Source organism: Lachnoclostridium sp. An196 (assembly GCF_002160135.1).
Taxonomy (GTDB): domain Bacteria; phylum Bacillota; class Clostridia; order Lachnospirales; family Lachnospiraceae; genus Hominiventricola; species Hominiventricola avistercoris.
Window position 1 is genome coordinate 57,672 of sequence record NZ_NFJZ01000010.1, and the last position, 57,671, is coordinate 115,342.

Below are 57,671 nucleotides of genomic sequence, written 5' to 3' on the forward strand. Positions count from 1 at the left end.
GTCCTCATAAAGAATACCTGCGGAAGATCCAGCCCCGGCAGATCCGGCCGGATCGGAGACGCGCCGGAGGCAATCACCAGTTTATCATAGGACCAGGTGCTCGTCTCTCCCGTATCAACGGAAACTGCTTCCACCGTCTTGTCTGTCCGATTGATTCCGGTTACCTCCATGCCCGTCAGCACCTTCGCACCGGTCAGTGCCTGAAACTTTTCCGGAGTGTTGACCACCAGACCCGTGCGATCCGGGATCACATTCCCCACATAATACGGAAGTCCGCAGCCAGCATAAGAAATATCCTTCCCTTTCGTCAGGATTACGACTTCTGCGTTCTGGTTCTCTCTTTTCAGTTTCGCCGCAACCTTTGTTCCTGCGGCTACGCCTCCCACGATGACTACTTTCATTTGTCTCTCCTCTTTCTCGCATTGTTGGAAATCATTTACATGTTGTTTGTATTATAACACTTGTGTATCTTTTTGAAAAATGATAATATTCTATCATAAATATAGGAAATACCTATACATTCAGGAGGAACCCCCTATGACTATCCGGCATCTGAAAATCTTTATTGCCGTGGCAGAAACCGGCTCCATGAGCAGAGCGGCCCAGAAGCTGTTTCTCTCTCAGCCCACCGTCAGCCAGGCCATCCGGGAACTGGAAGAGAATTATGAAGTCCGGCTGTTCGAACGGCTTTCCAAAAGGCTGTATATCACTCCCGCCGGGCAGGAGCTCCTGGGATACGCCTACCAGGCGGTGGGACAGTTTGACCAGCTGGAAAGCCGTATGCAGAAAAACAGGCGCCGGGAATCCCTCCGCATCGGAGGGACCATCACCGTAGGCGCCTGCCTGTTATCCAATATTATGTCTGATTTCAAAAAAATGCTCCCGGATGCGGAAACTTTCGCCTATGTGGGAAACACCCGTACTATTGAAGAAAAGCTTCTCCATTCGGAACTGGATATCGCCATTGTAGAAGGAGATATCCGCAATCCGGATCTGATCAGCCTTTCCTGCATCCGCGACTATCTGGTTCTCGGCTGCTCCCGGGAACATCCGCTTGCCCGGAAAGAGATCCTTCACATTCCGGAACTGAATCATCAATCCTTTGTCATGCGTGAAAAAGGAAGCGGAACCAGAGCGCTGTTCGACCGTTTTATCGAAAGGCATCATCTGGATATCCATACAGCATGGGAAGCCACCTGTCCCGAGACCTTCCGCAGCGCCATTCTGGATAACGAATGCCTTGCCGTAATATCTGTACGTCTTCTGGAGAGAGATATCCGGGATGGGCAGATCCGCATCTACAATGTAAATACGGATGAGTTTGAAAGATCGTTCAGCCTGGTACGGCACAAAGACAAGGTCCCCACCATCTCCATGGACACCATCCGCGATATTGTCAATCGCTACCAGCAGCCTGACTGGCTCGCGAAGATTCCGGTAGGGACTCTTGTGAAGTAATACCCCGGGAGTCCGCCTCTCTCTCCGACACTGCCATGCGGATAGCCGTGTCCATCCATCCCAGATAAAGTCCGTCCTCCACCACCTCATCAATAACCTGGTTGACAGCCTCCAGCAGTTCCGGTTCCCGCTCCACGACGCCGCCTACCACGCCTTCCTGCTCATATTCCATCTCAGCCGCTGCCAGCGCCAGAGAAGAGTACTCATCCAGGATGTCGTCTGTCACCTGTGCGTCCAGTGCCAAAGCGTCCGCGCGCCCGGTGTTGACCATCTCGATTCCTTCCGAAATCGTGTCTACCAGCTCCATATAGGACTTTGACAGCTGTTCCGTCACCAGCTGAGCCTGCAATGTACCGTACTGGGCGGCCACTGTAGCGCCTGCGAAATCTTCCAGTTCTTTATATTCGTTTCTCTGAGCCTTTTTTACCAGAAATACCTGCCTGCCCGGCTGATAATAAGGATCCGTGAAATCCACATACGCAAGCCTGCTTTCCTCCGGGAGCATGCCAAGCAGCACCAGGTCAACGGTACCCTCTTTGGCCGCTTTCAGGCACTCTTCCATCTCCATCTCCTGAAACTCCGCCTCTACTCCCAGCTGCTCCGCAATATATTTTCCCAGTTCAACATCCGATCCCTGGTAGCTTATGGCCCCATCATCCTCTTCTACAGAGAAAGCAAACGGAGCGTAATCCGCCGAAATACCGATCACCAGTTTTCCCGCTTCCCGAACCGCTTCCAGGCGGTTGCCTGACTTATCAAAAATATGCGTCTCGGCCGCACCGATTCCATCTGCCGACCGGCTGCAGGCAGACACAAGCAGTGCTGCCCCCAGAGACAACAAAACGAATATGATTTTATTCATCTATCTATATCCTCAGATCTATCATTTTATAATATAATTTACAGTAAAAAAGCTCCGGACATTGATCCGAAGCTCCAACAGGGACAGAAGGACTCGAACCCTCGACATTTGGTTTTGGAGACCAACGTTCTACCAACTGAACTATATCCCTGTATTTCCTAACACTCGGATAATATATCATATTTTCCTTTGAGTGTCAACGAATTTTTTGCAGCTTTACCGCCCACAGATCAATTGCATGGCGTCGCGCACAGAGGCCGCCCCTGCCAGTTCGATCCCTGTGATCTGACGCACCTGCTCCATGGAGCTCTGCGGAAGCAGGATTCTGAGGAATCCCAGTTTTTTTGCCTCCTGTACTCTCTGCTGCGCCATACTGACTGCCCGGATCTCTCCGCTCAGACCCACTTCTCCAAAAACCACAGTCTTTTCCGGGATCGGAATATCTTTATAGCTGGAAATGATCGCCATCACCAGCGCCAGATCAATGGCCGGCTCATTCAGACGGATTCCTCCCGCCACATTTACATATGCGTCATAACCTGACAGCTGAAGATTTAAACGTTTCTCCAGCACTGCCATCAGAAGATTGACTCTGTTCACATCCACACCCACGGCCGTCCTCCTGGGCAGGCCGAAATTTGTCCGGCATACCAGCGCCTGCACTTCCAGCAGCATAGGACGCGTCCCTTCCATCGTACAGGTAACCACGGATCCGGAAGCCCCGGGCGGTTTGCCGCTCAGCATATATTCCGAAGGATTTTTTACCTCCCGAAGGCCAGTATCGGACATTTCAAACACGCCGATCTCATTGGTAGAACCGAACCGGTTTTTCACGCCCCGCAGGATCCGGTAAGAGGCATGCCGGTCGCCTTCAAAATAGAGTACGGTGTCCACCATATGTTCCAGCACCCGCGGTCCTGCCACCGTGCCTTCTTTCGTCACGTGGCCCACAATAAAGATCGTGATATTGTGCTCCTTTGCCAGACGCATAAGCACTCCCGTGGCCTCTCTTACCTGAGAAACACTTCCGGGCGCAGAAGAAATCTCCTCCTGATACATAGTCTGGATGGAATCAATTACCGCCACCCGTGGCTTTTTTCGAAGCATCACTTCTTCTATATCCGTTAGATTCGTCTCGCAAAGCAGCTGCAGCGAATCATGAAAAGTGCCGATCCTGGCCGCCCGCAGCTTGATCTGCTGCAAAGATTCCTCCCCGGAAATATAAAGTACCTGATCCAGGCTTTTCGACAGATTCCGGCAGACCTGCAAGAGCAGCGTAGACTTTCCGATTCCGGGATCCCCGCCCACCAGCACAAGAGATCCCGGGACAAGGCCTCCTCCCAATACCTGATCCAGTTCGCACATTCCGGTAAGGATTCTGTTCTGTTCTCCGGTCTGTACCTGACTCAAGGACACAGGTTCTGATTTCCCTCTGGAATGTTTTTTTCCGGAAGTCTGAGACGCATGCCCCGATCCTGCCGAAGGTTCCTCTACAAAAGTATTCCACTCGCGGCAGGCCGGGCACTGCCCCGACCATTTGGCCGATTCATAACCGCAGTTCTGACAGAAAAATACTGTTCCATTCTTTTTCATGCTCTTTCCTCTGCTTTCACGGTTATCTTCACCTTTCCGCCTGCAACTTTCACATCCACACGGTCTCCTTCATGAATTTTGCCGGATAAGATTTCGTCCGCCATCAGATCCTCCAACTGGTTCTGAATGGCCCGCTTCAGCGGGCGCGCGCCGTATTTGGCGTCATATCCGATCTCTGCAAGCCATTTTTTCACAGAGTCTTTGAACGACACATGGATGGACAGCTGACGTTCACAGCGCTTCTCCAGCTCATCCAGAAGCATCCCGGCAATCCGGCTGATCTCATCCTTCTGCAGCATATGGAAAACAATAACTTCATCAATCCGATTCAGAAATTCCGGCCTGAAAAGCTGTTTCACTTCATTCATGACGCTGTTCTTCATAAACTCATAGTCCTGACGCGCGTCCTCCGACGACGCAAACCCCAGTTTTTTTGGCGTCACTATGGCGCTGGCGCCGGCATTGGACGTCATGATAATCACCGTGTTTTTAAAATCCACTCTGCGTCCCTGAGAATCTGTAATATGCCCGTCGTCCAATACCTGCAGCAGAATATTGAATACATCCGGGTGGGCTTTCTCAATCTCATCGAACAAAATCACCGCATACGGATTTCGCCTGACTTTTTCGCTCAGCTGGCCGCCCTCTTCATGTCCCACATAGCCGGGAGGCGAACCGATGATCTTCGCCACGCTGTGCTTCTCCATATATTCCGACATATCCACGCGGATCATGGATTCTTCCCGTCCGAAGAGAACCTCTGCCAGCGCTTTGGACAGCTCCGTCTTTCCCACTCCTGTGGGACCGAGGAACAGAAAAGAACCTATGGGCCTTCCCGGATCTTTCAGTCCTACCCTTCCTCTTTTCACCGCTCTGGCTACCGCTTTTACCGCCTCATCCTGTCCCACGACTCTCTTGTGAAGCGTCTGTTCCAGCCGGCGGAGCTTCTGGGACTCTGCTTCCTCCAGCCTCTGTACCGGTATCTTTGTCCAGGCGGATACCGTCCTGGCAATCTGCTCTTCGGTCACCACGCCGGTTCTGTGAGTCTTTTTCCGGGACTGCGGCTCCATATGTCCCTCCAGTTCCTGCAGTTTCTGCCGAAAGACCCGTGCCTGCTCCAGGTCTCCGCTCATAAGAGCCTTTTCCAGATTTTCTCTGGCTTCCGCGGTCTTTCTGGCTGCAGCCGCGCTGTCTGAAAGACTCCCGGATCCGGACTGCTTCAGTCTGATTCCTGCCGCTGCCTCATCCATCAAATCAATGGCTTTATCCGGCAAAAAACGATCGTTCACATATCTGGCCGACAAATTTGCGGCGGCTTCCAGCGCCTCATCCGTAATCCTCACCTGATGGTATTTCTCATAATAGGGACGCAGGCCTTTCAGAATCTCCACCGTCTGCTCTATGCCGGCTTCTTCCACGACCACCGGCTGAAAACGCCGTTCCAGCGCAGCGTCTTTTTCTATATGTTTTCGATACTCTTCCAGCGTAGTAGCGCCGATGATCTGGATCTCTCCCCGAGCCATGGCAGGCTTCAGAATATTTGAGGCGTCCATGGCCCCTTCCGCGCCTCCCGCGCCGATAATTGTGTGCAGCTCGTCAATAAACAGAAGAATGTTGCCGTTCTGGCGTACCTCATCGATCACGTTTTTGATCCGCTCCTCAAATTCTCCCCGGTATTTGGAGCCGGCCACCATAGCGGTCAGGTCCAGGATACACAGTCTCTTTCCTAAAAGTGTATCCGGCGCCATGCCTGACGCGATCCTCTGCGCAAGCCCTTCCACGATCGCGCTTTTACCCACGCCGGGTTCTCCGATCAGGCAGGGATTGTTTTTTGTCCTGCGGCTCAGCACCTGGATTACCCGCTGAATTTCTTCTTCCCGTCCGATAATCGGATCCAGTCTGCCTTCTTTAGCCATGGCGGTCAGATCCCGGCTGTATTGTTCCAGCGTCTGTACGCCGCGCCCTTTCTGTTCTTCTTTATATTCATATGCCTTGTCTCCCATAGAACCTATCAGTTCTGTATAGAGATCTTTCAGGCGGATATTCATCGTATTCAGCAGGCGGGACGCCACGCACTCTCCATCTTTAAGTATCGCGATCAGGATATGTTCCGTCCCTGTCAGCTCTTCACGGAATTTTTTCGCTTCTGTCTTGGCGTCCTCCAGTATTTTCTGTGCACGGGGCGTAAACTCCCGTTTTTCAGAAAATTCTGCCGCTGCTTCCGGTGCGATCAATTCATGAATCATGCGAATCAATTCTTTTTCCGACACCCCGGCGCCCTGAAGGATCTGACCCGCGAGACAGTCCGGATCACGCACCAACCCTAAAAGAATATGTTCTGTTCCCACATAAGGATGGCCCAGCTGCAGCGCGGCCCTTCGTGCCGCTCTGAGTGCGCGTTCCGCCTTGCCCGTGTAATTCTGCATAAAACTCCTCCTTATTCACCATATTCCGCATAGATTTCATCGATCAGCTCATGAGCCTCTTCTCTGGTTACATTCTTGCAGCTTCCCTTCGCCAATATGACGGAAAGCTCTCTCTTCATCTCTTCCATCGCTTTCAGCTTATCCATATCAACGGCGATAACGGCTCCGCTGCGCCGGTCTAGACGGATATAACCTTCCTGTTTGAGCAGGCTGTACGCTTTATTCACCGTGTGCATATTGATTCCTACTTCATCCGCCAGCTGCCGGACGCTGGGAAGCGTATCGCCTTCCCGAAGTCTTGACGTAGCTATCCCAATAATTATCTGGTTGCACAGCTGCACATAAAAAGCCTCATCGCTGCTAAAATCAATCTCCAGATACATAATATCACCTGTCCTTTGTTGTATTCCCATTGTTATATATACAGTATAACAGCTCCTGGTTCTGCGGTCAACTCACCGCAAGATATATTTTCACGAAAAACAGAACCCGGGCGACTCTATTTTACGTCCGGGTTCCACCGCCTTGCGGCTTTTTCTTTCGTATTATGCAACAGTTCAGAACATGCTGAACTGTTGCCGTATTATTCATCATCTTCGTCCGGTTCGTTCAGATCAATAATTTCCAAGTCCTGATCCTGCCCGCTTTCTTCCGGGTCTGAAAAGTCAGTTTCATTTTCCTCCAGATTTCCGACGATATATTCTCCCGATTCTTTTCTTCCTTCTTCGTCATCTTCTGCGGATTCTTCCTCCGGAAGCATCTTCATCTTTCTCATACGGAGATACATAAGAACAACCACATTCACCAATGCGATAATAATCAGCACCAGTATCAGTATAACAAAGAGACGCGTGCCCATATCGGTATTGTAACGCTCCAGCTGATAAGCCATCTCCGAGCGCATCCCTGTATCTTTCTCCTCCAGCTCCGTGATATAGATCTGCTCGCCGTCATAGGCTATGGTATCAAACAGCTGCAATGAATTCTTATCATAATCAAAACTGTACCATGCCTTCTCTCCATCCTGGTTGATTCCATATACCAGATAACGGTTGGTATCGTCAAAAATCTCATCCACACCGTCGATGGTCACATGCTTATAAGCCGGAATCGTATATTTCTGTCCCCATCCCAGATCTACGTAGGAATAGCGGACAGGCGGCTCCACATCCTCGTCTTTTTCAATAAAGATCACTGTGTCAGTACCGCTGCTCATATTCACATAAGGGATCACATTTCCTGTGTCCGGATTATAAACGAAATAATCACGGAAACTTCCATTATCGCTGATCAGATACACCACATACAGATCCAGCGTATTGTGCTTCAGCACGCGGCTGTCGATACCCTGAATATCCATATGGACCACATCGAAGCCTTCCATATCTCCGGGCCTGCGCACATAAAAGGTACGGTCATCAATAACGAAGCTGGCACGTTCTTCATTCTCTTCGTCCCCCTCCGCCCCCTCGTCACTTTCTTCCGCTTCCTCTTCGGAAGCCACCGTCTCTCCCGTCAGCACATCCACCTCTGCACCGTTCACAGCAGCTGTACAGGACACGACTTCCAGCGTTGTCTCCGTATCCTCCGCTCCCCGGAATCTTACCGTGAAAACGGCCTCCGTGCTCTCCGGACTGCTGGTCATCTGAACGCTTCCGTTTCCTCCGGTCACGTCGAAATTATCTCCGCCGCTTCCGGACATATAAGTCATGACATCCTTGTCATAGGACAGCATCAGACTTACGGACTCCATGGGTTCCTCATTGGTAACCGTAAACTGCGCGGTCACCACCTGATCTGCCTCCACAGTCAGATCTGTATCTCCTTCTATCGCCGGGGCCGCAAAGACCGCCGTGCCGAACCACAGCGTCAATCCCGCCACCAGAAGCCCCGTCTTAAAGGGCCAATGCTTTCTACCTCTCATAAGCACACTCACTTTCTATATGATTTGCTCCAAGCTGCTTCTTTAAAGAATAAAGGCACTGAGGGAAAAAGTCAATTTATTTCACAGATTTTTTATACTTTCAGGTCCTCTTCCAGGATCCGAAGCCCGGCTGTATCCGTTACAGGCAGTGAAAAAATTACTGTTTTTTCTTTGCTTCCGAGCCCTGTCTTCTCCATAATCGCCTTCATGATTTTATTTTTTTCTTCTGTCCTTGTGACAATAAATATCATCTCTTTTTCTTCCGCCACCGATACTCCCAAAAATTTCCTGGCTCCTTCCGTACCGGTACCTTTGGCGTGTATCACCGTTCCGCCTCCTGCATTCGCGCTGCGCGCGGCGTCCATCACCGCGTCGATGCTTCCCTGATTGGCAATCGCTATCAACAGTTCATATTTTGTGCCCTTCAATTCCGACTCTTCCTCCTTCACATACTCCTGATCCTGGATCAGATACTGCAGCGCCTTTTTCCCTCCGATACTGGAAAGGGGCACTGTAAACGCGATCCCTGTTCCCGGCACATCAATCTGCAGCCGGACAATCAACCCGCGCTTCAATTTCTTCCACATATTATCTGTGACTATGGCCAGATAAACCATTTTCTCCGTGGCTTCCAGGCCAAAATAATCCAGTACCTCACTGCTGGCCGTGCCCCTTCCCGGTGTTTCAAAGAAGACCGCCTGCCCGTTTTCTTCAAAAAAACTCTTGAACCGGTCTTTCATATTTCGGTTTGTAATCACTGCCATCATGTATAATCCGCCCATACGTTCCTCCCTTACAGCTCAATAATCTCATAATCACCCAGTGCTTCCAGCGGCACAGCAGGAACAGCCTCTTTTGGCACAGTCTGTTCTTCCGGACGCCGGGCCTGGATCTGATACAAAGCCCCCATAACCTGGATCGTAATAAGCGGCGTCATAGCCACCATAGCCACCACTCCGAAGGCATCCGCCGCGATATTTCCGCCTACCGACTGGCAGGCTCCCATGGCAAAAGGAAGAAGGAAAGTAGCTGTCATAGGGCCGGACGCGACTCCGCCGGAGTCAAAGGCGATCGCCGTAAAAATCTTGGGCACAAAAAAGCTCAGGATCAGCGCCGCCGCGTATCCCGGGATCAAAAACCACAGGATAGGAATTCCTGTAAGCACCCGGATCATCGCAAGCCCCAGGGAAACCGCCACGCCTATAGAAAGACTTATCCCCATGGCTTTCCCGGATATGGCTCCGGAGGTCAGTTCTTCCACCTGTTCCATAAGCACATAAACGGCGGGTTCCGCCCTGACAATAAAATATCCGATCACCATTCCAATGGGAACAATCACCCATTTATATGGAAGAGATGCGATCACCTGACCCAGATAATTGCCTGCCGGCATGAATCCCACATTTACTCCGGTCAGGAACAATACCAGCCCCAGATATGTATAAACCAGACCAATCAGGATTTTTACCAGAGTCTTCTTTTTCAGGTGCAGGGAAATGATCTGGAAAACGCCGAAAAATACTGCTACAGGAAGAAGCGACACCAGAATCTCGCCCATATACTTCGGAAGCCCCTCCGCAAACATTTTTGCCAGTTCCACGGAATTCTCCACATTCCGGATATCTGTCGCGGAATATACTCCGCCGTCCGGACGATAGATCATCCCCAATACCAGCACTGCCAGGATCGGTCCCACCGAGCAGAGGGAAATCAGACCGAAACTGTCATTTTCCGCATGCTTATCGCTTCGCACTGCTGAAAAACCAATGCCCAGAGCCATGATAAACGGGACTGTCATAGGCCCTGTCGTCACTCCGCCGGAGTCGAACGCCACCGCCATAAAATCCTCCTGCACGAAAGCGGCCAGGATAAATACCATCGGATACAGGGCCAGCAGCATATAGGACAGAGGGATTCCGAGAAGCATTCTCAGCACCGCTGCCACCAGAAATATCCCCACACCTGCCGCGACAGCCAGAATCAGGATATAGTTGGGCACCGACGGCACCTGCTCTGCCAGCACCTGCAGATCCGGTTCCGAAATAGTGATAATGAATCCCAGAATAAAGCTGAGGAAGGCCACGACCCAAGCCCTTTTCATCTGCGTCAGGCGAATGCCGATCCGTTCGCCCATGGGCGTCATGGCCATCTCCGCTCCCAGCGTAAAAAACATCATGCCCAGAACCAGCAGGACCCCGCCTATAAAAAAAGCCATCAGGATGCCGGGCGGTATGGGGGCTATGGTAAAGCACAGCAAAGAAACGATCCCCATGACCGGTATAACAGCTCCTAATGACTCTTTTAATTTTTCCAGTAACTTTTGTTTTAATTTTGCCTGATAATTTCCCAATACGCATTCGCCTTTCTGCCGTTCTTGATAATCTTTGCGGTTTCTTTACCGTTTTATATTAACATAAAACACAGACTTTGCGAAAGGAAAAATTATTTTTATGCTTCGTCGATCGCCTTTCCGATGTCGCTTCGACAATATTTATTGTCGAAATCAATCCATTTTACGGCCTCGTAGGCGTTTGCGCGGGCTTCTTTCAGATCTTTGCCAAGCGCGGTTACTCCCAGCACGCGGCCTCCGTTGGTAACGATTTTACCATCGGAAAATCTGCTTCCCGCGTGGAAAACATAGTACCCGTCTTTTCCCTTGAAATTCTCCAGGCCGCGGATCTCGAAGCCTTTCTCATATTTTACCGGATATCCCCGGGAAGCCAGAACCACGCAGACTGCCGCATTGTCCTCAAACTGCAGGTCGATCTGATCCAGCGTGCCATCCACACATGCCTCGAACACATCCACGATATCGTTTTTCATACGCGGAAGTACCACCTGCGCCTCCGGATCGCCGAATCTGGCATTATATTCCAGAACCTTCGGCCCTTCCTGCGTAAGCATCAGGCCGAAGAAGATAACGCCCTTGAACTCCCTGCCTTCCGCAGCCATAGCGTCTACGGTTTTCTGATAAATATGTTCTTTGCAGAATTCATCCACTTCTTTTGTGTAGAAGGGGCTGGGAGAAAATGTTCCCATACCGCCGGTATTGAGTCCCTGGTCTCCGTCCAGAGCTCTCTTGTGATCCTGGGCAGACGTCATGATGCGGATCGTCTTTCCATCCACAAAGCTGAGAACAGACACTTCCCGTCCGGTCATAAATTCTTCAATGACCATCTGGTTGCCGGCGTCTCCAAACCTTTTATCCATCATGATAGAACGGACGCCTTCTTTCGCCTCTTCCAGGGTATTGCAGATCAAAACGCCTTTTCCCAGCGCCAGTCCGTCCGCCTTCAGCACAATAGGCATTTTTGCATGTTCCAGATACTCCAGCGCCTTCTTCGGATCGTCAAAATTCTCATATGCGGCCGTGGGAATCCCGTATTTTTTCATCAGGTTTTTGGAAAACGCTTTGGAACCCTCCAGGATCGCCGCATTCTTCCTCGGCCCGAATACCCGAAGCCCCTGTGCCTCAAACACGTCCACGATGCCTCCCACCAGCGGATCGTCCATACCCACTACCGTTAGGTCAATCTCGTTCTCTCTGGCAAATGCCGCCAGGCGGTCAAATTCCATGGCTCCGATGTCCACACATTCCGCGTACTCCGCAATCCCGGCATTTCCCGGCGCGCAGTAGATCTTTTCCACCTTCGGACTCTGAGCTACTTTCCATGCGATGGCATGCTCTCTGCCGCCGCTTCCTACGATCAATATTTTCATGTGTAAGCCTCCCGCTTCTTTATGACTTTTTTGTCACTTTTCCATCCGTTACCGTTATCTTCCCATTAGCGATCAGGTCGATGGCCCGGGGCAGGATCACCCACTCCGCTTCTTCCATCACACGGCGCTGCAGTATCTCAGGAGTATCCCCATCCTGTACCTCCACGGCCTTTTGGAGGATGATCGGACCTGTATCCGTTCCTTTATCCACAAAATGTACCGTTGCCCCGGTCACTTTCACCCCCCGCGCCAGAGCGCCCTCATGTACCTTCAGCCCGTAAAAGTCCTTTCCGCAGAAAGACGGGATCAGAGAAGGATGAATATTGATGATCCGGTTCTCATACCGCTCTACAATCTTCTCCGGGATCACCACCAGACATCCCGCCAGTACGACAAGGTCTGCCTGGGACTCTTCAATCGCTTCCAGAAGCGCGTCATTAAAGGCCTCCCGACTCTCATAGTCCTTAGGGCTGACGCATTTTGCGGGGATCCCCGCTTTCGCAGCCCTTTCCAGCGCGTAAGCCTTTTTGTTGTTGCTGATCACCGTCGCTATACGGGCTCCCGCAATCCTTCCGTCCGCGATAGAATCTATGATAGCCTGCAGGTTCGTCCCGCCGCCGGACACCAGGACTGCCAGTTTTAACATAAAGTCACACCTTTCTCTCCGGCTTCCACGGTTCCCACCACATAAGGTGTTTCTCCCGCCGCGCGGACTGCCTCCATCGTCTTCTCTGCGTCTGCCGGATCTACTGCCAGCACCATGCCCAGTCCCATGTTATACGTATTGTACATCATCTCTTCCGCGATATCTCCTTCTCTCTGGAGCATGCGGAAGATCGGAAGCACCGGATAACTGTCTTTTTTCACTACCGCGCGCGCGCCGTCGGGAAGCATTCTCGGAATATTTTCATAAAAGCCGCCGCCGGTAATATGGCTGCACCCTTTGATCTTCACGCCCGCATCTTTGATGCTCTTTAACGCTTTTACATAGATCTTGGTGGGAACGATCAAAGCCTCGCCCAGTGTACATCCCAGTTCTTCATGGTATCTGTTTAAAGATTCTCTGGTCATGGGAAATACTTTCCGCACCAGGGAAAAACCGTTGCTGTGCACTCCCGAAGAAGCGATCCCGATCAGGGTGTCCCCGGCCTGGATATCCGCTCCCGTAATCAGATCCTTCTCATCAACTACGCCCACTGCGAAGCCGGCAAGGTCATATTCATCCTCCGGATAGAATCCCGGCATCTCTGCCGTTTCCCCTCCGATCAGAGCGGCGCCCGCCTGTTTGCAGCCCTCCGCCACGCCGCTGACAATCGTAGCGATTTTCTCCGGATAATTTTTTCCGCACGCGATGTAATCCAGGAAAAACAGAGGTTCTCCGCCCGCGCAGGCAATATCGTTCACGCACATGGCCACGCAGTCGATGCCCACGGTATCGTGCTTGTCCATAAGAAACGCCAGTTTCAATTTTGTACCGACTCCGTCCGTTCCGGATACCAGCGTGGGCTTCTCCATGTTTTTAAACGCGCTCATGGAAAATGCGCCTGAAAAACCACCGATGCCGCCCAGCACTTCCGGCCTCATGGTTGCCTGCACATGTTTCTTCATCAGTTCCACAGATTTATAACCGGCCTCAATGTCCACGCCTGCATTCTTATAATCCATCCCTAGTTCCTCCTATTTCATGCGGTTCATATATTCACGGTATCCCAGTTCGTCCAGCTTCTCTGCTTTCGCCTCCACATCCCGCTTCATCTCTTCAGAGTACGCTTTCAGCCGCTCCAGCAGTTCCGGATCTGATGTGGCAAGGATCTTCGCCGCAAGGATCCCCGCGTTCGCTCCGCCGCCTATTGCCACTGTCGCTACCGGAATCCCTGTCGGCATCTGTACAATAGAATACAGAGAATCCACGCCTCCCAGATCAGAGGTCTTCATGGGAACGCCAATCACCGGCATGGGAAAAATCGCCGCGCACATACCCGGAAGATGAGCCGCTTTTCCGGCGCCCGCAATGATTACTTTGAAGCCTTTCTCTTCCGCGCCCTTTGCATACTTAAAAAAAGTATCCGGTTCCCGGTGGGCGGAAATGATTGTCATCTCAAAATCAATTCCCAGTTTCTCCAGCACTTCCGCTGCTTTGCTCATTACGGGCATATCTGAATCACTGCCCATGACAATTCCTACTTTTGCCATATCCAATCTCCTTTTCTGCCGTATGCTTATAAATATCCCTGAGGTTTTTTATAAGTCAAATTAATAAGTGGCGTATATCAATTTATAATTTCTTATAAATTATATTACAGGTCCTTTCAGCCCTTGTCAAGCAAAAGGCTTATTCAATTCCTCTGTCCCCGGCAAAACAAATCTGCCGTCGCAGATCAGCTGTGTCCGGCTTCCATCCTCATGAACAACTGCGATCTCCTGTATCTCGTCGTAAGGAATCGTAATATCAGTGTGACAGTTAAAATAAGCCTGTTCCACATCTTCTCCCCTCAGCGCCGAACACTCATTTTCCTTGGCAATGATTTTCTTTCCGTCCGGATTACACGTAACCACATCTTCTTCCCAGGAATAGCAGGTGTCTCCTACCGCGAAATGAGGCCCCATCTTTTCCGCGATCAGAATCGGCAGTTTTGCCTCGATATTATATTTCCTGGCCATCACGTAGGCAGTCGTATTCGTTCCCACCGCAAATTCTCCAAGGGGCAGCGAGTCATGATGATACAGCACGTTTTCCCGGATATATCTGCGGTTCTCTTCCTCAGCTTCATAATTCCGGCAGCTGTAGTCCCGCACCATACCGTCCCGGAACGTAATACACAGATCCCGGTAAAATAATCCGTTGAGATAAACTCCCGTCACATGGAGTGTTCCGTCTGTCCCTGCCAGTCTCGGAGACGTAAATACCTCCCCTACAGGAATGTTCACATCCGCCACGCAGTTTTCAAAGCGCGTCTCTGTGTCAGGATCCCTCAGCGGCCAGAGCGCCACCGTAAGATCCGTCCGGTTCTTTCCTTTTCCCAGAATATGGACGGAAGTTCCCCGGTCCAGCGCGTCGATCAGCTTCTGTTGTATCTCCTGATAGACCTGATAATCCAGCGTATTGATCTTCACAGTCTCCCTGAAAATCTCTTCAAACCGGCTGCCGATATCCGGAACCGGAAAAGCAATGATGGTAAAGCTTCGTTCGTCTCCCTTTATATATTCATTAACGATCTGGCCCATCCGGCTGTTCAGGTATACCTGTACCGCCTGCTGCTTATCATTTAGTTTCCACGCTGCCGGACACGTTTCCGGCTCAAAAGGAGTTTCCCCGAAGATTTCCATCACAGCCGGCCCGCCGTGGACCGCTGCCAGTTCTTTCTGCCTCTCGTATGCCGTCCGGAGCACGCCAAGCTTCCGCTCTGCAAACGCCTTATCCAGGAAAAGGGCCGCGTCTCCTTTGTGATCATAGTCATACTGCCTGTTCGGAGAAGAACTGTAATATCCGATCTTATTTGCCTCCCGCATATTCACGCGGCTTACCGCAGCCCGGTAAATAATGCTCTCAAGCCCCATATCCCTGAAATTTTTCACTGCCTGGCGGATAATTCTCTCAAATCCCACGCTGTAGCGAATATTTACGGTCTTCTTTTTGTTAAGCGGCTTACCTGCCGCCAGAAATCCCAGCCGGTATCCTTCTGTAAAGACAGAAGCAATCCTGTCAATCTCCTCCTGAGGGAGGCCGGCCAGGAACTTGCTCATCTTCCGCTCCGTATCCGAGATATATTCTCCAAAACGGTACAGGTACCGCGGATCCGAAAGATCTGACTCCATGATAATATCGCGGGCGAAGGAAAGCTCCGGATCAATCTGCTCCCGCACTCTGCCGGCCACAGTGATTTCACTGTAATCGCTGACAAACCAGTAGACGTCATCTCTCAGGCGGTCCGCCTCCGGGATCTCACTCCCCTCAAACTCCGCATGAAGCTGCAGGAATAATTCCATACAGATCAACATTTCTTCTGTCCGCTGCTCATAAGCATAGACAATCATCCCTCTCAGCTCCGCGCTCACAAAAGAGAAAATCTTCCCATAGCCGGACCCCAGCTTCTCTGCGGCAAAAGCAGGATTCGCATAACTTTTCTTATAATTCTCACCGAGCAGATCCTCATACAGCCGGAGATTCCACGTTTCCAGCTCTTCCAGCGAAGCGCTCTCCATCCATCTTCTGCCTGCTTTTTCCCATGCCTCCAGCATCAGCAGCAGGAAGTTCGCCGCAGATCTGAAATACTCCCCAAATTCTCCGGAAACCTCCGGGGATTCCGCGATCTGCCGGATTCTGGTCACTGCCAGCTCCCATCGTTCCTGCAGCAGCACTCTGTCATTTTTCAAGTTTTCCACCTTACTGTCACCATCCAAGCACATAAATCAACACATATACCGCCAGAACCGCGCCGTTAATCACAAGACCCAGATACGGAAACAATCGGTATACATCTTCTTCCTTCAGTCCGAGACTGCCATAATACAGTCCCCCAACCGACAAAAGCAGCGCCAGGAACCCCAGCACTGCCACCGTTTTCCCAGCCTGTCCGCTTTTCAGATAAGCGGCAGCGAAAATCCCCCCTGTCAGGAACAGCGCTGCTGCCCCCAGGCAGACAGAGAGGATTCCGTTTTTTGACTGGTTTTTATCTGTAAACTTATACCTTTTTTTCAACTTTTTTCTCCTTTATCCAGACTGCCAGCATATAAAGCCCATATCCCGCACAGCCGCCCAGAGTATTCAGGATGATATCGTCCACATCGCAGCTCCCCGCCCGCAGAATGAGCTGGGAAACTTCAATACACAGGCTGAGATCCAGACTCAGAAGCACCGTCTTCCAAAATCCCACTTTTCTTCTTGGAAGGACTGGAAGCAGCGCGCCAAACGGCACAAACGCAAAGATATTGCCTGCCAGATTCAGAAGGACAAGCCAGCCGCCAATCTGCCGGTAATGCTGAAGATAACGCCTGATCTCGCGAAAGGGAAGTAAATTATACTGGTATTCTCCTCCCATAAAATTTCTTCCCCACTCTTCAGAAAAAAACATAAAGTAGATCAGCAGCAGGATATAAAAGCCGAAGAAAATACGGCTCAAGAGCCGGACACGCTTTTTTGTCGCTTCTCTCACTGATAACTCCTCAATTTTCTAAAACATCAGATCTGTCTTCCCCTTCAGCAGGCGGGCCCCGTTCACAATCATCATCACACCGGCCGTGATACCGGTGACTAATACCACAATTCCCAGCACAATATCCCCTGCTCCTATGCCTCCCATCAGCTTATAGGTCTTTTCACTGTCCATATGATTCCCTCCTATTTCGCTCCATACTGTTTATAATATGCATCGATGGACGCCTTTAATACATCGTCGATAACGATTCTTCCTTTACACGGATGATTATAAAGGCAATCTACTACTTCTGCCATAGTTACGATGGCGCTGGTCTCAAATCCATAAAGATCTTTGACTTCTTCCAGGGCGCATTTGCTGCCTCCTTTGCCCACTTCCATACGATCCAGAGATACCATAAGTCCTACAATTGTTACATCCGCCGCTCCCCTCACTTTCGGGACCGTCTCCTCCATGGATTTGCCGGATGTAGTCACGTCTTCAATCATGATCACACGATCCCCGTCTTTCAGCGGGCTGCCCAGAAAACTCCCTTTATCTGCGCCATGGTCTTTCTCTTCCTTGCGGTCGGAACAATAGCGGATCTCTTTTCCATACAGTTCGCTGTACGCAATAGCCGTTACCACCGCCAGCGGAATCCCTTTGTATGCCGGTCCGAACAGTACGTCGAAATCATCCCCGTAACGGGCATGGATCGCCTTTGCATAATACTGACCCAGCTTATGCAGCTGAGAACCTGTCACATAAGCTCCTGCATTCATGAAAAACGGCGATTTTCTGCCGCTTTTTAATGTAAAATCCCCAAACTTCAACACGTCGGATTCCACCATAAATTCGATAAATTCCTGCTTGTACTGTTCCATATCTGTAATCCTCCATATCTGCCGGCTGATGCCTTTTAAATCTTTACTTTTTTATACTAACATATACATACAACATTTTCAATTTAGCGGAAAATAAATGTATAAACCATATCCGCAAGCAGAACAGCTGCCAGAATAAAAGCTGCCGCCTTCCGGACAGACGGCGGCATTCGATCTGCGGCCGCTTCCAGCACCGGCTGCAGCAGATACAAAAACACCATCCCTCCGATTCCAAAACGAATACTGGGATTCAGCGCGATTCTTCCGTCAAAATTCCAGGCAAACCGGGTATAGTCCCACATCCAGCTTCCGTACAGCCATTCCATAAGATAACTGGCGGCCAGCTCCACAACGGTGGTGATCAATACGATTCCGCCAAATACCAGAAACGGCGTGACCGGTATCTTTCCCAAATAAAACTTTTTTCTCTTCAGACCTTTCAGTGAAAAAATCAGCAGCAGCGCTCCGAATCCGTAAATCGTGCAATACGGGCCGAAAAGCACGCCCCGATTAGAAAACCCCCACCGATACACCGCAACTTCCAGAAATACTTCATAGCACCACCCGATCACCGAATAACACATAAAGTAGAGAAAATACTCCTGGATCTTCTTTCCCATATATTTCTCCTTCTATCTGACCGCTCCGATCAGTTCCCGGATATCTTCCACGCCTTGCTGATCCATATATCGTTCAATTCCTTCTGCCACATCTTTTGCGGCGTAAGGATCCGCAAAATTTGCCGTGCCCACAGACACAGCCGTAGCCCCTGCCAGAATAAATTCCAGCGCATCTTCGGCAGTACAGATTCCGCCCATCCCGATAACGGGCAGCTTTACTGCCTGTGCTGTCTGATACACCATACGCACTGCCACCGGTTTGATAGCCGGACCTGACAATCCCCCAGTACGGTTTGCGAGAGCAAACGACTTCTTATAGATGTCAATTTTCATTCCCGTCAGCGTATTGATCAGGGAAAGCGCATCCGCTCCTCCTGCTTCCGCCGCGCGCGCCATCTCCGCAATATCGGTCACATTAGGGCTCAGCTTCATGATAATCGGCTGCTTTGCGTGTTTTTTCACTTCTTTTGTAATCTCTTCCAGCGCATGAGGATCCTGCCCGAACGCAATGCCGCCTTCCTTCACATTGGGGCAGGACACATTGATCTCCATCAGATCCACCGGTTCCGGCGCCAGACGTTCCACAACCCGGCAGTAATCCTCTACCGTTTTTCCGCAGACATTTACGACAATCTTCGTATCAAATTTCCTCAGATACGGAATATCCCTCTGTACAAACACATCGATTCCCGGATTCTGAAGTCCGATGGCATTGAGCATGCCGCTGGCGGTCTCCGCGATCCTGGGCGTGGGATTGCCCGGCCAGGGCACGTTCGCTACTCCCTTGGTCACCACCGCTCCCAGCGCGCTTAAGTCATAAAATTCGCTGTATTCCGCGCCGGATCCAAAAGTTCCGGACGCGGTCATGACCGGATTCTTAAGCTCCACTCCTGCAAGCGTCACCTTTGTATTTTTCACAGTTCCACCTCCGTGCTCAGGAATACCGGTCCGTCTTTGCAGACCCGTTTGTTTTTCACATGAGTATGGCCATCCACCTCTGAAGACTGGCAGGTACAGGCCAGGCATGCCCCGATCCCGCAGGCCATGCGTTCCTCCATGGAAATCCAGCACTCGATTCCTTTTTTCTCCGCGTAATCTTTGACCGCGCGAAGCATAGGCTTCGGGCCGCAGGCATAGATCACGTCCGCTTCCAGCGCATGCTCCCGGATCGCGTCCAGGACAGTTCCTTTCGTCCCCGCGCATCCGTCTTCGGTGGCAATATACAGTTTCCCATAGTTTTCCAGTTCTTCCGTCAGGAACTGCTCGCTGCGGTATCCGGCAATAATCTGAATCGAAGAGTTATCTTCTATAACAGACAATTCTTTCGCCGTCTGCACCATGGGCGGAATTCCGATTCCTCCTCCGATCAAAAATGCTTTTCCCTCTTTCAGCGGGAAACCATTTCCCAACGGTCCCAGGACCTGAATCCGGTCGCCTTCACACAGTCCGGAAAATTCCTCCGTACCGGCTCCCACCACCCGGTATACCAGACGGATATATCCCTGGTCCGGATCAATCTCACAGATGCTGATCGGTCTGGGAAGCATCCGGCTCTTATCCGCGCTGTACAGAGACAGGAACTGGCCCGCCTTCGCCTCCGCCACGATCTGCGGAGCCTCGATCCGGAGACTGTAGATATCCGGAGCAATCTTTTCCTGTCCGATTACCTTTGCATATTCTCTGCTTTTCAAGGTTATCCTCCTATTTTGCCGCTTCCAGCGCGCCTCTGATGTCAGCGATCATCGCTTCCACCGCCGCACGGGACGCATCTGCGAAGTTTTCCGGTCCGAATTTAGCGTAAGCTTCCTGTTTATAAGCCGCAATAATACCTCTGGAGGAATTTACAATCGCTCCCAGTCCATCTTCATTAAAGAAATGTACCAGATCTTTGCCCTGTCCTCCCTGTGCGCCGTATCCAGGCACCAGAATGAATGACTTCGGCATCACTTTTCTGAGCTTTTCGCCCTGTTCCGGGTAAGTAGCTCCGACTACCGCTCCGATATAACTGTAACCGTCGCCCATATGGTCAGCGCCCCATTCGGCTACTTTCTCTCCTACCAGCTCATACAGAGGTTTGCCGTCGATAAGCTGATCCTGAAATTCTCCGCTGGACGGATTAGAGGTCTTGACCAGAATAAACAGGCCTTTCTTCTCTTCCCTGCAGACATCGATAAACGGTTTGACTCCATCCGAGCCCAGATACGGGTTGACCGTGGCAAAGTCCTCGTCGAAGCCTGCGTACATATGGCTTCCCACTTTCACATGGCCCAGATGACCAGCTGCATAAGCGGCAGAAGTCGACCCGATATCTCCCCGCTTGATATCGCCGATGACTACCAGATCCTTGGATTTGCAGTAGTCAACCGTTTTCTTGTATGCCTTCAGGCCTTCTATGCCAAACTGTTCATACATGGCAATCTGCGGTTTCACCGCCGGAATCAGATCGAAAGTCTTGTCCACGATCTCTTTATTGAACTGCCAGATAGCCTCGGCAGCGCCCTCTAAAGTCTCTCCAAATTCCGCGAATGCCTTTTTCTGAATATGCTCCGGCACATAATTCAGCATAGGATCCAGGCCGACCACAATCGGGGCTCCCGTTTTCTGGATTTTTCTGATCAGTTTATTTATCATCTTCTCTTCTCTCCTTGCTTTTTTACTGGAAACAGTGTATCATATGTACCTTTCCATTTCAATTATTAACCTGTCATTTCTTCCCAAACAGAAGGAATTTAAGCGGCGGAATCTTTCCGATCACATAAACCAGCGCAGCTGTAACCGCGCTCATAAATACAAACGCGGCCGCGCTGTAGAGAATCCCCTCTCCGCTCCAGAAAGTAAAACTGTATCCTTCCGGCTTCAGTGCCGCTGCGAAATGATAATGTATCACATAGATCTCCAACGTATATTTTCCAAGCCACGCAAGCCCTCTTTTGATTCTGCCGGATCTCCAGTCCTCCGCCAGCCGTATCACGGCCAGACATCCCAGAAACGACGCCAGTGTCTGGACTCCCAGCATCACGGCTCCTGTTACTGTCACCAGATCCAGGCATACCGCCATGCCCAGAAAAATCACTCCTCCCGTATACGCGTACACTCTTTGCTGTCTCACCGGTACCCGTCCCAGGATCTCCGGATGTCTTCCTGCCGCGTACGCCGCCATATAATAAGGAAGATACGTTACCAGGATCGACGGGCTTAAAAATGTAACACCCGTCAGGTATACCGCCAGAACCAGGGCGCAGCCGGCCAGCCACACAGCCCAGAACGCCGCTTCTCTTCCCGTCTCCGCTTCCGCCAGCTGTGCGGTATATGCTAGCCATGTAAACAAAAAAAGCACCATCAGAAACCACAGTCCATAATCAAGCTGGAACAATACCGTACGCAGCGCCTCCGGAATATTCGTCAAATGCTGCAGCGCCAGCCACGCAAAAAAGGGCAGCAAATAAGACACTGCCCTTTTTTTCATTCGTCCGGCATACTGCCGGAGATTCTGTATTTTTGTCCCGGAACCTGCCAGGTAACCGCTGATCAGGAAAAACAGCGGCATCTGCAAAGATTTAATCACATCATATAAATACGGATCCGTCATCTGATTGTGTACCTGCACATGGCCAAACATGACCAGCAGGATCGCGATCCCTTTCAGACAATCCAAAGATTCATTTCGTTCTTTCATTATTCCCTCCCGGGGCATAAGAATACGCCGACATGTTGAAAGTTAGTATAACCTGATTCCCTGCCCTCCGTCAAGGTATCCTCTCTTGTCCACGCGCTATTTTTATGATACACTTTTTTTGCCGGTTCCGGTCAAAAGAACGGCATAAACAGAATTTACGAGGTAAATGGCCATGATAGAATTTTTGAGACACTCTCCTTTATATCCCGGGCTTTTGAAATTATATCTGACGCTGCACAAAACTCTCATCTGGTTTTGCTGGCAGATTTTCTCGCTCTGCCCCGTGCAGAAGGACAAGATCGTGCTCAGTAATTTCAACGGGAACGGTTTTGGAGACAATCCCCGCTATATCGCGGAAGAGATCCTGCGGCAAAAGCTGCCTTACCGGCTTTACTGGGTCAGCGAACGTCCGGATCCTGCTTTTCCCGGACAGCTTTTCCTCGTCCGCCCCAATACCCCGGCGTTCGTCTATCATATGTCCACCGCTTCCGTCTGGATCGACAATACGCGGAAACTGTATTATTTTAAGAAAAAGAAAAACCAGACTTATATCCAGGTCTGGCACGGCGGTCCGGGACTTAAAAAAATAGAAAAAGACGCCGGAAACAGTCTGTCTGCGGAATATATCGAATACGCGAAAAAAGACGCGGAAAAAATGGACCTGATGATCTCCAACTGCCGCTGGTGCACAGAATGTTACCGCAGATGCTTCTGGTACGACGGTCCTATTCTGGAAAAAGGGCTGCCCAAAAACGACCTCTATTTCCGGGATGTCCCCACAATCCGCAGGCAGGTGCGCCGGTTCTATCATCTTCCGGAAGACGTCAGGCTGGTTCTCTATGTCCCTACCTGGAGGGAAAACCGCAAGCTGAATGTCTATCATCTGGATTTCGAAGGTTGTCTCCAGGCTTTCAGACAACGCTTCGGAGGCGACTGGATCATGCTGGTCCGTCTTCATCCCAACGTGAATCCTGATGATTTTGACATCCGCTATAACGAACGGATCCTCAACGCCTCCCGCTACAGCAATGTCCAGGAACTGCTCGCTGCCGGAGACGCGGTAATCAGCGACTACTCATCCTGCGGATTCGACTACATCCAGCTCGGACGCCCTTCTTTCCTCTATGCGGAAGATTATGAAGAAATGAAGCGGACCAAGGACTATTATTTCCAGCTGGAAGAGCTGCCGATCCCGCTCGCCTTCTCCAACGAAGAAATGATCCGCAACATTCTGGAATTTTCTGAGGAGAAGTATCAGGAGGCACGCGCTCCCTTCATGGAACGGCTGGGGTATTATGACGATGGGCATGCTTCGGAGGCGGTAGTCAATTATATACTTGAACTTTGACCATGACGTACCGAACCGCTAATATGCCGGAATATTGAGGGCAGAACTTCCCCCGCCGCAGTCAGCGGCACCAGGCTTCCGATCACCAGAAGCGCCTGCGTCACTCCTTCGGGCAGTCCCAAAAGTCCAGCTCCGGTTCGGATAAACATAAACAAAAACATATGGAAACACAGGATCACCAGCGTCTGACGTCCTACCGTTTCTATCGGCCGCATTACAGGCGGGCAGAAACGTTCCAGGTACGCTCCTGCCAGAAAGACCAGTATGGACCCGGCTATCCCCACTGCCAGATAAAACAGCATGCTGAATCCATAATTTCCAATGGACAGATTCACGCTTCCGTTCAGATTCGCGAGAGCCGCAAAGCAGATCAGCAGCGCCAGTCCTTTCCAGCGGTTCCCCTTTTCCGTCAGATATGTGATCCTGTCTATCCTGTGAAGCAATTCTCCCGCGGCAAAAAAACAGGCAAAATAAGGTACGGCCTCCAGGCTCCAGGGCAGCAGAAGATCTGAAACATAGTGCCACACAACCGATGCCGTCAGCCCTGCCGCCAGCCAGACGCGCATGTTCTTCCTTCTTCTGATCCACTCATACCACACATAAGTCAGAAACATGGCCGTCAGAAACCAGAGCGGCGCGTTCAGGAGCGTCATCAGCACCGGGTTCTCCCCCGGATAAGAGGCCGCATACATCTGATTGCGGGAATACAGGATGCCGAAAATCGACGGCAGATTCAGATCTGTGGGATTCCCCGTCAGCAAAGAATCTTTCACCCAGAAAAATACCCACAAAAAGAGACTCGTCCCGAAATAAGGAAAAAGCAGCCGCACAGCCTTCTTCTTTACAAAAGCGCCGAAAGATTCCTCTTTGCGGCGATACGTATATCCGGCAGCCACGAAGAAAACCGGCATGTAAAACATGCCGCCATAGAAACTGGCCGGTCCGAGGCTGCACTCCGCGTGCACCAAAAGAACTACCAGGATTCCCATGGCTTTTCCGAAATCCAGCCAGCCCAAACGTTTTCTACGATTTTCCGAAGATGCGCCCAACAAGCACCTCCCCTTTCTTCCCCAGCGGTTCCACATAGCGGGTCAAAAGTTCCGACAGCGCCACTGTAGTGCCAAAGATCAGAAGCAGATCCAGAAACGCCGCCAGATTATATCCCAGGATTCCTTCCATCCGGAGCAGAAACCATGCCCCGAAAGTGGCGATCACCAGGAAATGCACCAGATACAGGGAGTAAGAGATCCGTCCCAGGTACCGGAAAACGCCCAGTGAAAAAAGCTTCTGGGGCGCTTCCAGATTCAGTACCGCAAACACAAAACAAAGCACGCCGAACACATGATAATAATTCACGAACACAAAAGGCAGAATCCCCCAGATCGTGCCTTCATAGCCGAACCCGGCAGAAGGATACGCCATAAAATACAGCCCGGTCACCAGAAGCCCCCAGTTCAGAGGCCGGCAGGCACAGATCTTTTTTCTCCACTTCCAGTCCGTATGCATAAAGTCACAGAGTACATATCCCAGATAGATTCCGAGAAAATCCGTCCGCAGAAGCAGAAGCGCCAGCACGGCATAGACAGGCCAGCGCCATTTCTTTCCCGATACCAGGGCGGCCAGCGCATAGTCCAGATAGGCCCCTAAAAACAGCATCTGAAGTGTCCAGAGCACCCCGTTGTAATCATTCGTCCCGAACAGGAAACAGCCGAACAGAGATTCTCCCAGCATCTTCAGGAAATCAGGCGGGAATGCATTAAATCCCTGAAACCATTCCTCGGAACCTGCCAACACTGCCGCCGCGCCATTCTGATACAGCCCCAGACACATACAGATATAAATCATCAGGTTTACCGCCAGCACGGAAGGCATCAGACGAAGATACCGTTTTCCGGCGCTCTGAAGAAGCCTTCTCCGGTCTCCGGTGAGGAAATAGCTTCTGCAGAGAAGATACCCGCTCAGCACCAGGAAAAGACGTACCGCGGTATTTCCGTTAAATAAAAGGTTCAGAAACGATTTGCCGATGGCTATATCCAAGTCTCCCGGCAGATGGCAGCTCTCCGGCTGAAAATGATACATGCCGTAATAAAAGGCGAAAACAAAATGCGTCAGGAAAACGACCAAACAACCGATTCCTTTCAGTCCGTCCAGGTAGACAAGTTTCTTTCCTTCCATATGCGGATCACTCCCATCTCCTGTAGTAAGCGGATGCCCAGATACGCGATAATCAAAAACTGCGCCACGGCAAACACTGCCATAGGCATCATAGATTCCCCGTTAAAGCACTCCTGATATCCTGCATACGCTGCGATCTGCAAAAGCACGGGCACAAGAAAATCTCCCGGTTCCACCATAAAATATATCACTCCCAGGACACAGAACAGATAACCGCTGGACTGATCCATATACGGTAGAAAATAGACCGCCGCAAGGCCGAAGAACAATAACAGACGCATCAAAAACGCGCGGTCCGTCTTCCACTTTCCCATCCCGAACAGCCACAATGTCAGAAAAGTCAGTCCCACGGCAAGAAAGAGTCCCACCAGAGCGATCGGATCGACCAGCTGTCCCTGTATGGATTCTCTCCCCACAATTTCATATATGTTCGGCCAGTGAAATGTAGTCAAAGTATATCCTGCATGCAGATACGCGCGGTATGCCGCCGCCAGACGCGCCCCTCCCCCTGCCAGGAGGAGCAGCAGCTGTTCCGTCTTTAATTCTTCTTTCTGCCAGAACACCGCGCACGCGGCCAGAATCCCCACGTAGCGTACTGAATATAAAAGCAGGACTGTCACTGTCAATGTAAACAGCCATTTACGTCCGTTCTCCCAGAACAGCAGCGCGCAGACCAGGAGCAGTGCTCCCAGGCAGGCGCTGCCGCGCAGGATCGTCCCCTCCGCGACCACGGTAGGAAGAATCAACAAAATTGCATATGTGCCCAGAGCCCGTTTCCGGCTCCCGGTATATCGGAACACCAGCACTCCCGCCGTCAGCGCCAGATACCATTCTGCCAGCAGATATGTCCAATGCGGAGGACCATATTCGAACGGAGTGCGGATCAGATATCCTACCGCCGTGATGCATACTGCCAGAAGCGCTTCCAGAAAATCAAACCGCAGCTTGCCGATATGGAATTTTCTGAACAGAAGTCCCCGAAGCGTCTCGTCCACATTCATCACAGAATCCTCCTTTCCTCTTCCGCATCCGCCGGAAGCACATACTCCGGATTATGCAGATAACGATACAGGTCCAGTCCGATCCTCACCAGAAGCGCCAGCTGTGCCCATGCCAGCACGCCGTAGGATATGGCAGGCGGATTCTTGGATAAATACTCCGCGTAGCCCATCACTCCGATAAAAGCCGAAGCAACGAACCATGGGAAGCGCTTCACCCGGATCAGAACATAGATCAGCAGGAAAGCATCCGTCACATACAGATACCGTTCATGCATATGCGGAATAAAATACGTGGTCAGGATTCCAAAAAAGACGACCATCAGGATTACCATTTCCTTCGTGACACGTACCTTCCGATAAGCCATATAAAACATCACCATCATCAGGATGCCCAGAATCAGGTACATGCCTGCTCCCACATATTCATCCAGGAAATAATTGTTTCCGATGATCTGATAGATATTCGGGAATTTAATAGACAGCGACCAGCGGTCTTTGCTTCCCTGAAACGCGTAGATCCCGATCAGTTCCATAAACGGCCTTCCGGCTATCCACGCCGGAAGGATTCCCAGCAGATACATAACCGGAATCGTAATAAAGTGTTTCAGATCCAGCCTTTTTCTTACCCACAGAATCACCAGCAGCGGAAAGATAAACAAGGTCTGCAGTTTTACCGCAAAAGCCGCGCCGTAAAACCACATGCCGGTCCAGGTACGGTTCTTCAGCATGAAATATGCGCTGCAAAGAATCAGCAAAGTATAAATAATATCGCACTGGGACCAGACCGACGCGTTCAGGATCACCGTCGGGAGAAAAAGAAAAATCCCATACGACAAATGAGCCTTTTTCGCGCTTCCTGTACACTCTTTCACGATCCCCGCGATCACCGCAGCCCCGATCAGCTCCAGCAGACAGCACAATCCTTTAAAAGCCGTCATGGCATTGATAGGAAGCAATGTGATCAGATACAGAATATACATGACCGGAGGCGCATAATCATAAAAATTTCCCGCAACCGCTTTAAATCCGTCTGCTTCCAGTTCCGCCAGCCAGGCGCTCCAGTAGACACTCCAGTCGTCCGCCACAAAAGACCGCACGGAAATACGCAGCGCCACGGCCAGCATCGTGAGCGCCGCCAGAAACAGCCATTCCGATACCCTGGTCTCCTGTTTTCCAAAGGATATTTTCCTGCTCAGCAGGTTTCTCATATATCGGTCCATATCCGGGCTCCTATCTTAACACTTCTTCTATAATATATTTGGGCCTTTCCTTGGTCTCCAGATAAATCTTGCCGATATATTCCCCGATCACTCCGATGGCAAGAAGCTGCAGGCCTCCGATCGCCCAGATAGATACGATCAAAGAAGTCCAGCCGATACTGGTATTCCCCAGGAAATGCTGTACCAGAGAATAAACCAGCATGGCAATACTGCAAAGAAAAATCAGCATCCCCAGCAGCACGATCGCCCGAATCGGCTTGATGCTCAGTGATGTGATGCCGTCCACTGCCAACGCCAGCATCTTCTTCAGCGGATACTTGGATTCGCCCGCGAATCGCTCATGCCGCTCATAAGTCACTATTCCCGTCTGAAATCCGATCATCGGCACAATTCCGCGCAGGAACAGATTGACCTCTTTATATTTCGCCAGCTCATCCAGCGCGCGGCGGCTCATGAGGCGGTAGTCTGCATGATTGAAAACCACTTCGCCTCCCATAAAATTGATCAATTTATAAAATCCTTCCGCAGTAAAACGTTTAAAGAATGTATCCGTTTTCCGCGCGCTGCGGACGCCGTAGACGATCTCGCAGCCTTCATAATATTTTTCCACAAACTGGTCGACCACATCTATGTCATCCTGCAGGTCTGCGTCCATGGAAATCACCATATCCGCATATTCCTTCGCCGTCATCAGTCCGCCCAGAAGCGCGTTCTGGTGTCCCCGGTTTCTGGACAGCTTGACGCCCTGATAGATCGGGTCGCTCTCATGCAGCTCCCGGATAATCTCCCAGGTACGATCCCTGGAACCGTCATTGACAAACATGATCCGGCTTTCCCTGGAGATCATCTCTCTCTCCATCAGGCTTTCCATCTTCTCTCTCAATCTTCTGGCCGTCTCATGCAGCACCTCCTGCTCATTGTAACAGGGGATTACCAAGTATAAAATCTGCTTTCTCTTTCTTTCCATATCTCCTCCACGCCTGCGCGGCAGACGTCACTCTTCTGTCTTCTGTTTCGTCTTCTCCAGTTCCTGTTCCAGCTCCTCCAGTTTTTTCTCGTTCAGAGCCACGATCTGATCCAACGTGCGCACGCTGTTGGACAGTCTCGACAACGCTACCGTCAGGGAAAAAATAATCAGAAGCGAAAAACAAAATCCCAGAAAGAAAATCATGTTTACCGGGGCGTAGATGCCCAGAAACTCTGATACCACATTCAGAAGCTGAGGCGCGCAGGCAAACACAAACAACGCCGCCATCACCAGCATCCATGGCAGAGCGTATTTCAATTCCAGACTTTTTCGCCGTATCATATTGACCAGAACCGCCAGCACCACCAGAATCGCAGCGGCGATCACAACCTGCAGTCTTACCGTCATCATATCTGTCTTCCTCCCGGTTTACCCTCTCAGCCTCTCCATGCAGATGGCCAGCGTTACTTTCACCATATAATATACCGTTTTGAATCCATGAATTGAAGAAGTTCCTTCCCTCCGCTCACGCATGACCACCGGTACTTCCGTTACCTTTTTCCCTTTCCGCAGAATCGCCACCACACTTTCCGGTTCCGGATAATCCTTCGGATAGTTCTCCGCGTAGATACGCATCACATCCCTGTTTACCATACGCATGCCGGAAGTCGGGTCCGTCACGCGTTTTCCCGTCAGAATACGGATCAGCACGGTAAAATAACGGATGCCGATCCTGCGCAGTCCTGAAGACTGAAATCCCTCTTTTTCAATAAACCGGGATCCAATCACCATGTCGCTGGATGTACTCACCAGTTCCTCAGCCATCTTCTCCAGATAAGCCGCGTCATGCTGGCCATCCCCATCAAACTGAACCGCCACATCATATCCGTTCCGGCACGCGTACAGATAACCGGTCTGCACCGCGCCGCCAATTCCCAGATTTACGGAAAGATTCACGTAATTCAATCCTTCCCTCCGGCATATATCCAATGTATCGTCGGTAGAACAGTCATTGATCACCAGATAGTCAAATCCCGGCGCATGCTCCCGGATATCCTTCACGACCTGGAGAATGCTTCCGGACTCGTTATACGCGGGAATAATGACAAGCTTCTTCATATAATAATACTCCTGTACAATCTCTTCGCCAAATTATATCATACATAGCCTGTTTTTTCCAGCATCGGGGATTATCTCTGCACAAACTGCAGCAGTACCCTGCAGATCCGGCAGAGATCCGTAAACCAGGCGAAAGGAACTCCGTTCTCTTTCAATGCGCGGTGCCCTTCTTTTAAGGACTCCAGATAAGCGCCAAAACTGCCTGTGCTGGTCCCTCCATAGGACATATATACCAGTATATCCGGAATATAGGAAAGTCTTACCTGGCTTCGGTATAAAATGCGGACCATAAATTCATAGTCCGCCGATATACGGTAATCGGTCCGGTACACCCCGAAACGTTCATAGACTTCCCGTCTCAGATATAAAGTCGGATGCCCCGGCAGCCAGCCTGTACGGATGCTTCCCTGCCCCTGATGCCATTTTCGAACGATCCGCTCTCCGTCCATGTAGCAGAGATCTCCATGAACCCCGTCTGTCCCTTCCCGGAGTATGGCGTCCACCATACGGCTGATCACATGTTCAGACGCCAGACGGTCAAAACAGCATCCGATGATATCGCCTGTAGCCATGGAAATTCCCTTATTGATCGCATCGTAAATCCCGCGGTCCGGTTCCGAGATCCAACGGACTTTTTCCGGCATCTGTTTTTCCAGCCGGCCGATCAACTCTGTCGTCCCGTCCGTGGATCCTCCGTCCACAATCACATATTCTATATTTTCGTAGTCCTGACGCATCGCCTGTTCCATAATTCTCTCCAGGTTGGACACGTCATTGTAGGTTGCCGTAATCAACGACACTTTTGGCAGTCTGTTCATGTATTCTCCCTGGCCGTCAGGCTGTGATACAGTTCCGCATACTCCTGAAACCGGCCGTATTTATCATATTTTTCCGCTCTTTTCCGGCAGGCTTTGCTCTCTTTTGGGTGCGTCCGTTCTTCCAGGATCGCCTGCCGCAGTGCCCGTATATCGCCTTTGGGCACGACTCTCCCGCAGCTTTCATCCAGACTTTCCGGACTTCCGCCCGTATCAAATGTAATTACAGGTGTCCCGCAGGCCAGCGCCTCCAGATTTGTCGTAGGGAAATTATCTTCCAGCGTGGCGTTTACAAATACATCGGCCATAGAGTAATATTCGGCCAGTTCTTTTACGCTGGAAGTCCTTTCTATGCCAACCACAGAAGAAGGCAATCTTCTTTTCTGCTTTTTGCTGAGCCCTGCCAGCACAATCCTGCATTCTTCCGGAAGAGTTTCCGCCAGATCCAGAAAATATGTCAGCCCCTTTCTCCTCTCCCATACGTTGGCAACTCCCAGGATCACATATTTCCCATTTAACTCCAGCTTTTCCCGCAGATCATTTTCTCCCGGAGAAAAATTCTCCAGGTCAATCCCATTCGGGATCACTTTTACAGGATATTCCCCAAGAAACGACTGTTCCACCTGTCCGGCCAGCCACCTGGACGGCGTCACCACAGTCAGACATGGCACCCCGGTAAACGCAGCCTTTTTCCTTTCAAAATTCCGGGCCGTCCGGTTGCGAAACAACGCGTAAGGATATGTTCTGCGGTATTCCCGGCAGTTTCTGCATCCGCTTTTCCATCCTTCACAGCCGGTGTAGTCATAAAACGCGCAATGACCGGTGTAGGGCCAGCAGTCATGAAGTGTCCAGACCACGGGTTTCCCCGCCTTTTTGAGATAGCTGAACAACAATTCTGTCTGAAGAACAAATCCATGAATATTATGCAAATGGATCACATCCGGATCCCAGTCTTCTATTTTCCGGATCAGCTTTCTGGTCTGCCCCGCGGAAGAAAAGCCGTGCTCGCCTTTGAAAAAAGTTGCCAGCACATGTTTTGCCATATCCGGTTTTCCGCCAAATTTCCAGGTATTCAGTCCGTCCGGCGCGCCGCGTCTGCCGTAAGCGATCAGAGGGCTGTCCCCGTTTTTCTCCAATATGTGGTAAATATCCACCGTAATACGGCCCACGCTTCCGCTCCCGCATACGGTGTTGATCTGCAAAACTTTCAATCCCCTGTTCCGCGCGCCGTTGTCCGCGCATCCTTTCTGTGATATACTATAACAAAAAATGAGCGAGGTAAATCAATGATAATCATACAACCTTCAGGCGGTTTATGCAATAGAATGCGGGTGATTAATTCCGGATGGCAGCTGGCGCAGGAACGAAAAGAGCGCCTTCTGGTCCTCTGGAACTGCAATTCGGAACTGAATTGCCCCTTTGAAGACCTGTTTCAGCCGGTAAAAGAATTCCGGATCACCGACATCCGGTCCGTCGCCAGTCCGCGGAAACTCTTTTATCAGAAAACAGCCCGTACCTATCTGACCAACGAGGAGATTCTGGCCCACCGCAGTCCGGACGGCCGGCTGACAGCGGATTATGTGCAAGGCCTCCGAAGCAATATTTATATTTTCACCTGGGAACAATTTTATCCGGCCAAAGATTATCATCTGTTCTGTCCCACAGAAAAAATGCGGAAACGGATTGAATCCATGACTTCCGGATTCGGACCTTCCTGCGTAGGCATACACATCCGCCGCACCGACAACCGTCCCGCCATCGGGAAAAGTTCTACGGAATGTTTTATTGAATGTATGAAAAAAGAGCTGGACAACGACCCGGACACCCGTTTCTATCTGGCCACTGACGACCTGGAAGAAGAACGGACCATCCGAGCGGCCTTTCCCGGACGTATTCTTTCCAATGAAAAACGCTGTCTCCGCAGAGACAGCGCCGAGGGCATCCAGGATGCCTTATTGGATCTATATTGTCTGGCAAATACCAGGAAAATTATCGGCAGTTATTTCAGTTCTTTCACGGACATTGCGGCCGATATGCGCAAAATCCCGAAAATCATCGCCGGAGAATGACTTACTCTGCTGCAGCAGTATCTTCTTCTGCGGCAGTATCCTCTTCGCTGTCTGCTGCGGAAGCATCCTCTTCTGCGGCAGTATCCTCAGTCCCGTCCTCCGCGCCGGCTGCCGGTACTTCTTCCTGCTCCTCGCCAGCCGCCGGTACTTCTTCCTGTTCCTCGCCAGCTGCCGGCACTTCTTCCTGCTCTGCCGCGTCGGTCGTTTCCCCGGCCGCATCCTCGGTTTCATCAGTTACAGTTTCATCAGCTGCGCTTTCATCAGCCGCAGTCTCTTCATCGGTCGTCGTCTCCTCTGTAACCGTAGAATCCGTAGTGCTTTCCGTGGAAGAGGATCCGCATCCTACCATGGCGAATGCCGTAATCACTCCTATGCAGCATAATGTAAACCATCTTTTTTTCATAATCTTATCTCCTCCTTTTGAATGATACAGTTGGCTTACTGTTTACAGGTTATACTATGCCAGACAAATGTGTCCAATGCGTGATGACTTTTTTAGGATTTTATAAAGAAATCGTAAAGAAGCCATTAAAGCAACCCGGCAGAAAGCCCCGACAGAAGTGTTTCTGTCGGGGCTGCGCAAAATCGTTAAAATTCAAATACTGCCACTCCATACGGAGACAGCGGATAGTCCAGATAATATTTCTGACCGTCGCACGCGCCTTTCTGCGCCTCATAGATCTGTGGCTTTTCCCGTCCGTTGCCGCCAAACTCCGGCGAATCTCCGTCCAGCACCAGTTTATATTTCTTTTTCTTAGGAACGCCCACCCGGTAATCGGCCCGTTCCATAGGAGTAAAATTGATCACAAACAGCAAACTCTTTCGTTTTGTCTTACTGTACCGGACAAAGCTGAAAATGCTTCTAAAACAGTCATCCGCGTTGATCCACTGAAAACCTTTCCAACTGTCGTCCAATTCATACAGGCAACGGTACTTTGTATACATATGCAGAAGCGCTTTTACATAATTCTGCATCTGCATATGAAGGTCTTCTTTCAGCAGATACCAGTCCAGTTCTCTTGCTTCGCTCCATTCCCGCAGCTGGGCAAACTCGTTGCCCATAAACAGCAGCTTTTTACCCGGATGTCCGAACATAAACGCATATCCGGCACGCAGATTGGCAAATTTGTCCACCAGATATCCCGGCATCTTGTTCAGCATGGAGCATTTCAAATGCACCACTTCATCATGAGACAGTACCAGTATATAATTTTCGCTGTACGCATAACTCATGGCGAAGGTCATTTTATTATGATTGTCCTTGCGAAAATACGGATCCAGCTTCATATATTCCAGGAAATCATTCATCCAGCCCATATTCCATTTAAACGTGAATCCCAGGCCGTCCTCATCCACGCTCTTCGTGACGCCGGGCCAGGCTGTAGATTCTTCCGCAATGATCATAGAACCGTCTTTCCTGCCCGAGATAACAGAATTGAGATGATGGAAAAACCAGATCGCATCCAGATTTTCTTTTCCGCCGTACTTATTAGGAAGCCACTGTCCATCTCTCTTTCCGTAATCCAGATACAGCATGGAGGCCACCGCATCCACTCTCAGTCCGTCAATGTGATACTGGCTTAACCAGTACAGCGCGTTCGCGATCAGAAAGTTGCGTACTTCGGACTTCTCATAATTGAAAATCTTGGTTCCCCAGTCCGGATGCTCCCCTCTCCGGCTGTCCGGATGTTCAAACAGCGGTGTGCCGTCAAAATTCGCAAGGCCATAACTGTCTCTCGGAAAATGAGCGGGCACCCAGTCCAGAATCACACCGATGTTATGTTTATGCAGATACTCAATCATATACTGAAAGTCTGCCGGCGTACCATACCTGGAAGTAGGAGCATAATACCCCGTCACCTGATATCCCCACGAGCCGTCAAACGGATGCTCTGCAATTCCCATCAGTTCCACATGGGTATAGCCCATATCTTTCACATATTTTGTCAGTTCTACCGCCAGTTCCCGGTAATTGTAAAAACCATCTTCGTCTTCTTCATGGGGATGGCGCCGCCAGGAACCCGGATGCACCTCATATATAGTCATAGGTTCTTCCGGACCGTTCCAGTTTTTTCTCTCCTCCATCCATTTCTCGTCATTCCACTGAAAATGATCAATATCTGCTACACGGGACGCGTTTCCCGGGCGTTTTTCCGCATAAAACGCAAATGGATCCGCTTTATAAAGGTATTCCCCTTTCTGCGTTTCAATCAGATATTTATACATACAGCCTTCTGTCAGTCCCGGCACAAACGCCTCATAGATTCCCAAAGGTTCCAGGCGGGTCATCTCATATCCGTCGGTCCCCCAGCGGTTAAACTCGCCGATTACGCGCACACGTTTCGCGTGCGGAGCCCAGACAGCGAAATAAACGCCCTTTTCTCCATCGTACTCTGTCAGATGCGCTCCCAGCTTTTTGTAGATCTCATAGTGGGTCCCCTGACCAAACAGATACTGATCCATATCTGTCACCATACACCACGGCCGTTCTTTAACTGCTGCGTTTTCCACATTCTTACCCATAAGCTTTCCCCTCTTATTCGAACAGGAAAATACTGCCCGAATTTCCGTCTAATGATACAGCTATTTTATCACATTCTACCGATTTTTCACACCCTAAAAATACATCTTTGCAGCAATTTTTACCAATCGGATTCGGAAAAGAGAACTGTGCCGGCGCGTCATCACAGTTTACCGCAATCACCGCCGCTTTCCCGTCTGAAATCCTCGCAAACGCATACTGCCGGTTAGTAAGATGCAGTTCCCGATACACTCCATCTGTCAGATACGGACATTCTTTTTTCAGTTTTCCCAGTATTTTCAACAGACCCGGAATCTCCTCTGCCGGAGGAGCCGCCTGCATTTTTTTCAGGTCCAGAGCCGGACGGAGCGGATCATCATTCGCTCCCTCTTTCCTGCCCTCGATCCCCCATTCGCTTCCGTAATATACAGACGGTATCCCCGGCAGCGTGTACAGAAGCATCCAGACCAGCGGCAGATGCTGTTTCACATTCAGTTTACTGGCAATCCTGTCCACATCATGATTATCCACAAAGGAATACAGCTTCTTACCCCGGTAAATACCTCCGTTCGCATCAAACTGCCTCCGGATCGTATGGGCGATCTCAAAATAATTGTGATCATTATGACCGGAGTATAATCCTTTATGCAGTTCATAATTCGTCACTGAATGCAGCAGACCGTCTGCCGTCCAGCGGCTGTAGTCTCCATGAATCACTTCGCCCATCAGCCAGAAATCTTCTTTCTCCCCATCTGTCACCCTGCGCAGATCTCTCATAAAATCGAAGTCCAGACAATCCGCGCAGTCCAGGCGGATACCGTCAATCCCGAATTCTTGAATCCAGAAACGAACCACGTCGAACAGGTACTCCCGCACTCCCTGATCACGCAGATTCAGGTTGGCCAGTTCAAAGCAGTTTCGCCAGGCCTTATACCAGAATCCGTCATGATAACAGGTATCCCCCTGAAAACTCAGTTCCTGGTACCAGCCGCAGTACGGCGAATGTTCTCTGTTCTGCTGAATATCCCGGAACGCCCAGAACTCTCTCCCGGTATGGTTAAAAACACCGTCCACCACTACCCGGATATTGTTCTCATGACAATACTCCACAAACTGTTTCAAGTCTTCATTGTCCCCCAGACGGCGGTCTACCAGCTTATAATCTCTGGTATCATACCCGTGGGAAGCAGATTCAAACAACGGTCCGATATAAACTGCCGTACAACCCAGATCCCGGATATGGTCTGCCCATGGCAGCAGTTCCGGGAGCCGGTGCACAACCTCCCCTCCATCATTTTGTTTTGGCGCTCCCAGCATCCCCAACGGATACATGTGATAAAACACCGCGCTTTCATACCATTTCCCCATCATCGATGCCCTCCTTGTTATGGTCTCTTATCAGTATATCCGAAACTCACCGGGCGGTCAACCATACGAAAAAGAGAACGGCTTCTGCGCCGTTCCCTTGTTTTTATCGCCTGTCTATACCAGCTTCAGGATTCCATCACGGATCTGTTCCATCCGTTCTATATTCAAATCCATATCTGCGGAAGTGCGGGCGTGCCGTACATATATTTTCCCGTTTTTCTCCTCCCCCGCAGTAAGTATATATCCGTTCTGGAACCCTTCAAGAGGAGTATTCTTATATTCTTCTTCCGACAGAGGCCATACGCGTATCCGGCAGGCAAACGCCTTCGCCATTTCCTCTGCTTTCTTTTTATTTTGTTCTTTGCATACCAGGAAAAGATCCCCGTCGCCGGCCACGCTGTCCAGAACCACCGCATCCTGACTCTTCATCCGCTCGGACACCTCGTAAAACCCCTGGTTGCTCACAACACCGTTATCCACAAAAAGGAAACAGCCGTCTTTAGATTTTTCAGCGCTCGAATACAGCACCGCTACCGCACCGCTGTTCCGATTCATATTTACCTTGTTATCCGGTTTCTTCATCCAACGGAATACCAACAGGACCGCAATAATGTCTATCATGACAATCAATGCCCGCACAGCCATGCTCCCGCCCCAGAACATTCTGGTCAGATACACAGCCAGCACTGCTATGATCAGCGTAAGCAGAGAATACGCTGCTATATTTTTCATCTCTTCCCGGAAATTCCGCCTGGAATCAAGCGGCGTGTAACGATACCCCGGAACCAGCATTTTGCTCCCGGTGTCATAAGCAGCAAGAAACACTCTCCGGCTTTTATTTAAATCTCCCGTTACCAGATGGTGACTCTGGCTGTGTTTATCCCCTGCCTCCATCATATCCATCCGACACCCTGCCTCTTTCAGGCAGCTTACCAGACGGTTCATGAAGCGATATTTGTCGCGATTCGATCTTCTTTTGGAAAAATGGATTCCCACTTCTTCAATCTTATCTCTCATATTACTCTCCATCACTTGCAGAAGCTCCCGTAATCTTTTGCCTGAAACGGCGTAGTCTGAAAATAGAACCGGATATTCTGCTCCTGAATATAATCAATGTCTTCCAGTTCTTCTTTCGAAAAATAGTCTGTCAGATTCTTGGGCGCCACGGACAAAGTCGGATACGGCATCTGGATCTCCTCCACATAGAATCCTCTCTTCACGCTCTCCCGGACGCTGGCAAGATCTTTAAAAATTACCAGCACCGTTGAAGCTCTGGACGTATCATTCTGATTCAGAAAATCCAAAAGCCCCTCTTCCGTCAGGATCTTCACCTTCATTGTTTTTGGAAGGCACAACTGCATAACACTGACGATAAAAGGATCATTATCGTACTCCGACCCCACAACCGCCACATAATCCGCATTCAGAAAAGGGTCGCAGTTCAGCGTAACAGTTGCGTGCAGCAGTCTCTTATCCACACGCGCCAGCACGATCTTCATACTCATAGTTCTTCACCCACCCGCCGTCTCTTCCGATATTCTTTCAAAGATGCAGAAATCAGGACAAACAGGAACCTCCCTTTGAAATCTCCTCTGATATCAATATGGAATGACTCTTCATATTTTTTTAATTTATATACAAGAGTATTCTTATGCAGATACAGGCTTTCTGCAGTCTGGGAAATATTGAAATTGTTGGACAGAAGAGAATCCGCGATCTGGATCAGCTCATCAATATCCGTATCTTTTCCAAAATCGTGATAATAATCAAATACATCCCGCACATCATTCAGTTTAATCTCTGACATAAAATAGTCGTACAGAAAATCCATAAACCAGACTATTCTGTCACGGCTCTCTTTCTCGTTGTCTTTCAGCCAGAGACAATGGCGATAGCTTTCCTTATAGTTTCTGAGTTTACGCTGTACGGACCCGATCCAGTAACCGTCTCCTGTCACGTCCAGGTCTTTCAGCATCCTCAGAAACTTTCCGATATGACTTTTCATCTGCTGGTTTTCCATATTTTCAGGAACCGCCTTAAAAATAAGGAGCGCGTACCGGCTCAGCAAAGAACAGAGGCTATCTTCTCCTTCCGGCATCAGCTTTAATTTTGCGATCTTACGATTGTCAAATCCCTGTTCATTTACAATATAGATCGCAACCCTTGACCGGGTCTGATCAAAACCCATTTCTTCAATCAGACCCAGAATACGGTTCATATCAAAAGATTCTTCATCCAACAGCAGCTTAACCAGCCTGTCGTCCTCTGTAATATTTTGTTTCAATGTGCTCTGCGTAATCTCGTAAGTAAGGCGGATATTCAGGGAATCACTGATTAAATTCCCCATCAGACCTAAATTCTCGTCTCTTCCGCTCAGCCACAAATATCCGTAATCAAAATTTTTCGCTTTGACCGGATAATACAAATTGCAGGAATCCGGGCTGCCAATATCCCGATGCGCGCCGATCAGCGCTGCATCGCTGCAGTCTACCACATCTCCCTCTCCATTCAGGAGGCCTATGGTATAATTCTTATTTTCACGCACCACATTGATAAACTCTTTAAAAACGCTGTCAATAATCATTTTGCCCCTCTAACCGTGCCTTATCTGCGGAAACGAATTCCTATGCATCAACGCTTATCTGATTATTATAGCAGAATTCATATCTTTTGTATACAAGTCTTTCTCAGGGGTCAATCTGCTTATCATACAGCAGGAAATACGTTTCTCTATTCCTCGTCATCCAGACGTTTGTTTGTATGCACACCGCTTTCTTTCAACGTGGCAATACAGTTCTCAGCCAGTTCTTCCACGTTCACGTCACCGTCATCCATATTCAGCGTGGTTACATACAAATCAATCAGCATGGAAAGATTGACTCCGCTGACCACATCGTGATGATATTTCCGGCTGAGTGCCGTAAATACATTGCAGGGGGTTCCTCCGAACAGATCTGTAAGCACAATCATCGGCTGCTCTGTTTTGGCAAGAATCTCATCTGCCTGTTTCATAAAGTCCTCAAAAGACATGGTCGGCAGCAAAGACAGCACCTGTACGTTTTCCATCTTTCCGGTGATCATCTCTGCTGATTTCACCAATTCTTCGCCAAATCTCCCATGTGTTGCGATTACAATATTAAATTTAGCCATCTTATCCCTCCAGAATTCATGTATGATATTATTTTCCGAGCAGCTGTTCCATCACAATCTGAGAAGACATCTCGCAGGTTCTTCTCTCAGACTCTTTCGAACGGGCTGCCGTATGCGGGGTCAGCAGGAAATTATCCAGCGCGACCAGAGGATCGTCCGCTTTAGGCGGCTCATCACTGTATACGTCGAAGCATGCCGAACGGATCTCATGGTTCACCAGCGCTTCATACAGAGCTTTTTCATTAACAATTCCGCCTCTTGCCGCATTGATCAGGCAGGCGTCTTTCTTCATTCTCTTCAGTTCGTTTGTGGAGATCATATCTCTGGTTGAATCCAGCAGCGGCACGTGCAGAGAAATAAAATCACTGTTCTCAATAATCTCATCCTGTGTCGCTTTCGTCACATGGTACTGTTCCGCCACTTCATCCGGGATCTCGAACACATCGTATGCCAGCACTTTCATGCCCAGTCCCACCGCAAACTGCGCCAGGTGCTTTCCGATCTGGCCGAAGCCGATGATGCCCAGCGTCTTTCCGTTGATCTCGCGGCCGGTAGGCTTGTTCCATCCGTGGTTTTTCACGTCGCGGATGCTGGTATAAAGATTCTTGGATTCCGCGAACATCAGCGCCACCACATGCTCGGCCACGGCGATGGAGTTGGATCCCACGGTCCTTCCCACATAGATTCCTCTTTCTTTTGCGTATTCCAGGTCGATATTATCCGTACCAACGCCGAATTTGCATACCACTTTCAGGTTCGGGCACTGTTCCATCATGGCACGGTCCATCACATCCACACCCACGATGATCCCGTCCGCATCCTTTGCCAGCTCCAGGAACTGTTCCGGCGTATACTGTTTTCCCGTGTCATTGTAGTGTACGTCCACGCCTTTTGCTTCCATCTCTTTTACAATGTCCACGCCGTAATTGGCAAACCCTCTCGGGGTAATCAGAACCTTCATCTGTCTTTCCTCCTATATTCAGCGGGGCAAACCCGCTTTTGCAGGTTTGCCCCCACGCAGTCATTTCAATTAGATAATTCCGAAGAATGTCAGTACAATCGCAATCACCATGGTATAAACCATAAGTCTTAAATACTTCGGCCCGCGCTTGGTTATGTACAGGTACATTCCCATAACCACGCAGAACGGCAGGAGGTTTGGAATGATGCCGTTCAATGTATCCTGAAGGGCTACCGTCGTGTCATTGTTCACATAGGTCAGCGCTGTGGTCACTTTTACATATGATGCCGACAGACAGCCGATCATGAACAGGCCTACAATACTTGCAATGTCAATTACCTTCTTGATCATACCGGAATGCAGGATCTCCAGCACCGCTTTTCTACCAAGAGAATAACCTTTCTGGAACAGGAACCAGGACCAGCCGTAGGACCATGCCAGATAGATCAGTCCCGGCATGAACGCCGCCCACACGCTTCCGTTCAGAGCCATCGGCACAAAGATTGCCAGCGGGATCGTAGCCACGATACCCTGGTCCACGCTGTCGCCGATACCTGCCAGCGGTCCCATAAGGCCAAGTTTCAGGGACTGGATCACCTCCGGAGATACTTCTTCGCCTGCGGCGCGCTGCTCCTCCAGGGAGATCGTAATGCCATGAATGATGCTGCCCCAGTCACAGTTCGTATTGAACATGGAGTGATGGCGTCTCATGGCATTTTTCAGTTCTTCCGGGTCATCTTTATAGAGTTTTCTCAGGATCTTGTTCATGGAATAACCAAAAGCAAGAGCCTGCATTCTGTCGAAACTTACCGGCACCTCAACGGCGGTACACCATTTAAACCATGCTTTCAGCAGATCCAGTTTTGTAATCACGGATTTCTTTTCTTCTGCCGCTGCCTGCGTCGTCGTTACTTCGCTCATGCTTCCACCTCCTCATCAGTCTGCACAAAGAGTGATGCGATCATTGCCAGGCACAGTGCCAGTACGGCGCCGGTCAGCATTGAGAATCCCAAAATGGAATACAGGAAGAATCCAAGCACGAAGAACGGCAGATACTTCTGTTTTCCCATTACCACGATCGTCAGTGCAAAACCTAATGCCGGAAGCATGTTTCCTGCATTTGCAAGACCATCCATCGCCCACTGCGGCACTGCGTTGATGAACGCCTGCACCACGTTGTTTCCCAGCCAGGTAGCAATGAACACCGGAGTGAAGTAAAGGACTCCGTTGGTCAGCCACGGAAGGATGAAACACATCTTGGATACTTTGTCGTACTCGCCTCTTTCGATGAACTGATCCGCTTTCGTGTTATAGAAAGAGTTGATCGTACGTCTCACGTTGTTAATCAGAACGCCCAGTGCGCCGAAAGGCACTGCCAGCGCCACGGCTGCTCCGGCGTCCAGGTTGCCCATGATGGCTGCCGGCACCGCGATACAGGTTGCCAGGCCCTGGTCGCTCGGGATGTTTCCGCCTGCCTCAATACCGCCCATCCACATGAGCTGGATCGTTGCTCCGTAGAGCAGGCCGGCCTGTACATCTCCAAATACCAGACCGATGAACACACCAAGCACAACTGGTTTACGGAATGCAAACGAAAAATAATACTGCGCCCGCCCCATGGAGATCCAGTAGAGCAAGCCTACCAATGCGGCTTTTACTATCATGTCCATTTTCTTTTGTCCCCCTCTGTCATTAAAGTTTTGCTACAGCCTGCTGCAGCGTAATAGACGGATAATCCGGAGTGGTCTGGAAATAAATCTTAACGCCTTCTTTTTCCAGATCAAGCAGCATATCCGCGTCCGCACGGTCAAGCGTAATCGCATTATTCACTGCCTTTCTGCCCGGACCTCCTCCAAGTCCGCCGATCTGCACCTCTTCAAGTTTCAGCCCTGCTTTGCATGCATCGCTCAGCTCTTTCACGCTCTTGAACAGCATCAGTACACGATTCGCGTCAAATGCGCCTTCCTGCTGCTGTTTCACTGCTGTGTCGATGTCAAGGATCTTGATTTTCACTCCCTTGGGAGCTGCCATCTTGAACACGTCCTGCATGAACTCGTCCTTGCTGAGAGCAGTGTCAACTGTTACGATTTCGTTGATCTGGCACTGTGTCAGCCATCTGGTGATCACCTGGCCGTGGATCAGACGAAAATCCACTCGAGTTAAAACAATACTCATATCTCATTCCTCCTTTTATTGATATCTTATCAAAAGAGGCTTTCCTTTCCTATGTTCGTCTGACCCAAAAAAACAGACCATTTTTATGTTTTTGTACAAATCATTTAACAGTTTTTTCAGAATAAGTTTCCAATTAGGTATTTTTTATTCATATTCTGGATCGCCAAATATTTAAACCGTCATTTTGTTTTATAAAATGCATAAAAAAAGCGGGCGGATTGTAATATCCGCCCACGCGCTGTCATCTGTTTTATTTATTTCTGAATGCTGCGATAATATCGTGGATTTTCTTCGCATTGGCCGCGATATCTTCAGAGGTTCCCTTGGTCAGAAGGCCGCCGAATCCGCATACGTCCGCGCCGCTCTCCAGCCAGGTCTCCAGGTTCTCCAGATTGATTCCGCCGCTGGCCATAATCGGCATGGTCGGGATCGGAGTCTTGAAGACTTTTGCCAGCTTCGGACCATAAAAATCAGAAATCGGAAATGCTTTAATAAAAGCCGCTCCCATGCTCAGCGCGTTCACTGCTTCCGTTACGCTGGTGCATCCCGGAGCATAAGGAATCTGATAGCGGTTGCATACCTTTGCAACGCCTTCATCATAGTTCGGAGCGATGACAAACTGAGCGCCGCAGAGAACCGCATGTCTCGCCGTCTCGGCATCCAGTACCGTACCTGCTCCCACGATCAGATCATCCCCGTATTTTTCTCTCAGGCCTTTAATAACCTCACCCGCATTGTTCAGCGTAAAGCTCATCTCCATTACAGGCACGCCGCCCTTGATGCAGCCTTCTGCGATCTCGCTGGCTCTCTCCAGAGTCTCGGCTCTTACTACCGCGAGGGCTCCTGCTTCATACATCCTTCTCGTGATTTCCATTTTCTGCATTTTCATTCTTACCACCTCAATACTATACTGATTTGTTACATCTAACGGTTACATTCTTATTTTACCGTAAATATCCCACATGGCAATTGTTCATTCTCACATAATTCGGCCCCTGTTTTTGTACACTTTTCGCTTTATTCACCCAGATATGCCGATTGCACAGACTTATTATTCAAAAGCTCCTGCGCTTTTCCTTCCAGGACGATACGCCCTGTCTCCAGCACATACCCTCTGTCCGCGATAGAAAGCGCCTTCTTCGCATTCTGCTCCACTAACAGTACCGTTGTTCCGCCGGCGCTGACCTCCTTGATAATATCAAAGATCTCATTCACCAGAATCGGCGAAAGACCCATGGACGGCTCGTCCATCAGGATAATGCGGGGATTGGACATCAACGCGCGTCCCATAGCCAGCATCTGCTGCTCTCCGCCTGACAGGGTACCTGCCGGCTGATTCTTTCTTTCTTCCAGTCTCGGGAATCTTTTGTAAACCTTCCGGAGACTTTCTTCAATCTCTTCCTTGTCATTTCTCGTATACGCGCCTAACCGCAGATTCTGAAGCACGCTCAAAGAGGCAAAAACTCTTCGCCCCTCAGGCACATGCGCCATTCCCATAGAAACAATTTTATGAGCCGGCGTTTTCGTAATATCCTGCCCCTCAAAAATCACGCTGCCGCTCTTTGGCGCAATCAGTCCGGAAACAGTATGGAGCGTCGTTGTTTTTCCTGCTCCGTTAGCGCCGATCAGCGCGATGACCTCTCCTTCGTTGACCTCGAAAGAGATTCCTTTTAAAGCCTGAATCACGCCATAATAGACACTCAGGTCTTTGATCTCAAGCATAGCCATCTTCGCGTTCCTCCTATTCTCCCAGATATGCGGTGATCACCTTCGGATCCTTCAGGACCTCTTCCGTGTCTCCGTTGGCGAGCACCTGACCGAAATTCAGTACAGTCAGTCTCTCGCAGATGCCAGATACCAGCTTCATATCATGTTCGATCAGAAGAATCGTCATATTAAATTTATCCCGTACAAAACGGATCGTATTCATCAGACTCTGTGTCTCGTTAGGATTCATGCCCGCGGCCGGCTCGTCCAGCAGCAAAAGCTTCGGGTTTGTCGCCATAGCTCTGGCAATCTCCAACTCCCGCTGCTTGCCGTAAGGCAGATTGGACGCTTTATAACCGGCCTCTTTATCCAGTCCGAAAACTTCCAGGAGCTCCATGGCGCGCTCGTCCATCTCCTTCTCCAGCCGATAGAAGCGCGGCAGCCGCAGTATTCCTGTCAAAGCCGAATAAGTAAATTCTTTCTGGTTATGAAGCGCTACTTTTACGTTATCCAGCACCGAAAGATCCGAAAAAAGACGGATATTCTGGAAAGTCCTCGCGATTCCTTCTTTATTCAGCTCAATGGTTTTCTTCCCGGTCACGTCTTCTCCGTCCAGAAGGATTTTCCCATCCGTCGGCTTGTAAACTCCGGTCAGCATATTAAATACCGTAGTCTTTCCGGCTCCATTCGGTCCGATTAATCCGTAAAGCTCCCCTTTTTCGATCGAAAGATTAAAATCATCGACTGCGCGGAGCCCTCCGAAAGAGATACCGAGATTTTTTACTTCCAGCATAGGCATATCACTGCACCTCCTTCTCTTTCCTGCGCAGCAGTTTCATCGGAGAATACCTCTCCCTCAGTTCAATCGCTTTCGGACTCCAGGTAAGAATCATAGCCGCGATCAGCACAATCGCGTAGATCAGCATACGGTATTCGTCCAGAGAACGCAGCATCTCCGGAAGCATCGTCAGGATAACAGCGGATATCATGGAGCCGCGAATGCTTCCGATCCCGCCCAGAACGACAAATACCAGAATCGTAATAGACATATTGTAACCAAAATTTTTCGGAAGGGCTGTCAAAGTAGTCAGATTGTGCGCGTACAGCACGCCTGCCGCGCCGGCCATGGCGGCAGAAATACTGAAAGCCATAATCTTATATTTTGTTATATTAATACCGATGGATTCCGCCGCGATCCGGTTGTCGCGGATCGCCATGATCGCGCGGCCGGTCCTGGAATTGATCAGATTCAGCACAATGAAAAGAGTAATCAGCAGCATAATAATACCCAGGGTAAAATTCGAATCGGAAGGCGCCCCGGTAATGCCCTGCGCGCCGTTGATCACAACCATGCCATCCGCTTCCATATTCAGCTCAAGCATACTTTTCATGGAAAAATGGAATCCCTTGCTGTCAAGTCCCAGATAAATCGCGTTCACCAGGTTTTTGATAATCTCACCAAAAGCAAGCGTTACAATCGCCAGATAGTCGCCTCTCAGACGAAGCACCGGAATACCGACCAGAATACCGCAGATGCCGGCACAGATTACTCCTATCAGCACCGCAATAATAAAACGGACTGTAGGAATCGGGATAGCCTGTTCCATGCATTTGGTAAACGTAGCGCTGGCGAAAGCTCCCACGCACATGAAACCTGCGTGCCCCAGACTCAGTTCTCCCAGGATGCCGACCGTCAGATTCAGAGAAACTGCCAGGATCGCATATACACAGAGCGGAACCAGAAGTCCCTCCATCAGGCTGGACATATTTCCGAATCTCATCCAGATTTCACAACCGACATACGCCAGGATTACAATTCCGTAGGTAATCAGGCTGTTCCTGGCTGTTTTCGACATTTTTTTCATCTCTCTCACCTCCGCTTACACTTTTTCCTGAATTTCTTTTCCCATCAGACCGGTCGGACGTACCACCAGCACAATGATCAGAACAGAAAAAACGATTGCGTCTGACAACTGAGAAGAAATGTATGCTCTTGCCAGAATCTCGATAATTCCCAGCAGAATGCCTCCGATAAACGCTCCGGGTATGGAACCGATGCCGCCGAATACGGCTGCCACGAACGCCTTGATACCCGGCATAGAACCGGTATAAGGAGTCAGCGACGGGTAAGCGGAACAAAGCAGCACTCCCGCAATAGCCGCCAGCGCGGAGCCGATCGCAAAGGTCAGTGAAATCGTCCGGTTCACGTTGATTCCCATCAGGCGCGCCGCGCCGTCATCCTCGGATACCGCAAGCATGGCATGTCCTGCCTTGGAATATTTTATAAACGCCATCAAACCAATCATGATCACCACGCATGCCAGAATCGTCACGATTGTCTCTCCGGAAATATTCAGCTGGCCTCCCGCCAGACTCAGCGGTTTGACCTGGACCACGGACGTGAAAGACTTCGTATTGGCTCCAAAAATCAGGAGCGCCATATTCTGCAGGAAATAGCTGACACCGATCGCGGTAATCAGCACAGCCAGTTTGGACGCGTGACGGAGCGGACGATAAGCAATCCCTTCTATCACCACGCCCAGCACGGTACAGACTATTACTGAAAGCAGTATCGATATGGGAATAGGAAGCCCCATATTGTTAATCGCTACAAATGCCACATAGCTTCCAACCATGATTACGTCGCCATGCGCAAAGTTCAGCATCTTCGCAATGCCGTAAACCATTGTATATCCCAATGCAATAATCGCATAAACGCTGCCAAGGCTGATGCCGTTCAACAGATAGGATATAAAGCTCATTTCATTCAACTCCTCTTCTCTTACAGTTTCATTCCGGCTCTTTTGCCCTTATCCGCCAATTATAGCATAGAATAAAAAGCAACACAAGACGACATGTTTTGATTTTCAAAAAAAGAGACGTCCCCCGTATAGGGAACGTCTCTGTTCTAAGAACTGCCTCTATATACAGTATCTATTACATTGCGGTGTAAACGCCGTCCATGATCTGTACTGCTCTCGGCTCTTTGGTCGGCTCGCCGTCTGCAGACCAGGTAATGCCCGCGCCGGTCAGTCCGTCTACCGTGATCTCGGTCATGGCCACTTTCATAGCCTCGCACATATCAGACACGCTCATGTCAGCGGTGATGCCTGCCTGCTCAGCCGCAGCTTTGATAATGTAGATCGCATCATATGCATCCGCTGCAAACTGGTTCGGAGTATCGCCGAACTGTTCCTGATAAGCGGCAACAAAAGTCTGAGTCGCTTCATCATCTGCGTCTGCTGCGAACGGAGTCAGCAGCATAACTCCTTCTGCCAGGGAAGTATCGAAGTTCTCCACTCCAAGGATACCATCCAGACCGTCGCATCCAAAGAAGATCGGATCATAACCCATGCCGTCTGCCTGGGTCAGGATGATAGAAGCTTCTGTGTAGTAAATCGGAAGGAACACCAGCTCTGCGCCTGCTTCCTTTGCCTGCTGCAGCTGTACGGAGAAGTCCGTGTTGCTGTCTGCAGTGAAAGCTCCTTCGGCCACAATCTCAATGCCCTGATTTGCAGCCTCTGCCGCGAAAGTCTGATAAATACCGCTGGAGTATACGCTGGAACTGTCATAGATCACTGCCACTTTCGTAGCCAGATCATGTTCGCCGATATACTGTGCGGAAGCCATACCCTGGTTCGGATCGGAGAAGCATACGCGGAATGCGTTTGCCGGAGCGATACTCTCTACTGCGGATCCGGACGGAGTCAGCATAAACATATTATCTGCCTCAGCCTCAACTGCGACCTGAGTACACGGCGTAGAAGTAACGGTACCCATCAGCATCTGCATACCCCAGTCTTTCAGGGTGTTGTATGCGTTGATAGATCTCTCTGCATCGTTCTCGTCGTCCTCAAACTGGAACTCAATCTGCATGCCATTGATGCCGCCGGCAGCATTAATCTCATCCACAGCCATCTGAGCCGCGTTCATAACAGCGTTTCCGTAAATAGCAGCGCTTCCGGTGGTCGGCCCGATACCGCCGATCTTCAGCGTGCTGCCCTCAGCAGCGGCCGCGTCTCCGCTCTCTGCCGCAGCTGCATCATCCGCCGCATCTGTTGTGCTGTCCGTTGCAGCAGAATCGGAACTGCCGCAGGCAACTGCAGAAAAAGCCAGGACTGCTGTCAGTGCAAGACAAAGTAACTTTTTCATAATGTTGTCCTCCTCTTAAAAATAATAAGATATCCGATGTATAAAATACATCGGATATCATGATAAATCCAGACTTTTGATTTGTCAATATTTTTCGCGGGATTTCCTTGCATTTACCAGTATCTGCGGATGCACCGGATGCTGCGGTAATACATATTGCTCACCTTGATGCCGCTGGACGGCGTGCTGGCGTGCACGATCTGGTTATTGCCTATGTAGATGCCCACATGCCCGTAGTAGCAGACCACGTCTCCCGGCATCTTCTCGGAGTCGCTGACCGCCCTTCCGCCTCCCGCCTGGGCGCCGGAAGTACGGGGCAGGGAAATCCCAAAATGGGAATGCACCGCCATGGTAAACCCGGAGCAGTCCGCGCCGTTGGTCAGGCTGGTGCCCCCATATACGTACGGGTTGCCCACAAACTGCAGCGCGTAGGACGCGATGGATGATCCGGAGCCGCCTCCGCTGGAACTGGAAGAAGAGCTGCTGCCGGAAGAACTGCTCCCCGAGGAAGATCCCCCGGAAGAAGATCCCGAGGAACCGCCGCCGGAAGAACTGCCGCTGCCTTTATTGGCCGCCGCTGCCGCCTTCTTCGCCTCTGCCTGCAGCTTTTTGATCTGATCGTTCTGCTCTTTAATCTTTTTCTGATACTCCTGAGCCTTTGCGCGCGCCGAACTCAGCTGGCTGTCAAAGTCCGCGATCTCGCTGCGCTTCTGGGCAATCATGGTCTCCAGATTCGCTTTGTCCTCTTCCAGCTGGTCTTCCATTTCCAGAAGTTCGGCTTTCTCCTGTTCCAGCTGGTTCTGCAGATCGATTACCGCCTGTTTGGCCGCCTTATATTCTTCCAGAAGACGCCGGTCATACTCCTGCAGTTCCTCCGCATAATCCACTTTATTCATCAGCTCCGCCACGCTGTCTGATGTGAGCAGCATCTCAATGTAGCTTTCCTGCTCCGCTTCATACAGGTACTGGATCCTCAGCTTCATGGACTCGTACTGCTCTTCCTCGGTAGCCTTGGCCTCCTCATAATCTGCCTGCGCCTCCTGGATCTGCACTTCCTTGTCGGCCAGATCGCTCTCCAGCACTTCTATATTCAGCAATGTATCCGTCAGCTCATCGTTCAGACTGCTCACCTCGCTGCTGAGAGAGCTTTTCTGACTCTCCAGACTGCTGATCTGGGACTGGATACTGTTTAACTGTTTTTCGTTCTCCGCTTTCTGGGACTGAATGCTGTTGATCGTGGCCCCCGCAGTCATCGAGATTGTCTCCCACGCCATCAGCACCGCCAGCAGAATGATGCATACTCTTTTCCGTCTCATTGGTAAATCCTCCACTGACAGGATAACATAAGACTTGTGGATTTTCAACCGCCACTTCCCGCATTCTGCACAAAAAACGGAACTTTTTTATTCATATCTGAGCGCTTCAATCGGGTTGAGTTTCGCTGCTTTATTTGCAGGATAGTAACCGAAGAAAACACCGATAAACACAGAAAAACTGACTGACAGCACAATCCCGGCAACAGACGGGCTGACCGCGTATCCCAGCATATTGGTTCCTGCCGCCGCGATAGCGATTCCCAGCACGATTCCAATGGCGCCTCCTACCAGACAGAGCACGATCGCCTCCGTGATGAACTGCAGACGGATCGAGCCGTTTGTCGCGCCCAGCGCCTTCCTGGTACCGATCTCCCTGGTTCTTTCCATAATAGATACCAGCATAATGTTCATAACACCGATTCCGCCTACCAGAAGCGAGATCCCGGCAATCGCCGCAATTGCCAGAGATATCGTGGACAGCATCTCTGTCATGCTTTCCACCACTGATTCCATCGTCATGGTGCTGATCTCATAACTCTCATTATTGCTGTAATATCGGCTGTTCAGGTATTCCTCTATGCTTGTTCCAAGTTCCGACGCGCTCACGCCGTCCGCCGTCAGAACCGTGAACTGACTGTAGCCGGACGTATTATGATTCTGATCTCTGGCCGTCTGCAGCGGCATATACATGGTTGTCTCCGTGTCCTCCGAAGAACTGGAGGAAAAACCCAGACTGGACTCTTCATACTCATATACGCCCACGATGGTATACGCGTAATACCGTTCTTCAAACAATACGTTTACTGTCTGCCCTACCGCCTCTATATTGGATGTTCCCAGCAGATTCTCCACCAGGAGATCCGACACCAGCACAACCTTCCTGCTTTCCTCCTGGTCTCTGTCAGTCAGAGTCCTGCCGGCAAGCAGCGTCAGGTCTTCATTCTCCAGCGCATCCGCATTCAGTCCGGTTGCGCTTACATACGCATAGGCGCTGCCGTCCTGGGCAGTTCCCGATCCAACGCTCTCTGTCAGCGAAAATCCGTCAATTGAATCCGCGTAACGCTCTTCCAGATCCTGAAGCATCTCATCCGTCACGTAATCGTCGTCCGACATCTCAGTTGCCCGGGGGCCCATGGAGAATGTCATACCGCTTTCCGTAGTTTCCTCCGTAGTGCTTTTCTGCTGCAGACCTACCGTAATATTGTTGGCTCCCATGGAAGACATGGAGTCCGTCACTGAACTGCTGATGGAATCACCCAGTGTCATGATGGCGATCACCGACGCGATACCGATAATGATGCCCAGCATCGTCAGCAGCGACCGCATCTTGTTGGCCCTAAGGCCGCTCAGAGCCAGAAGGACATTTTCTAAGAACAGCATCCGCTTCCCCTCCTTTCCCCGATAATTTCTCCGTCTTTCAGCGTCACGATGCGCCCGGTCTCTTCTGCCAGTTCCTGAGAATGAGTAATCAATACGATCGTCTTGCCCTGTTCCCGGTTCAGTCTCTGAAAAATGTCCATGATCATACGTCCGGTTTTGGAATCCAGCGCGCCGGTAGGTTCGTCGGCCAGAATGATGGACGGATCATTTGCCATGGCGCGGGCGATCGCCACGCGCTGCTTCTGTCCTCCGGACAATTCATCCAGATTGTGCGCCATACGGATCTCCATACCCACCATTTCCAAAAGCATTTTTGCCCGTTCTGTCCGTTCTTTTTTTCCGACAGCCGCATAAAGCATGGGCAGTTCCACATTTTTGAGGGCGCTGGTCCGGCTGATCAGATTGTAAGTCTGAAACACAAAACCGATTTTCTGGTTTCGGATGTGAGACAGTTCCTTGTCTTTGGCCTGTGCCACATCCACACCGTCCAGCATATATTCTCCTTCCGTCGCGCGATCCAGCACGCCGATAATATTCATCATTGTAGTCTTTCCGGATCCGGACGAACCGACAATGGAGACAAACTCTCCTTCCTTTACCTTAAGATCAATTCCATGCAGAATCTCCAGTTCGTTGGGGGAGCCGATATAAAATCTCTTAACAATCTTTTTCAGGTCAATAATCGTTTTTCTTTCTTCCATGGCCGCCTCCTAGAAACCGCCGCCCGGGCCGCCTCCACCGGGCATTCCGCCGCCTCCGCCGCCTGTAAACGTAACGGCCGCGCCGGAATCATCTCCGCTGTCTGTCGCTTCACTGTTGACCAGAGGCGTATTGTAATAAACAAACGTGTTTTCATCCAGGCCGTCGCCGGAGACCTCCACATAGTAGTCGCCCTGCATGCCCACTTCCACGCTGACCGCGGTCCTCTCGCCGTCCTGATCTACGTATACCAAGGAATTGCCGTCTTCATCAGTCTCCACGCAATCATACGGCACCGTCAGCACATCGTACGCCGCTTCCAGCACGATACTCGCCTGGGCAGTCATCCCGATGCGGAGATCCGTATTTACATCGTCCAGCGCGATCTCTATGGCGTAAGTGGAGCTGCCCATACTGGACGTTGTCACTGTCGGAGAAACGAAGGATACTGTCGCCGGCAGTTCATCTTCACCCAGCACCTCCACAATGACCGCCGCTTCCATGCCCTCGGAAATACTGCTGATGTCATATTCGTCCACGTTTGCGGACACAACGAAGTTCTCATTATCCGCTACGCTGAACAGCGCGCTGTTCTCTCCCATATACGTATCGCCCACCTCTACGTTCATGGCGGTAATCACGCCGGAGATCGGCGCCGTCACCGTACAGCTTTCGATCTGTTCCTGGCAGATCTCAATGGTCTGCTGGCTGCTGTCATTGGAATACTCATGCTGCACCTGGGCCTGTTCCAGCTGGTCTGCCGCGTCATCGATATTCCGGTCATTGTTTGTCTGCGCGGTCTCCAGGTTTTCCGACGCTGTCTCATAAGTCTCAAGCTCAGCGCCTGGCTGTTCTGCGCCTGTTCCAGGCTGTCTTCCAGACTGGAAGAATCCAGCACAACGATCACATCGCCTGCATTCACATAATCTCCCACATCGTAATTAACCTCCAGAACTTCCACATTGCTGGCACTGGCAACTGTTTCCCTTCGGAATCTGCCGCAGAACCTCCTGATATTCTTGTTCCAGGATCTCCAGATCCGTATCCAGAGATTCCATAATCAGATTCTGCATCTCCAGACTATCCACCCAGTCTTCCAGCACCAGCAAATGCCATGCCATCTTTCTGCACAACTGTTTCAGCTTCTGGGCATCATACATGGTCAGTTCCATCTCCGCAATACCGGTGCGCAGCGCTTCAGGAACGTCGTAAATCATCAGATATTTCAACGCGTCCTGTTTTTCCTTTTTTCCCCACCCTTTTTTCAGAAACTCATAAAACAAAAACGGCAGAAACAGAACCAGCCCCATCTCCCGGAGTTTTTCCGCCGAACAGCCCGCCAATGTAATGGTGCGCACCGACAAACGGACACATTCTTTTCCGGAATACTCCCGGATCTCAGTCTCCCGCTCCTCTATATTTTTTCCGCAGTAAGAAAAACCAGGATCCTTCACCCGGTCTGTCGAATAAACAGGTATTTCCGCTTCATAATGCCGCCCGGCCTGTTCCGACGCACGCACCTGGAAACAACCGTATTCATGGATCAGACGATACTCATACCGATCCGCGCATCCGACCGTCAAACGGACGCAGAGAGGTTCTTCGCTGTCCCAGTTCCGCACCACCTCTGTCTCAGGCTTGTATTCTTTTCCAAACATACGATTAATCATCCGCGTCAGCGCAAAGTCAGACAAACAAAATATTCTTTCCATCATTCCTGCATCTTCTTTCAGATACATGATTTTCCTCCTGTATCCAGACTGCAGCGCTTTTCTGTTTTACACATAACTGGAAATCTTGCCATAGAACCATGGCGTTTGACTTATTTCTTCAGACAAATACAGAATATCCTACATTTCGCGGTTCTGTCAAGCAGGAAATAGAGCTGCCTGATCCGGCCGGCTTTCCCGTCAGCCAAACCGCAGCTCCGCAGTCCTACTCCAAATGCGCGATAAAATCCGTGATCCGTTCCAGATCCTGTTCCTCGTCCTCTCCTTCACACTCGATCGTTACCTCATCGCCGGGAGGAACCGGAAACGCCAGAAGACTCATCAGGCTCTTGCAGTTCATCTTATGCTCTCCATGGATCATCATAATATGGGAACGGCACCTGTTCGCTTCTCCAACCAGAAGTCCGGCCGGACGCATATGCAGCCCGGTCTTGTTATTCAGGACCATCGTTCTGCAAACCATAAAAATCCCCCTCTTCATTTGCATGTTAACAGCTAAAGTATATCACAACGGGGCGCATTTGTATGCGCCCCGCTAAAAGATTCACACATTGTTTACAATTCAGGACGAAAGTCCCTAACAGTGTCTGTGCCGGCGGGCAGACTCGCCTGACCGGATGCACAGACACTGGTCGTGCAAGAATCAGTGTCCGCTCTTACGATTGGATACCACGTCGAAGATAACGGCTACGAGAAGCACGCCGCCCTTGACCACGTACTGCCAGGAGTCGCCGATACCCATGATGGACATACCCATGTTGATTACGCCCAGCAGAAGCGCACCGATGATAACTCCCGGAATCGTACCGCTTCCGCCGTATGCGGATGCGCCGCCGATGAAGCAGGAGCCGATGGCGTCCATCTCGAAAGAGTTACCGGTCTGTCCGTTTACAGAACCGACACGTGCCAGACAGAGCAGTCCGCAGAGGCCTGCCAGGAAGCCCATGTTCGTGTACGCAAGGAAATACACCTTGTTCGTATTGATACCGGACAGCTGTGTCGCTTTCTCATTGCCGCCCACTGCGTAGAAATAACGTCCGAACGCAGTCTTGGAGGTGATGAAGTGGTAGATCAGACAGATTGCCACCACCCATACCAGCATGACAGAGATTCCTCTGTACTGGCAAAGCATCCAGCAGTAAATCATCAATACCACAGAAATGATGGCGCTGCGTCCGAAATCAGAGAATGCGCTGTTCTGGCGGTATCCCTTTTTCGCTTTCTTTGCGCGGGAAGAAATCGTGCTGTAGAAAATCAGAACTACGATGATTGCTCCCACTACCAGCGGAGAGAGGATACGTTCGTCAGTATCCAGTCCCGGGATCTTGATATAAGCAGTGAAGATATTCAGGAATGCTTCATTCTGTACTGCCACAGTCTTGCTGTCCAGCACCAGACGTCCAAATCCGCGGAAAATAAACATGCCGCCCAGGGTCGTGATAAACGGAGGGATCCGCACATAACCGATCCAGTACCCCTGCCATACGCCTGCTGCGATGCCAATAGCCAGGCAGAGCAGAATCGTCAGATATACGTTAAAATTGTAGTTTGTAATCAGAACCGCCGCGATACCGCCTACCATGCAGATCACGGAACCAACGGAAAGGTCGATGTTGCCGCCGGTCAGGATACAGAGCAGCATACCGCAGGCCATAACCAGCACGTAGCCGTTCTGAAGCAGCAGGTTGGACATGTTCTGCGCATACAGCAGACGTCCGTCTGTCAGGAAATAGAATAAAATAAATACGACAACAAGAGCGATGACCATACTGTTCTTGGTCAGGAAAGCTCCCAGATTGAACTGAGCGCCGCTCTGAGTTTCTTTCTTATTTGCCATTATTTTGATACTCCTTTCAATTATTTGTCGGCGCTGATGATGAAGCTCATGATCCGCTCCTGAGTCGCCTCTTTCGCATCCAGTTCTCCCTTCAGCTCGCCTTCATTCATAACATAGATACGGTCGCACATACCGATCAGTTCCGGCATTTCCGAGGAAATCATGATAACCGATTTGCCCTCATCCACCATCTTGTTGATCAGGCAGTAGATATCGTACTTGGCGCCCACATCAATACCACGGGTCGGCTCGTCCAGGATCAGGACATCCGGTTCCGTAAACATCCATTTGCCCAGCAAAGCCTTCTGCTGGTTTCCGCCGGAAAGATTTCCCACTTTCTGTTCGATGGACGGAGTCTTGGTACCCATGGCCTCGGTCATGTCTTCCGCCGCTTTCTTCTCCGCGGTCTCATCCACGATACCCTTATCGCAGACTTTGTCCAGACGCGCCAGCGTCGTATTGAAACGAATGGTCTCGCCCAGAATCAGTCCGTTCGTCTTCCGGTCCTCCGTCACATACGCCAGCTTATGCTGAATCGCCTGTTCCGGAGTCTTCAGATCCACTTTCTTACCGTCCAGATACAGTTCTCCGCTGATGTTCGTGCCGTAACTTTTGCCGAAAATCGACATGGCAAGCTCCGTACGGCCGGCGCCCTGCAGTCCGGAAAATCCGACCACTTCGCCTTTATGTACATTGAAAGAAATGTCGTTGTCAACAATTTTCTCATGGTAAAGAGGATGGTGCACCGTCCAGTGCTTCACCTCCAGACCGATCTCCGGCCGTACATTATGTACACGGGACGGATAACGGTCGTCCATAGGCCGTCCCACCATGCCTTTGATGATGCGGTCCTCGCTGAACTCGTCCACGCCTTTGACCAGTGTTTCAATGGTGGATCCGTCACGGATGATCGTCGCCTTATCCGCGCAGTAGATAATCTCGTTCAGCTTATGAGTGATAATAATAGAAGTCAGCCCGTTCTTCTTAAACTCTATCAGAAGATCCAGAAGCATCTTCGCGTCTTCATCGTTCAAAGAAGAAGTAGGCTCATCCAGGATCAACAGCTTTACATTCTTGGAGAAAGCTTTTGCAATCTCAACCAGCTGCTGTTTTCCGGTACCAATATCTTTAATCAGAGTCTGGGCGGATTCATGCAGTCCCACCTGGCTCATATGTTTTTCCGCTTCATTGTTGGTCAGATCCCAGTCGATATGACCAAATTTGTTTTTCTTCTCATTTCCCAGGAACATATTCTCACCGATGGTAAGAAGCGGGATCAGCGCCAGCTCCTGGTGAATAATCACGATCCCCTTTGCCTCGCTGTCTTTCAGCGTTTTAAACTGGCAAAGCTCTCCGTTGTAATAGATCTCCCCGGTATAACTGCCCGCCGGATAGGTACCGGACAGCACGTTCATCAGAGTAGACTTTCCCGCGCCATTTTCTCCGATCAGCGCGTGGATCTCTCCCCTCTCCACGACCAGGTTCACATTATCCAGCGCTTTCACTCCAGGGAACTCTTTGGTGATAGATTTCATTTCCAAAATAATATCAGCCAAAAATTCTTCCTCCTTTCCCTCATATCCTGCAACCAAACCTTTGACCTAAGAAAGGCGGGACAGACGCCCCGCCCTTTCCAAGGTCATTTTCAATTATCTCTTTATTA

At 50.3% G+C, this 57,671-nt stretch carries 60 protein-coding genes and 1 tRNA gene (1 of these 61 only partly in view); 3 read left to right on the plus strand and 58 right to left on the minus strand.

Annotated features, from left to right (window positions below):
• A protein-coding gene (locus B5F29_RS12070) for an FAD-dependent oxidoreductase (protein WP_087154883.1) crosses the window boundary here: on the minus strand, positions 1 to 401 show its 5' end (the start). It extends 1,246 nt beyond the left edge of the window; the window shows 401 of its 1,647 coding nt (coding positions 1-401); the start codon lies at positions 399 to 401; the stop codon falls past the left edge of the window.
• Positions 402 to 537: 136 nt separating this feature from the next.
• Here B5F29_RS12070 and B5F29_RS12075 point away from each other — a divergent pair, with 136 nt between their 5' ends.
• Entirely contained in the window at positions 538 to 1,458 is a 921-nt protein-coding gene (locus B5F29_RS12075; RefSeq protein WP_087154884.1) for a LysR family transcriptional regulator, read from the plus strand.
• Here the strand turns inward: B5F29_RS12075 and B5F29_RS12080 are convergent.
• From B5F29_RS12080 to B5F29_RS12180, 22 genes are all read right to left on the minus strand, one after another.
• A complete protein-coding gene (locus tag B5F29_RS12080; RefSeq protein ID WP_087154885.1) occupies positions 1,397 to 2,320 on the minus strand; it encodes a substrate-binding periplasmic protein in 924 nt (307 codons plus the stop codon). The two genes, B5F29_RS12075 and B5F29_RS12080, sit on opposite strands and share 62 nt — an antisense overlap.
• Positions 2,321 to 2,398: 78 nt before the next feature.
• A tRNA-Trp gene (locus tag B5F29_RS12085) sits at positions 2,399 to 2,471 on the minus strand.
• Between the two features lie 65 nt (positions 2,472 to 2,536).
• Positions 2,537 to 3,913 carry a DNA repair protein RadA gene (gene radA / locus B5F29_RS12090; protein ID WP_087154886.1) on the minus strand — a complete coding sequence of 459 codons (1,377 nt, stop codon included), beginning with the start codon at positions 3,911 to 3,913 and terminating at the stop codon, positions 2,537 to 2,539.
• On the minus strand, positions 3,910 to 6,339 hold the full coding sequence (locus tag B5F29_RS12095; RefSeq protein WP_087154887.1) for an ATP-dependent Clp protease ATP-binding subunit: 2,430 nt from the start codon (positions 6,337 to 6,339) through the stop codon (positions 3,910 to 3,912). The genes radA and B5F29_RS12095 overlap by 4 nt, the downstream gene beginning before the upstream one ends.
• An 11-nt stretch (positions 6,340 to 6,350) precedes the next feature.
• A complete protein-coding gene (locus tag B5F29_RS12100; protein WP_087154888.1) occupies positions 6,351 to 6,722 on the minus strand; it encodes a GntR family transcriptional regulator in 372 nt (123 codons plus the stop codon).
• A gap of 200 nt (positions 6,723 to 6,922) precedes the next feature.
• Positions 6,923 to 8,263 carry a hypothetical protein gene (locus B5F29_RS12105; protein ID WP_143449156.1) on the minus strand — a complete coding sequence of 447 codons (1,341 nt, stop codon included), beginning with the start codon at positions 8,261 to 8,263 and terminating at the stop codon, positions 6,923 to 6,925.
• A 92-nt stretch (positions 8,264 to 8,355) separates the two neighbouring features.
• Positions 8,356 to 9,045, minus strand: coding sequence for a P-II family nitrogen regulator (locus B5F29_RS12110; RefSeq protein ID WP_087154890.1), 690 nt, complete (start codon positions 9,043 to 9,045; stop codon positions 8,356 to 8,358).
• An 11-nt stretch (positions 9,046 to 9,056) separates the two neighbouring features.
• On the minus strand, positions 9,057 to 10,535 hold the full coding sequence (locus tag B5F29_RS12115) for a DUF1538 domain-containing protein (protein WP_087154962.1): 1,479 nt from the start codon (positions 10,533 to 10,535) through the stop codon (positions 9,057 to 9,059).
• 176 nt (positions 10,536 to 10,711) lie between these two features.
• Positions 10,712 to 11,983 carry a phosphoribosylamine--glycine ligase gene (gene purD, locus B5F29_RS12120; protein ID WP_087154891.1) on the minus strand — a complete coding sequence of 424 codons (1,272 nt, stop codon included), beginning with the start codon at positions 11,981 to 11,983 and terminating at the stop codon, positions 10,712 to 10,714.
• A 19-nt stretch (positions 11,984 to 12,002) separates the two neighbouring features.
• Entirely contained in the window at positions 12,003 to 12,629 is a 627-nt protein-coding gene (purN, locus tag B5F29_RS12125) for a phosphoribosylglycinamide formyltransferase (protein WP_087154892.1), read from the minus strand.
• Entirely contained in the window at positions 12,623 to 13,648 is a 1,026-nt protein-coding gene (gene purM, locus B5F29_RS12130; RefSeq protein WP_087154893.1) for a phosphoribosylformylglycinamidine cyclo-ligase, read from the minus strand. The genes purN and purM overlap by 7 nt, the downstream gene beginning before the upstream one ends.
• 12 nt (positions 13,649 to 13,660) lie before the next feature.
• Positions 13,661 to 14,176 (minus strand): 5-(carboxyamino)imidazole ribonucleotide mutase, encoded by a 516-nt coding sequence (gene purE, locus B5F29_RS12135; protein ID WP_087154894.1) that lies wholly within the window; start codon positions 14,174 to 14,176, stop codon positions 13,661 to 13,663.
• Positions 14,177 to 14,302: 126 nt separating this feature from the next.
• Positions 14,303 to 16,390, minus strand: coding sequence for an aminopeptidase (locus tag B5F29_RS12140; RefSeq protein ID WP_206414211.1), 2,088 nt, complete (start codon positions 16,388 to 16,390; stop codon positions 14,303 to 14,305).
• Positions 16,374 to 16,682 (minus strand): DUF6142 family protein, encoded by a 309-nt coding sequence (locus B5F29_RS12145; RefSeq protein WP_087154895.1) that lies wholly within the window; start codon positions 16,680 to 16,682, stop codon positions 16,374 to 16,376. Before B5F29_RS12145 ends, B5F29_RS12140 begins: the two co-directional genes overlap by 17 nt.
• Complete coding sequence (locus tag B5F29_RS12150) at positions 16,666 to 17,136, minus strand: VanZ family protein (RefSeq protein ID WP_242955657.1); 471 nt, start codon at positions 17,134 to 17,136, stop codon at positions 16,666 to 16,668. The genes B5F29_RS12145 and B5F29_RS12150 overlap by 17 nt, the downstream gene beginning before the upstream one ends.
• A gap of 18 nt (positions 17,137 to 17,154) precedes the next feature.
• Complete coding sequence (locus B5F29_RS16575) at positions 17,155 to 17,310, minus strand: hypothetical protein (RefSeq protein ID WP_164488381.1); 156 nt, start codon at positions 17,308 to 17,310, stop codon at positions 17,155 to 17,157.
• Between the two features lie 11 nt (positions 17,311 to 17,321).
• Positions 17,322 to 18,002, minus strand: coding sequence for an orotate phosphoribosyltransferase (gene pyrE / locus B5F29_RS12155; RefSeq protein ID WP_087154896.1), 681 nt, complete (start codon positions 18,000 to 18,002; stop codon positions 17,322 to 17,324).
• 83 nt (positions 18,003 to 18,085) lie between these two features.
• Entirely contained in the window at positions 18,086 to 18,622 is a 537-nt protein-coding gene (locus tag B5F29_RS12160; RefSeq protein ID WP_087154897.1) for a putative ABC transporter permease, read from the minus strand.
• A 12-nt stretch (positions 18,623 to 18,634) separates the two neighbouring features.
• Positions 18,635 to 19,540, minus strand: a complete 906-nt coding sequence (locus B5F29_RS12165) for a dihydroorotate dehydrogenase (RefSeq protein WP_087154898.1) — start codon at positions 19,538 to 19,540, stop codon at positions 18,635 to 18,637.
• Complete coding sequence (locus tag B5F29_RS12170) at positions 19,537 to 20,319, minus strand: dihydroorotate dehydrogenase electron transfer subunit (protein WP_087154899.1); 783 nt, start codon at positions 20,317 to 20,319, stop codon at positions 19,537 to 19,539. Before B5F29_RS12170 ends, B5F29_RS12165 begins: the two co-directional genes overlap by 4 nt.
• 4 nt (positions 20,320 to 20,323) lie before the next feature.
• Positions 20,324 to 21,253, minus strand: coding sequence for an orotidine-5'-phosphate decarboxylase (pyrF, locus tag B5F29_RS12175; protein WP_087154900.1), 930 nt, complete (start codon positions 21,251 to 21,253; stop codon positions 20,324 to 20,326).
• Positions 21,254 to 21,326: 73 nt separating this feature from the next.
• Positions 21,327 to 22,298, minus strand: a complete 972-nt coding sequence (locus B5F29_RS12180) for an acyltransferase family protein (protein WP_162608420.1) — start codon at positions 22,296 to 22,298, stop codon at positions 21,327 to 21,329.
• A 172-nt stretch (positions 22,299 to 22,470) separates the two neighbouring features.
• Between B5F29_RS12180 and B5F29_RS12185 the strand changes: the two genes are divergently transcribed.
• Complete coding sequence (locus B5F29_RS12185) at positions 22,471 to 23,646, plus strand: CDP-glycerol glycerophosphotransferase family protein (protein ID WP_162608421.1); 1,176 nt, start codon at positions 22,471 to 22,473, stop codon at positions 23,644 to 23,646.
• Here B5F29_RS12185 and B5F29_RS12190 read toward each other — a convergent pair.
• The 9 genes from B5F29_RS12190 to B5F29_RS12230 form a co-directional block, all read right to left on the minus strand.
• The gene (locus B5F29_RS12190; RefSeq protein ID WP_162608422.1) at positions 23,628 to 24,695 is read right to left on the minus strand and encodes an acyltransferase family protein; all 1,068 of its coding nucleotides are present in this window, start codon (positions 24,693 to 24,695) and stop codon (positions 23,628 to 23,630) included. The genes B5F29_RS12185 and B5F29_RS12190 overlap by 19 nt on opposite strands.
• Positions 24,670 to 25,821 (minus strand): acyltransferase family protein, encoded by a 1,152-nt coding sequence (locus B5F29_RS12195; RefSeq protein ID WP_087154904.1) that lies wholly within the window; start codon positions 25,819 to 25,821, stop codon positions 24,670 to 24,672. Before B5F29_RS12195 ends, B5F29_RS12190 begins: the two co-directional genes overlap by 26 nt.
• Positions 25,785 to 26,822 (minus strand): hypothetical protein, encoded by a 1,038-nt coding sequence (locus B5F29_RS12200; protein WP_087154905.1) that lies wholly within the window; start codon positions 26,820 to 26,822, stop codon positions 25,785 to 25,787. The genes B5F29_RS12195 and B5F29_RS12200 overlap by 37 nt, the downstream gene beginning before the upstream one ends.
• Positions 26,822 to 28,042 (minus strand): hypothetical protein, encoded by a 1,221-nt coding sequence (locus B5F29_RS12205; protein WP_087154906.1) that lies wholly within the window; start codon positions 28,040 to 28,042, stop codon positions 26,822 to 26,824. The genes B5F29_RS12200 and B5F29_RS12205 overlap by 1 nt, the downstream gene beginning before the upstream one ends.
• A 10-nt stretch (positions 28,043 to 28,052) precedes the next feature.
• Complete coding sequence (locus B5F29_RS12210) at positions 28,053 to 29,009, minus strand: glycosyltransferase family 2 protein (RefSeq protein ID WP_087154907.1); 957 nt, start codon at positions 29,007 to 29,009, stop codon at positions 28,053 to 28,055.
• Between the two features lie 27 nt (positions 29,010 to 29,036).
• Entirely contained in the window at positions 29,037 to 29,420 is a 384-nt protein-coding gene (locus B5F29_RS12215; protein ID WP_242955658.1) for a DUF2304 domain-containing protein, read from the minus strand.
• A gap of 18 nt (positions 29,421 to 29,438) precedes the next feature.
• The gene (locus B5F29_RS12220; RefSeq protein ID WP_087154908.1) at positions 29,439 to 30,128 is read right to left on the minus strand and encodes a glycosyltransferase family 2 protein; all 690 of its coding nucleotides are present in this window, start codon (positions 30,126 to 30,128) and stop codon (positions 29,439 to 29,441) included.
• Positions 30,129 to 30,199: 71 nt separating this feature from the next.
• Positions 30,200 to 30,946: a glycosyltransferase family 2 protein gene (locus tag B5F29_RS12225; RefSeq protein ID WP_087154909.1), complete on the minus strand. Its 747-nt coding sequence runs from the start codon at positions 30,944 to 30,946 to the stop codon at positions 30,200 to 30,202.
• Positions 30,943 to 32,145 carry a glycosyltransferase gene (locus B5F29_RS12230; protein WP_206414212.1) on the minus strand — a complete coding sequence of 401 codons (1,203 nt, stop codon included), beginning with the start codon at positions 32,143 to 32,145 and terminating at the stop codon, positions 30,943 to 30,945. The genes B5F29_RS12225 and B5F29_RS12230 overlap by 4 nt, the downstream gene beginning before the upstream one ends.
• Before the next feature lie 123 nt (positions 32,146 to 32,268).
• Between B5F29_RS12230 and B5F29_RS12235 the strand changes: the two genes are divergently transcribed.
• The gene (locus B5F29_RS12235) at positions 32,269 to 33,012 is read left to right on the plus strand and encodes a hypothetical protein (RefSeq protein ID WP_087154911.1); all 744 of its coding nucleotides are present in this window, start codon (positions 32,269 to 32,271) and stop codon (positions 33,010 to 33,012) included.
• 1 nt (position 33,013) lies between these two features.
• On the opposite strand, the gene B5F29_RS16465 is transcribed toward B5F29_RS12235, so the two are convergent.
• From B5F29_RS16465 to B5F29_RS12365, 26 genes are all read right to left on the minus strand, one after another.
• Entirely contained in the window at positions 33,014 to 33,415 is a 402-nt protein-coding gene (locus tag B5F29_RS16465; RefSeq protein WP_162608423.1) for a hypothetical protein, read from the minus strand.
• A gap of 185 nt (positions 33,416 to 33,600) precedes the next feature.
• A complete protein-coding gene (glgB, locus tag B5F29_RS12245; RefSeq protein ID WP_087154912.1) occupies positions 33,601 to 35,535 on the minus strand; it encodes a 1,4-alpha-glucan branching protein GlgB in 1,935 nt (644 codons plus the stop codon).
• A 13-nt stretch (positions 35,536 to 35,548) separates the two neighbouring features.
• Positions 35,549 to 36,901: an alpha-amylase family glycosyl hydrolase gene (locus B5F29_RS12250; protein WP_087154966.1), complete on the minus strand. Its 1,353-nt coding sequence runs from the start codon at positions 36,899 to 36,901 to the stop codon at positions 35,549 to 35,551.
• 114 nt (positions 36,902 to 37,015) lie between these two features.
• Positions 37,016 to 37,918 (minus strand): hypothetical protein, encoded by a 903-nt coding sequence (locus tag B5F29_RS12255; protein ID WP_087154913.1) that lies wholly within the window; start codon positions 37,916 to 37,918, stop codon positions 37,016 to 37,018.
• An 11-nt stretch (positions 37,919 to 37,929) separates the two neighbouring features.
• The gene (locus B5F29_RS12260; RefSeq protein ID WP_087154914.1) at positions 37,930 to 38,406 is read right to left on the minus strand and encodes a PTS sugar transporter subunit IIB; all 477 of its coding nucleotides are present in this window, start codon (positions 38,404 to 38,406) and stop codon (positions 37,930 to 37,932) included.
• Complete coding sequence (locus B5F29_RS12265) at positions 38,403 to 39,485, minus strand: PucR family transcriptional regulator (protein ID WP_087154915.1); 1,083 nt, start codon at positions 39,483 to 39,485, stop codon at positions 38,403 to 38,405. The genes B5F29_RS12260 and B5F29_RS12265 overlap by 4 nt, the downstream gene beginning before the upstream one ends.
• 146 nt (positions 39,486 to 39,631) lie before the next feature.
• Positions 39,632 to 40,051, minus strand: a complete 420-nt coding sequence (locus B5F29_RS12270; RefSeq protein ID WP_087154916.1) for a PTS sugar transporter subunit IIA — start codon at positions 40,049 to 40,051, stop codon at positions 39,632 to 39,634.
• A gap of 28 nt (positions 40,052 to 40,079) precedes the next feature.
• Positions 40,080 to 41,012 (minus strand): phosphoglycerate dehydrogenase, encoded by a 933-nt coding sequence (locus B5F29_RS12275; RefSeq protein WP_087154917.1) that lies wholly within the window; start codon positions 41,010 to 41,012, stop codon positions 40,080 to 40,082.
• A 69-nt stretch (positions 41,013 to 41,081) separates the two neighbouring features.
• Complete coding sequence (locus tag B5F29_RS12280) at positions 41,082 to 41,933, minus strand: PTS system mannose/fructose/sorbose family transporter subunit IID (protein WP_087154918.1); 852 nt, start codon at positions 41,931 to 41,933, stop codon at positions 41,082 to 41,084.
• Positions 41,930 to 42,682 carry a PTS mannose/fructose/sorbose/N-acetylgalactosamine transporter subunit IIC gene (locus tag B5F29_RS12285; RefSeq protein ID WP_242955659.1) on the minus strand — a complete coding sequence of 251 codons (753 nt, stop codon included), beginning with the start codon at positions 42,680 to 42,682 and terminating at the stop codon, positions 41,930 to 41,932. The genes B5F29_RS12280 and B5F29_RS12285 overlap by 4 nt, the downstream gene beginning before the upstream one ends.
• 22 nt (positions 42,683 to 42,704) lie before the next feature.
• Positions 42,705 to 43,187: a PTS system mannose/fructose/N-acetylgalactosamine-transporter subunit IIB gene (locus B5F29_RS12290; protein WP_087154919.1), complete on the minus strand. Its 483-nt coding sequence runs from the start codon at positions 43,185 to 43,187 to the stop codon at positions 42,705 to 42,707.
• A 250-nt stretch (positions 43,188 to 43,437) separates the two neighbouring features.
• Complete coding sequence (locus B5F29_RS12295; protein ID WP_162608424.1) at positions 43,438 to 44,076, minus strand: ketohydroxyglutarate aldolase; 639 nt, start codon at positions 44,074 to 44,076, stop codon at positions 43,438 to 43,440.
• Positions 44,077 to 44,204: 128 nt separating this feature from the next.
• On the minus strand, positions 44,205 to 44,915 hold the full coding sequence (locus B5F29_RS12300; RefSeq protein WP_087154920.1) for an ABC transporter ATP-binding protein: 711 nt from the start codon (positions 44,913 to 44,915) through the stop codon (positions 44,205 to 44,207).
• Positions 44,916 to 44,928: 13 nt separating this feature from the next.
• The gene (locus B5F29_RS12305) at positions 44,929 to 45,693 is read right to left on the minus strand and encodes an ABC transporter ATP-binding protein (protein ID WP_087154921.1); all 765 of its coding nucleotides are present in this window, start codon (positions 45,691 to 45,693) and stop codon (positions 44,929 to 44,931) included.
• Position 45,694: 1 nt separating this feature from the next.
• Complete coding sequence (locus tag B5F29_RS12310; protein ID WP_191429824.1) at positions 45,695 to 46,759, minus strand: branched-chain amino acid ABC transporter permease; 1,065 nt, start codon at positions 46,757 to 46,759, stop codon at positions 45,695 to 45,697.
• Between the two features lie 15 nt (positions 46,760 to 46,774).
• Positions 46,775 to 47,656 carry a branched-chain amino acid ABC transporter permease gene (locus tag B5F29_RS12315; protein WP_087154923.1) on the minus strand — a complete coding sequence of 294 codons (882 nt, stop codon included), beginning with the start codon at positions 47,654 to 47,656 and terminating at the stop codon, positions 46,775 to 46,777.
• 175 nt (positions 47,657 to 47,831) lie between these two features.
• Entirely contained in the window at positions 47,832 to 49,046 is a 1,215-nt protein-coding gene (locus B5F29_RS12320; RefSeq protein ID WP_087154924.1) for an ABC transporter substrate-binding protein, read from the minus strand.
• 113 nt (positions 49,047 to 49,159) lie between these two features.
• A complete protein-coding gene (locus B5F29_RS12325) occupies positions 49,160 to 50,362 on the minus strand; it encodes a C40 family peptidase (protein WP_087154925.1) in 1,203 nt (400 codons plus the stop codon).
• Between the two features lie 87 nt (positions 50,363 to 50,449).
• A complete protein-coding gene (locus tag B5F29_RS12330; protein ID WP_087154926.1) occupies positions 50,450 to 51,742 on the minus strand; it encodes an ABC transporter permease in 1,293 nt (430 codons plus the stop codon).
• Entirely contained in the window at positions 51,730 to 52,443 is a 714-nt protein-coding gene (locus B5F29_RS12335; RefSeq protein WP_087154927.1) for an ABC transporter ATP-binding protein, read from the minus strand. The genes B5F29_RS12330 and B5F29_RS12335 overlap by 13 nt, the downstream gene beginning before the upstream one ends.
• Positions 52,444 to 52,452: 9 nt before the next feature.
• Positions 52,453 to 53,214 carry an efflux RND transporter periplasmic adaptor subunit gene (locus B5F29_RS12340; protein ID WP_242955661.1) on the minus strand — a complete coding sequence of 254 codons (762 nt, stop codon included), beginning with the start codon at positions 53,212 to 53,214 and terminating at the stop codon, positions 52,453 to 52,455.
• Positions 53,100 to 53,375 (minus strand): biotin/lipoyl-binding protein, encoded by a 276-nt coding sequence (locus B5F29_RS16470; protein WP_162608425.1) that lies wholly within the window; start codon positions 53,373 to 53,375, stop codon positions 53,100 to 53,102. The genes B5F29_RS12340 and B5F29_RS16470 overlap by 115 nt, the downstream gene beginning before the upstream one ends.
• A gap of 7 nt (positions 53,376 to 53,382) precedes the next feature.
• Positions 53,383 to 54,180, minus strand: a complete 798-nt coding sequence (locus B5F29_RS16475; protein ID WP_087154930.1) for a hypothetical protein — start codon at positions 54,178 to 54,180, stop codon at positions 53,383 to 53,385.
• Between the two features lie 196 nt (positions 54,181 to 54,376).
• Positions 54,377 to 54,634 (minus strand): HPr family phosphocarrier protein, encoded by a 258-nt coding sequence (locus B5F29_RS12355; protein ID WP_162608426.1) that lies wholly within the window; start codon positions 54,632 to 54,634, stop codon positions 54,377 to 54,379.
• A 180-nt stretch (positions 54,635 to 54,814) separates the two neighbouring features.
• Positions 54,815 to 56,008, minus strand: a complete 1,194-nt coding sequence (locus B5F29_RS12360; protein WP_087154932.1) for an ABC transporter permease subunit — start codon at positions 56,006 to 56,008, stop codon at positions 54,815 to 54,817.
• Positions 56,009 to 56,028: 20 nt separating this feature from the next.
• Entirely contained in the window at positions 56,029 to 57,564 is a 1,536-nt protein-coding gene (locus tag B5F29_RS12365) for a sugar ABC transporter ATP-binding protein (protein WP_087154933.1), read from the minus strand.
• Positions 57,565 to 57,671 lie beyond the last annotated feature (107 nt).

Excerpts from the sequence above, each read along its gene's own strand:
- radA (WP_087154886.1), bottom strand. The coding sequence starts at position 3,913 with ATGAAAAAGAATGGAACAGTATTTTTCTGTCAGAACTGCGGTTATGAA.
- B5F29_RS12265 (WP_087154915.1), bottom strand. The coding sequence starts at position 39,485 with ATGATTATTGACAGCGTTTTTAAAGAGTTTATCAATGTGGTGCGTGAA.
- B5F29_RS12315 (WP_087154923.1), bottom strand. The coding sequence starts at position 47,656 with ATGAGCTTTATATCCTATCTGTTGAACGGCATCAGCCTTGGCAGCGTT.
- B5F29_RS12270 (WP_087154916.1), bottom strand. The coding sequence starts at position 40,051 with ATGGCTAAATTTAATATTGTAATCGCAACACATGGGAGATTTGGCGAA.
- B5F29_RS12210 (WP_087154907.1), bottom strand. The coding sequence starts at position 29,009 with ATGGAAAGAAAGAGAAAGCAGATTTTATACTTGGTAATCCCCTGTTAC.
- B5F29_RS12195 (WP_087154904.1), bottom strand. The coding sequence starts at position 25,821 with ATGGAAGGAAAGAAACTTGTCTACCTGGACGGACTGAAAGGAATCGGT.
- B5F29_RS12205 (WP_087154906.1), bottom strand. The coding sequence starts at position 28,042 with ATGGACCGATATATGAGAAACCTGCTGAGCAGGAAAATATCCTTTGGA.
- purE (WP_087154894.1), bottom strand. The coding sequence starts at position 14,176 with ATGGCAAAAGTAGGAATTGTCATGGGCAGTGATTCAGATATGCCCGTA.
- B5F29_RS12335 (WP_087154927.1), bottom strand. The coding sequence starts at position 52,443 with ATGGAAGAAAGAAAAACGATTATTGACCTGAAAAAGATTGTTAAGAGA.
- B5F29_RS12180 (WP_162608420.1), bottom strand. The coding sequence starts at position 22,298 with ATGAAAGAACGAAATGAATCTTTGGATTGTCTGAAAGGGATCGCGATC.
- pyrF (WP_087154900.1), bottom strand. The coding sequence starts at position 21,253 with ATGATAAATAAACTGATCAGAAAAATCCAGAAAACGGGAGCCCCGATT.
- B5F29_RS12200 (WP_087154905.1), bottom strand. The coding sequence starts at position 26,822 with ATGAATGTGGACGAGACGCTTCGGGGACTTCTGTTCAGAAAATTCCAT.
- B5F29_RS12260 (WP_087154914.1), bottom strand. The coding sequence starts at position 38,406 with ATGAGTATGAAGATCGTGCTGGCGCGTGTGGATAAGAGACTGCTGCAC.
- B5F29_RS12310 (WP_191429824.1), bottom strand. The coding sequence starts at position 46,759 with ATGAAAAAAATGTCGAAAACAGCCAGGAACAGCCTGATTACCTACGGA.
- B5F29_RS12105 (WP_143449156.1), bottom strand. The coding sequence starts at position 8,263 with ATGAGAGGTAGAAAGCATTGGCCCTTTAAGACGGGGCTTCTGGTGGCG.
- B5F29_RS12215 (WP_242955658.1), bottom strand. The coding sequence starts at position 29,420 with ATGATGACGGTAAGACTGCAGGTTGTGATCGCCGCTGCGATTCTGGTG.
- B5F29_RS12295 (WP_162608424.1), bottom strand. The coding sequence starts at position 44,076 with ATGAAAATGCAGAAAATGGAAATCACGAGAAGGATGTATGAAGCAGGA.
- purN (WP_087154892.1), bottom strand. The coding sequence starts at position 12,629 with ATGTTAAAACTGGCAGTCCTGGTGTCCGGCGGCGGGACGAACCTGCAG.
- B5F29_RS12355 (WP_162608426.1), bottom strand. The coding sequence starts at position 54,634 with ATGGTTTGCAGAACGATGGTCCTGAATAACAAGACCGGGCTGCATATG.
- B5F29_RS12360 (WP_087154932.1), bottom strand. The coding sequence starts at position 56,008 with ATGGCAAATAAGAAAGAAACTCAGAGCGGCGCTCAGTTCAATCTGGGA.
- B5F29_RS12110 (WP_087154890.1), bottom strand. The coding sequence starts at position 9,045 with ATGGGCGGATTATACATGATGGCAGTGATTACAAACCGAAATATGAAA.
- B5F29_RS12140 (WP_206414211.1), bottom strand. The coding sequence starts at position 16,390 with ATGTGCTTGGATGGTGACAGTAAGGTGGAAAACTTGAAAAATGACAGA.
- B5F29_RS12280 (WP_087154918.1), bottom strand. The coding sequence starts at position 41,933 with ATGAGCGAAGTAACGACGACGCAGGCAGCGGCAGAAGAAAAGAAATCC.
- B5F29_RS12235 (WP_087154911.1), top strand. The coding sequence starts at position 32,269 with ATGCGGGTGATTAATTCCGGATGGCAGCTGGCGCAGGAACGAAAAGAG.
- B5F29_RS16475 (WP_087154930.1), bottom strand. The coding sequence starts at position 54,180 with ATGTATCTGAAAGAAGATGCAGGAATGATGGAAAGAATATTTTGTTTG.
- pyrE (WP_087154896.1), bottom strand. The coding sequence starts at position 18,002 with ATGGAACAGTACAAGCAGGAATTTATCGAATTTATGGTGGAATCCGAC.
- B5F29_RS12255 (WP_087154913.1), bottom strand. The coding sequence starts at position 37,918 with ATGAGAGATAAGATTGAAGAAGTGGGAATCCATTTTTCCAAAAGAAGA.
- B5F29_RS12115 (WP_087154962.1), bottom strand. The coding sequence starts at position 10,535 with ATGGGGATCGTTTCTTTGCTGTGCTTTACCATAGCCCCCATACCGCCC.
- B5F29_RS12285 (WP_242955659.1), bottom strand. The coding sequence starts at position 42,682 with ATGGACATGATAGTAAAAGCCGCATTGGTAGGCTTGCTCTACTGGATC.
- B5F29_RS12330 (WP_087154926.1), bottom strand. The coding sequence starts at position 51,742 with ATGCTGTTCTTAGAAAATGTCCTTCTGGCTCTGAGCGGCCTTAGGGCC.
- B5F29_RS12095 (WP_087154887.1), bottom strand. The coding sequence starts at position 6,339 with ATGCAGAATTACACGGGCAAGGCGGAACGCGCACTCAGAGCGGCACGA.
- B5F29_RS12290 (WP_087154919.1), bottom strand. The coding sequence starts at position 43,187 with ATGAGTATTGTTTTAACTCGAGTGGATTTTCGTCTGATCCACGGCCAG.
- B5F29_RS12220 (WP_087154908.1), bottom strand. The coding sequence starts at position 30,128 with ATGAAGAAGCTTGTCATTATTCCCGCGTATAACGAGTCCGGAAGCATT.
- B5F29_RS12100 (WP_087154888.1), bottom strand. The coding sequence starts at position 6,722 with ATGTATCTGGAGATTGATTTTAGCAGCGATGAGGCTTTTTATGTGCAG.
- B5F29_RS12075 (WP_087154884.1), top strand. The coding sequence starts at position 538 with ATGACTATCCGGCATCTGAAAATCTTTATTGCCGTGGCAGAAACCGGC.
- B5F29_RS12250 (WP_087154966.1), bottom strand. The coding sequence starts at position 36,901 with ATGGGGAAATGGTATGAAAGCGCGGTGTTTTATCACATGTATCCGTTG.
- glgB (WP_087154912.1), bottom strand. The coding sequence starts at position 35,535 with ATGGGTAAGAATGTGGAAAACGCAGCAGTTAAAGAACGGCCGTGGTGT.
- B5F29_RS12160 (WP_087154897.1), bottom strand. The coding sequence starts at position 18,622 with ATGGGAAAGAAGATCCAGGAGTATTTTCTCTACTTTATGTGTTATTCG.
- purD (WP_087154891.1), bottom strand. The coding sequence starts at position 11,983 with ATGAAAATATTGATCGTAGGAAGCGGCGGCAGAGAGCATGCCATCGCA.
- B5F29_RS12225 (WP_087154909.1), bottom strand. The coding sequence starts at position 30,946 with ATGAACAGACTGCCAAAAGTGTCGTTGATTACGGCAACCTACAATGAC.
- B5F29_RS12300 (WP_087154920.1), bottom strand. The coding sequence starts at position 44,915 with ATGGCTATGCTTGAGATCAAAGACCTGAGTGTCTATTATGGCGTGATT.
- B5F29_RS12275 (WP_087154917.1), bottom strand. The coding sequence starts at position 41,012 with ATGAAGGTTCTGATTACCCCGAGAGGGTTTGCCAATTACGGCGTGGAC.
- B5F29_RS16465 (WP_162608423.1), bottom strand. The coding sequence starts at position 33,415 with ATGAAAAAAAGATGGTTTACATTATGCTGCATAGGAGTGATTACGGCA.
- B5F29_RS16575 (WP_164488381.1), bottom strand. The coding sequence starts at position 17,310 with ATGGACAGTGAAAAGACCTATAAGCTGATGGGAGGCATAGGAGCAGGG.
- B5F29_RS12320 (WP_087154924.1), bottom strand. The coding sequence starts at position 49,046 with ATGAAAAAGTTACTTTGTCTTGCACTGACAGCAGTCCTGGCTTTTTCT.
- purM (WP_087154893.1), bottom strand. The coding sequence starts at position 13,648 with ATGGATTATAAGAATGCAGGCGTGGACATTGAGGCCGGTTATAAATCT.
- B5F29_RS12325 (WP_087154925.1), bottom strand. The coding sequence starts at position 50,362 with ATGAGACGGAAAAGAGTATGCATCATTCTGCTGGCGGTGCTGATGGCG.
- B5F29_RS12305 (WP_087154921.1), bottom strand. The coding sequence starts at position 45,693 with ATGCCTATGCTGGAAGTAAAAAATCTCGGTATCTCTTTCGGAGGGCTC.
- B5F29_RS12080 (WP_087154885.1), bottom strand. The coding sequence starts at position 2,320 with ATGAATAAAATCATATTCGTTTTGTTGTCTCTGGGGGCAGCACTGCTT.
- B5F29_RS12185 (WP_162608421.1), top strand. The coding sequence starts at position 22,471 with ATGATAGAATTTTTGAGACACTCTCCTTTATATCCCGGGCTTTTGAAA.